We start from the raw sequence: 57,671 nt of genomic DNA on the forward strand, positions 1-57,671 counted from the left end.
TGTACACCCTTTAAATGATGAATATTATATCGGCATTTCGAAGTTGTAACTTCGTTGTCTTAGCGACGAATAATAATATATCATGCCTTCAATTCATCCGTCAACACTTTTTTCGTTTTTTTATACTTCTAAAAAAATTATGCTTACAGCCATTCATAATAGATGACGTTTTACCTGCCCTTTTCATCTTATGTGATGTTTTATTGAATGTTCCCCGCTTCATCAAGTTATATACGGAACCGAAGCTGTAAATCGTTAACTTCGACATCACTCTTGCACGATCATTTAATGAAGCTTTTATTTTACGAACGTCTTTTAAGATATTCTAAAGGCGCCTCCAATAGGCTGCTTTTCCGCATCGTATACAAAAATACAGGCAGAAATCTTGTTATAGGAAGATTTCTGCCTGCAAACTTCAAATCCTTCATCTATATTCTCCACCGATGGGACTCGACCTGTATGTCCCTCAACAAAATTGTCATCCGCTGATTTTAGCGCTCGCGTCGCTTGGTGCTTTTTCCGATTTGTAGTTGCGGAAATTATGCTCAAGCTGTTCAAGTGTGAGACCTTTTGTTTCAGGAAGGAATTTTTTCACGAATGCAATGGAAAGAAGTCCAAGTCCGACAAAAATGTAGAATGTCGATGACAGTCCAATCGCATCAAGCAATATCGGGAATGAAAATCCGACAAAGAAATTGACGATCCACAAACAAAACACGGTGACACCCATCCCTAGACCGCGAACGCGAAGCGGGAATATTTCAGAAAGCATGAGCCATGTTACAGGAGAAATAGCACCTTGCTGGAATGCAAGAAAGGTTACTGTCAGCGTAAGTACGACATACGGAAGAGCAGCTGAACCTTGAAGGGCGTTTGAGAAGATGCCGATCAGCAGCAAAGCTGAGGTCGTCCCTATTAAACCGGTCAACAGCATCGGTCTGCGCCCGACCTTCCCTAAAAGCCAAATCCCCACGAATGTCGCCAAAACTGAAATGACACCGTTTGCAATATTTCCGATAAGTGCAGCTTTTGTTTCAAATCCGGCATTTTTGAGTATTTCTGTACCGTAATACATGATAGAGTTTACGCCGGTAATCTGCTGAACGACAGCGATCCCGATTCCGAGAAATACGATTCGGCGCACCCATGGAACAGCCAGATCCTTATAATTCGCTTTTTTCATTTCAGATTCTTTCATGACCGCAGCTTCGATTTCAGCAACTTCCGAATGCGCCCTTTTTTCCTCGCGGATTCTTTTCAGAACGCCCAGCGCCGCTTCATTTTTCCCTTTAGAGACAAGCCAGCGCGGACTTTCGGGCATTCTCAGCATACCAAAGAACAAGAACACAGCCGGGACTGCGGCAATGGCCAGCATGTAACGCCAAACATGGGAACTATCCCCCATTGTGGTTCCGAGGATGGCATTGAAAGTAAATGCCAAGAGCTGTCCGGAGACAATCATTAATTCATTTTGGGTAACCATTCGTCCCCTTTTCTCTGAAGGAGACATTTCAGCCAAATAAGTCGGTACCGTAACAGATGCTCCCCCTACAGCAACTCCAAGCAGGAACCGAGAGATGACCATAATCGTCACATCAGGCGCAAGCGTACATCCGAGCGTCGAGAAAAAGAAAAGCACAGCTAGAAAAATGATGTTTTTGCGGCGCCCGATATAATCGGAGAGCCTTCCGCCGAATACCGCCCCCAATGCCGCTCCCAGGAGAAGCGAACTTGCGACCAACCCTTCTGTAAAGGCAGTCAGGTTCAGCTGATCTCCTTCAGACATATAAGGCAAAGCTCCGTTGATCACTCCGGTGTCATATCCGAATAGAAGTCCGCCGAACGTCGAGACTAAAATAACAGTACGCAAAAATGATTTCTGATTTCCCTGTTCATTCATATTGATTTCCCCCGCCTTTGTTTTTAAAAATTGATTTATTTCCAAAGGTTTTCGAAAACATCCTTAAAAGGAGCTCATTTCTTTTCCCAAAAGACTCATTCCCAACTTTCGAAAGTTTCGCCAACCACCCCCTTAACAGAAAATTGAAAATTTTATTTTGATGGAAGCCGGCCTATCACGGAATATTTTGGAATCGCTTTCATTTATATGCCGTTTTAAATACATTGTTAGATTATAGTTATGTTTTTGGTATATCTTTGTTATGTCTGATATTATCATAATTTTAAAAGCGCTTTCAGTCAACATAAATTTCAGAAAATTTATCTTTTTTTCATTTTAAAAAGCGTAATTAATGGCGTTATGATAGGAATTCCATCCAACTCACATAATTTCATTTCTTTTTTTATTATTTATCAGCATTTTTTCACTATTGTCATTTCATAGTGATCTTTTTGTCACTTTTTTGTGATGTGTAGAATTTTAGTCCCAATAAAAAAATACCAAGGGGCTTTCCCTCAGTATTTTTTCCTGCCTGCAGCGGACATTTCAATTATCTGTGAACAGCAACATGAATCAGCTTTCCTTTAACCGCAAGGCGCCCTTCGGTTCTCACGGCTTTGTCACATGTCATCAGCGTAATTTCTTTTTCTTTCGTCTCTTGAATCACATCTGTGTCCGTTTCAGAAATGAATTGTTTGGATGTCACAGTGTATATATAGTCTTTTTTAAAGTCTGTGATTTTAACGGTGTCCCCTTTTTTAATGTGGATAAGAGGGCCGAATAAGAGGTTCTCCCGCTTCATATGATGTCCGGCCAACGGGTAGTTGCCCTCGCCCATTTTCTGATCGGGACGCATTGTTGTCGCTCCGTAGAGAAGATTTTGATTGGTTGTGCCTTTCAATATCGGCAGCTTGATATTGACGCTGCTTATGGTGATCCGGCCGATGACCGCTTTCGATTCACGATCGAGGCCGGCTTTTACTGCTTCCATAAAAGAAGGCGGCTGAATCGCTTCAAAATCAAATGACGCCTTTTGCGTATTGTTTTGTTCCGCCTGTTCAGCAGTCAATTCAAAACTTTTATTCTTGCTGAGATTGATGATGATGCTTTCTTTAATAAAAGGAGACAAGACGAATAGTATACCTGATATGACAAGTACGGCAACGATCATTTTTTTATACATGTCCCACAGTCCTTTCTAACCTTTATGTCAATTGAACGAATGCCGTTTTTCAAAAAAGCACCTGACCGGTTTCATGATCAGGTGCATAAATGATTCGTTTACGCCTTTCTTTGTTTCTTTCTTGTGTAGAAAGCGAAGACTCCTCCAGACAGAATCAGCAGGATGCCGATCATGATCGGAATGATGCTGTCTCTATCACCGGTTTTCGGAAGCGTATCTTTCAAATGACCTTTAGGATCTCCGTTCGAATTTCGGTCCGGTGTGCCTTTGTTATCTGTTTTAGGGTCTCCCGAATTCGGGTTCGATGTGCCTTTGTCAACAGCCGGCGTTTTCAGCTTTTCATTGGATGCTGTGATCTCGACCGGTTTTGACTGTCCTTTTTTAATTTCAAAAGGAATCGGCGTTTCATCCAACTTATAACCGTCAGGCGCCTTCGTTTCGACAAATTGATAGCGCCCAGGTGCCAAACCTTCCGCAATAAATTGACCGTTTTGATCTGTCGTCCAGACTGCCGGCAGCTTTTTCCCGTTGCCTGCGGCTTTAACAGGCTTTCCATCGGCATCGAGCAGCTTGAATTCTGCTCCTTTCAACACAGCTTTTTTATCGTTGCGGTCCACTTTCGTCAGTTTCGCATCGCCCGGTGTCAATTGATTCTCTGCAGTCATTTCAATTGGCTTTGTATCAGTATTTTTGACTGTGAACGATATTGGCGTCTTATCCAATTGATAATGCTTAGGCGCTTTTGTTTCGACAAATTGGTAGTTACCGGGCTTAAGACCGTACACTGTGATCCGGCCGTCTGCGTCTGTTGCCAAACCGGTTTTCAGCACCTTGCCGGTTTCATCTGTCAAATCGAACTGCGCTCCCTGAAGTCCGGCGCTCTTGTCATCCTGGCCGACTTTTGTGAGCACAACGCTGTTTTTCTTGTTGAGAGCCGTCAGTTTAACCTGTTTCGGCTCACCTTCGTGTTTCCCGGTAATGGAAAATGGGATCAGATCTGTTGACAGCAGGTAACCGTCAGGCGCATGTTTTTCAACAAATTGATAGCTTCCCGGCGCCAAATCGCCAGCCTCGATTTTGCCGCCTTCTTTAGAGATCAAATCGTCTTTGACCGTTTTGCCTTCGCTGTCAATGATTTTAAACACGGCTCCTTCTAATCCATTGCCGTCTTCATCTTCTTTCTGCAAATAAACCGAACCTTTGTAATTGATGGCTTTACCCGCATCTACATGGGCAGGTTTTCCTTCAGCGGCATCCGGGATGACAAACTCTATTTTCCCGCTGTTCAATACAAATCCATCAGGCGCTTTCGTTTCTACGAAAGCATAGCGCCCAGGCGCCAGGCCTGAAGCCGTAACAGTTCCATTTCGATCTGAGACCAGTTCCTCCTGTACGGTATTCCCGTTTTGATCTGCGATCTTAAAAACGGCTCCTTCAAGCTTGTGGCCTTCCGCATCTTCTTTTGTTAAATGAACCGAGCCTTTATAATTAACAGCGGCGCCTGCATCAACCGGCTCCGGTTTCCCTTCAGCTGAGCCCGGGATGGTGAATTCTATTTGATCGTTGTTTAACATAAAGCCCTCGGGCGCCTTCGTTTCCACGAAAGCATAGCGCCCAGGCGCCAGGCCTGAAACTGCGATTTTTCCGTCTTCATCGGAAGTGAGCTTTTCATGAACGGTTTTGCCTTCATGATCAACGATCTTAAACTCAGCGCCCTTCAGCGTACGGCCTTCCGCATCCTCTTTTGTCAAATAAACCGAACCTTTATAGTTGACGGCTTTGCCTGCGTCCACGGATTCCGGTTTTTCTTTTGCCGATTCAGATATGGTAAACTCGATTGCCTTGCTGTTTATCACATAGCCCTCGGGCGCTTTGGTTTCAACAAAGGCATAGCGGCCAGGCGCAAGATCAGATACCGCGATTTTCCCGTCTTGATCTGAGGTGAGCTTTTCATGAACGATTTTGCCTTCATGATCAATGAGCTTGAATTCAGCCCCCTCTAATTGACGGCCTTCTGCATCTTCTTTCGTTAAATGTGCTCCGCCTTTATAGTTGATCAATGTTCCTAAATCAACGTCAGGTACTTGATTCTTATCATTCGTTTTGACGGAGAAGCTGATTTCTTTTGTATTTAAGAGATATCCTTCTGGAGCTTTCGTTTCCAGCAAACGATAATTGCCGGGCGGTAAACCGTTGATTTCTACTTTTCCGTTTTCACTGCTCTTAATACTCGTACGTATTGTTGTAAAGGTGCCATCGCCGGATTTTTTCTCCAGCTTGAACACGGCTCCTTCCAAAGGATTCTTTTGTTCGTCTTGTTTGATAAGCGTCACCTTATTCTTTTCATTCACGACTTTGTAAAGCGCTCCGGCACTGGAAGAGCTGCTGTTAATCTCAACGGAGACCCCGTCTGCATAAGCGTCGCTGATCGTATATCCGTCAGGCGGCTTGATTTCTTTTAAAATGTAAGTCCCGTAGCGGATATTACCGAATGTCAGCTTGCCGTCGTCGTCAGTCGTTCCTGTCCGCAGAAGCCGCTCATTATCTTTTGTCCGCAATTGAAAATCTGCTCCAGAAAGCGGTGTACCGCCTTCCCCCGTTTTAAGGATTGTCAAGCTGCCTCTTTCACCTGAGCCTGAACCGCCGCCGCTTGAAACGGCAACAAAGACCGAGCTGTTGTTTTCCTGGGTTTGTTCCTGAACATTCGTTCCCGAAATCGACACTTTGTTGTGAACATGACCGCTCGTGCCGGCAATATTGATTAATGATTGGTATTGAATCACATAGGCGCGGTCGATTTTTTTGTAATCACCTGTAAATTTCAGGACAAATGATTGTTCACCGGTTGCATTGTCGGTCTTGATGTCCAGTGTATAGTCTTCGCCTTTTTGAAGCTGAACATCATCCGGGACAAGATTTCCTCCGCTGTCTTTGACTGCACCTTTTTCATCGTATTTAGCTTGATAAACTTTAAAAGAATCTTCAGCTAAAATTTGGTTGGTATCCGGAGTATCGGTGACTTTTACATCCTCCAATACCGACTGGCTCGCATTGACATTAATACTCCAATCGACATAACCTCCGTTTTGTTTGCCTCCTTTGAAAACGAGGCTTCCTCCGTCGGCGACCGAAACGGATGCCGTCAACTCACGCTCTGAGTATCCGGCATTATAATACGTCGCCTTGTTGGTGTAAGGGTCACGCTTAATGACCTGCCCTTTAAGCGAAGTTTTAAATACAATAAGATACGGGACGGAATCGTCCGTTTTCAAATGGACAGTCAGCGTTTGTTTATTGTCAGCCGACGGCTCCTCCACATCATATTGTGAAGCGGGCAGGATGTCTCCTTCTGTGATGGAACCGTCTTTATTGACTGCATAGCTCTTGACGACCACTGAACCTTTAACAAATTGCTGGTCATCTGCTAAAGCATCTTTAATATAAGGATTCTTTGACGGCTCACCATTATAGTTGATCCCGATTTTCCACGTGATTTCTTTTGAAACCGCGTTATATGAGCCGTTTTTGAAACCGTTGTGGGATGTCTGGCGATTCGGTGTAAAACTGCTCGTTTCCTTATTTTTGCGTTCAGTGCTGCTGTGATCTGTCCAGGTTGATTCAGCCGTGTTTTTGACATTTTCGTTTGAAAAGTCGGCATTCATATTCGTCGTATAAGTGATCTTAAATTGGCTGTTTGTTGTTGCATAATCTCCGATGAGTTCCAGAAGAAAACCTTCATGATCCGGTTTTATTGTCAATGTATAGTCTTTGCCTTCTTGAAGCGTTTTGTTATTCGTCACATCCTGAAGACGGAATGATCCGTCGAGGAGCGCGAGCCCGCCGCTTTCGAAATTATCATCCAACTTCCAATTGTTCATCGTGTAGTTGTTTTTGTTGATTGCGATCGTCCAATCGACCGTTTTATTCTTGTAATCAATGTTTGAATAGCCTTTTATCAAATTCTGTTGAATGGCTGTACCGGAAGCTTTCTTTGATTCCCCTGTTCCGGTCACTGCGGTGTTCGTATACGTTGTCGATTTATCGATGATCACTCCGCTGTTGACCTCGGTTTGATATGTGATTTTGTAAGCTCCGGTAACATTTTGGTTAAATTTGATTTCAAACCCGCTTCCATTATCGGAGAGCGTATAGTCTTTGCCTTCCGTTAGAGGCGTTCCCGCCTGTTCACTTCCGTTCTGATTGAAGGTAATCGGAATCACCTTCAAGGAATCTGAAACAAGCTGCAAATCAGCGGAACCAAACGAGTCTGTTATGCTCGCCTTGGATTCGTCAATCTTCTTCTCACCATAGTTATATAAAATCGTCCAGCTGAAAGTCTGTGAATCGCTTTTATAACCTGTCGACGATTTTTCGATCATTTTCCCGTATTTGGCTGTGACAGAGGCCTCTGCAGAAGCCGGTTCCAGATTGTCTCCGCCGAATGTCGCCTTGTTCGTAAATGCAGCATTTCCGCCTTCGTCCGGCTTTGCGGAGTCATCGATGTCCGTCACATAGATCAGGCGATAAGCCGAATCTATCTCACCGTCAAATGTGACATTCCCATTTGCGTCTACAGTGTAGCCTGAAAGAACTTCATCTCCCTGGCTGACTGAACCATCTATGTTGACATCGAGTTGATAAACTTTGACAGAACGATAGATCAGCCCCTCCGGAAAGTTCTCGGTCAACTTGGCATTTTTGACTTGATCCAATTTTTTGTTGAGGTCGACTGTCCATGTGACTTGCCCCGGATTGATGCCTTTATCAAAAATTCCTGATTTATCGATGGTTTTGCTTACGTTTGGTTTAAAATAAACCGTTACCTCCGGAGTGTCTGATTTCACCGGGAAGGGAATCTTTTGAGTCGTCGATCCTTTTATTTTTTGCGCGTTGAACTGCGTATTGACAAACAACGTGCCTTTGACCTTCGAATCTGTTTTCACTTCACCATTAAACGTCATCACAACATGGCCTTTTGTATCAATTGAAAAATAGCCGTACGTGATACCGCCTGAGCTTAATGGCTGATTCGTAATATCGTTGTACATAATGAAAGCTTCAGGCAGATCAAATTCGTAGCGATCGCCGTCATTTATCATCTTTCCTAGCTCATCCGGGATGTCCCAAGTGATTGAAATTTTTGCCGGAGAATTCGTGTCGGCCCGGTTGCTTTTGTCATAAGGCTTTCCGTGTTCATCTGTCAGCGTCACGCCGGTTAAAATATTTTGGGTGATTTGATTACCTCCGGACGCAAGGCTCCCGGCTGCCGCTAGTCTTGAAGATGCTGGCGGTTTTGAATCGCTGCTCTCAGTGTCAGCAGCTTTTGTCTTCGTTTCCTCTTCGTCCTGCTCCCCTGAAGATTTTGATTGATCGTCAGCTGCTGCCTGATCGTCCTCAGATGACGGAGAATCGTTTTTCGGCGTTTCCGATTCGGAGCCTGTATTTATAGGGATGACTGCTTGCTGCGTCTTGCCTGCTCCGAGTTGAAAGAGAGCGGTGACCGTTTTTGTACCGCTTTTCACGGCAGCGGCAAACTTTGCTTCCAGAGTGATGGACCCTTTTGCCTCTGCAGTGCTGTTCAAGGTTACGGTCAAAATGTTGCTGTCCGCTTTCACCTCATAGCTGCCGATGATCTGCTGATCTGCCGATTTCACATCTCCCTTGGCATCCTGAGCGAATTCGAAGCTTTTAGGCACCTCTACAGTGAAGCTTTTTTCGGTGCCGGCTTCTTCATCGTTTTTTAACGCCCACTCGTATGTGAGTGTCACTTTGTCACCCGGTTTTAATGCCGGGTCGTCTCCCTTTGACCCGTCAACCGTTTGATCTTCGCTGTTTTTGATTGTCACTGAATCAAAAAACACGCTGCTCCCTGTTGATGTGCCGGCAGCCACTGCCGTCAGCGTAAAGCCGACAACTTGACTGAAGATCAAATACAATGCCAGGCAAGTGATCAAAAATGGTTTCAGCCCTCTTTTTTTGCTGAGGCTGAACGAATATTTTTTCGATCTCAAATTGTGATTCCTCCCCTTTTATCATGTTTTTGTGTACGGATCGATTGAGCCTGGAAAATGAATCCCTGAAAATACTTTTCTATTTGAAGAATGACAGGCTTTTAAATTCGCTGCTGTATGTTTAGCGGCGGTAATCAAGATATCGCGGCTATGAATTTTGCTTTATGTCAGCTGAGATCATCCGAACCAAACTACATTGTATGAGATGGAACTATACAATTTCTGAACATCGGCATGTAAGCTGAAAATGGCATAAAAAAAAGACCGGCTGATCCGGTCCTCGTGTTTACATTTCATTCATTTTGTCCTTGATGAGTTTGTAGCGCTCATACTCCTTGATCGCTTCTTCTACATTCCCGGTTTTATTAAACAGCTGCATCTTGTATTGGATGATTTTATGATCGTACGGTTCGAATTTCTCGACCTGCAGACATATATCAAGCGCCCGGCGGTAGTCTTTTTCACGAATAAGGCAATCGACCAGTTCATAAGCTTTTCCAAGCCATATCCGGGCAAGCCGTGTTTTTTCGGGTTCGGCCCACAAATAACCGTGTTCCATAAAGTAATGGTTTTCGTATGCAAGCAGCAATTCCATGTGCCGGTTGATCGTCGCCATATGAATTGGAGGAGCCTCTTTCAGCGACTTTTCCCATTCGTCAGCATCCACTTTCACACCGGAAATCCGGAGGACATATCCTGTGTCAGTCTTCTCGATGGATTGGCTGAAAGGAAGCCTTTCGATTAATTTTCTGATTTGATAAATCGCCGTATACAGCTGGGTGCTCGCTTTAGAGACATCATGGTCAGGCCAGAACAGGTCGATCAACACGTCTTTGCTGATCACATGGCCGTGATGATGAAGCAAATACGCGTAAATTTCGCGTGCTTTGGACGTTCTCCACTTTACGGGTATATATGTTTTGACATCCTTCTCCGTTTTGTAAAATTGCAAACTCCCAAAACATTGAATGAAATAGTCTCCTCCGCCGTTTTCCGCGGAAGCCTTCAGCAAGCTGTTTTCTCTGATCCGTTCAACCGTCTTCACGAGCCGGACGTAATCGACGGGTTTAAGCAAATAATCCATCGCATTTAATTCAAATGCTTTTATGGCAAAATCGTTATAGGCCGTGATAAAAACAACCTGAATGTTTTCATTCATCGATTGAATCGCTTCAGCGAGCTCAATCCCGTTGATCCCCGGCATTTCAATGTCAAGAAACACCGTGTCTATATCCTGAATATCCGGATACTCCATAACATCAGCCGGATCTTGAAACATTTCAATGGATCGAAAACAATTTGTTCGTTCAAGCATATTTTTAAAATGAAGCAATGCCAATTCCTCATCATCCACAATTAACGCTTTCACGACACCCACCCCAATTTCATCGAGTCATCTGGAAATTATTATAATGATTATATCATGTCAATGGCCCTACTTAGTTGGATTCATTTTCTTATTCTTGTCGTTTATTAACATTTAAGAGTACAATATTCATATGGATTCGACAACACTGCAGCAGGCTGAATGAGGAGTGCTGATATTGAAAAAGCTATTTGTTTTCCTTTCGATTATTCTCGGCTATGCCGGCTTCTTTTTTATTTTCTTATTCATTAACAATCAACTGTCCGATCAGAATTACCCTGAAGCAAAGCAAGGAATCATCAATCTGGAAACATGGGATTTTCAGAAAGATGGGAACATCGCGCTCACCGGGGAATGGACACTCTATCGAAACCAGCTTCTCTCGCCAAAGGCGATCCATTCAGGCATTGGAAAAGCCCCCATTTATTCCGCTGTGCCTAACAATGTCAAACTTACCGATTCAGGAGAAAACGTGGATTACGGTACATACAGACTGATGATCCGGTCAAAGCAGGACAATGAGATGTTCGGAATCAGCACCTCTTTTATTAACAGCGCAAACCGAATTTATTTCAACGGCAAATTGATCGGGCAGAGCGGAACTCCTTCAAGCAAAGCGAATTTCAGGGCTCAAAACAGGCCTTATACGAGTTTTTTCGACATTCACCGCGGGAACAACGAGCTGATTGTACAATTTTCGAACTTCAAAAAAACACCTTCATGGGGAATAGAAAAACCGATTACCTTCGGAACGCAGCAGCATATTTTACACCAAAGCAAAATTTCTTTCTTTAATGAAACCAGCATGATCACGGCATTCTTCATTACCGGTTTATACTTTCTCGGCTTTTTCCTGCATCGAAAAAAGGATAAGCACTTATTCTTTTTTTCCACGATGTGTCTTCTTTTTTCGGTCATTGTGCTTTTAATCGGACGAGAACGAATGATCTTTCTTTTCTTTCCGTCTGTTTCATTCTCGGCTTTAAGCGTAATGAGGGCAACCACAATGGTGCTTGTCAGTATAGCGGTTTTTCTCTATCTCTATTTCGCTTACAGAGAAATCGTTTCGAAAAAATGGATAATCGGCGCGACTGCATTTTCTGCACTGGTTTTGTTGATTGATTTTATATCATGGGGTTTTACAGACCGTCTCGCATATGTATTGCATTCCGTTCTTGCCGTCACGACTTTGATTTATATTACGTATGTGTTTGCGATTGCTGCCCTTCGGAAAATGAAAGGCAGTCTTTATCTTACGATTGCAGCGATCTCAATGAGCGCATTCGTCATTTTAACGACCGTTTCTGCTTACAGCGGCAAAAGAGGCTTTTCGTTCAATTCGCTCTATGCCGTGCCGTCAATCATCGCTTTGCTGGCGGCTGTTCTGATGATGGCGCAGCAATTCGCAGGCGCATTCCGCGAGAATGAAGTCCTATCCTTGAAATTGCTCAGAATGAATCGATTAAAAGACGAATTTATCGCCAAAACATCGCATGAATTTAAAACGCCGCTGAACAGCATGATTAATATATGTCAGACCCTTTTGGCAAGGAAAAGCAAAAGGACGGTAGAGGAAGAAAAAGAAAATCTGCAGCTGGTCATCCGCATGGGATACAGGCTCTCCAGCCTGGTGAATGACATTCTCGATTTGGAAAAAATGAAGCAGGGCATGCTGCAGATTCAAGCCGTTCCTGTCGATACCCATTCAGCGATCAGTACGGAAATGGGCTTCTATCGGCTGTTGTCAAAAAATAAACAGGTCCAGATTGTAAACCTGGTTCCATCCGGACTGCCGCTCGTCTTGGCTGACGAAAACCGCTTCCGGCAAATCATGACCAACCTGGTAGATAACGCAATCAAGTATACGCCGGAAGGACAAATTACGCTCTCTGCCGAGAGGATCAACCAAGAGAAGGTCAAAATCACTGTAGCAGATACAGGAGTCGGCATACCAAAGGCCGTCCGTCAATCGATATTCGAATCTTTTCAACAAGCAAAAAACCATAAAGATGACGGAGCCGGGCTCGGTTTAAGCATCGTCAGACAGCTCGTTCAGCTTCAAAATGGGGAGATCTGGGTAGAATCGGAAGAAGGGAAAGGATCGGCATTTCATTTCACACTGCCTGTCGCAAAGGATGACTCGCTTCTTGACGATAAAGTGAACATGCCTCAACAGCAAGCCGTCAGGAGTTTGCCCGATGTTTCAATCAGCACGCCGTATTATTCAAAGAAAATGGATGCTCCAACTGTTCTGATCGTCGATGATAACATTGAAAGCTTAAAAATTTTGGCCGATATGCTTGAAGGCGTTCCTTATCAAGTCATCGCAGCAAAAAGCGGCAAAGAGGCTCTCGAAGTCGCCTCCCGATCAAAGCTTGACTTGGTGATTTTGGATCTGATGATGCCCGATATGACAGGGTTTGAAGTCTCTATGAAAATCCGTGAAAGATTCACAATGGTGGAACTTCCGGTTCTCATTATTACGGCAGCCATCATCGATCATGATAAATACAAGGCTTTTCACGCCGGGGCAAATGACATTTTGCAAAAACCGTACAACTACACTGAATTTGCAGCCCGCGTTAAAAACCTGATCATGATGAAAGATACGGCAGCCCAAGCGACCAATATGGAGATGGCATTCCTCCAGTCGCAGATCAAGCCGCACTTTCTTTTCAACGTATTAAATACAATTATCGCGCTCAGTCATTTGGATATTGAAAAAGCGCGCGAAGTAACGGCTGATTTTACAAACTACTTAAGAATGAGTTTTGATTTTCAAAATACATCAGGGATGAGTTCTTTCAAACATGAACTGTCGATTGTGAATTCGTATCTTTCTATTGAAAAAACGCGCTTCGGCGATCGGCTGGACGTCATTTACGATATTGACGAAGACATTGACTTTGCCCTTCCGCCATTAATGATTCAGCCTCTTGTCGAAAATGCCGTCCACCACGGGATCAGCAAAAAAAGAGGCGGAGGCTGGATCAAGCTGACGGCAAAAAAAGAAAGCGAAAACCGCTATTATATCAAGATAGAGGACAATGGAATCGGCATGCCGCCGGAAAAACAACACGATACCTTTTCCTCTCATTTCACTCATAGCGTCGGTATGAAAAATATCAACCGAAGACTGAAGCACTTCTGCGGGAGCGAACTGAATATCGAGAGTGCGCCGGATGACGGAACCGCTGTCTCAATGGTCATTTCTATCAACGAATCGGCGGACGTCTCAGTATAGGTTTTAACCTGAAGACAGAACGGCCTCCTCAGCTTGCCGGCAAAGTCGGCAAGCTTTTTTACGCAGTAAATCAGGTGTGTGCTTCCTCCCCTCTGTACAATTTGACCCTGTCCTTTGTAAGAACACGGCCTCTTTTTCTATACGATTCAATATGTTATAGTAGAAAACTGTTTTTACATATACCATAGGAGGTTTGTTCATCAATGGAAAATTTCAGCTATTACAATCCAACGAAATTGATCTTCGGAAAAGGCCAGCTTGAACAGTTAAGAAAAGAATTAAAGGAATACGGAAAAAATGTATTGCTTGTTTATGGAGGCGGCAGTATTAAAAAGAACGGTCTTTATGACGAAGTTACGCGCGTGTTGAAAGAAGAAGGCGCTGACATGCACGAGCTTTCCGGAGTAGAACCAAATCCGCGTCTTGCTACGGTTAAAAAAGGGATCGAATTGTGTGCCCGGCATGAAATCGATTTTCTCCTCGCTGTCGGCGGAGGAAGCGTCATCGACTGCACAAAAGCGATTGCTGCCGGAGCAAAATACGACGGCGACCCTTGGGATATCTTCAGCAAAAAAACGACAGCAAAAGACGCCCTGCCGTTCGGTACGATTTTAACCTTAGCTGCAACCGGATCTGAAATGAACCCCGATTCCGTCATTACAAACTGGGAAACGAATGAAAAATATGTATGGGGAAGCGATGTCACGCATCCGAAGTTCTCCATTTTAGACCCTGAAAATACGTTCAGCGTCCCGGAAAACCAAACGGTTTACGGCATTGTTGATATGATGAGCCATGTGTTTGAACAATATTTTCATAATGTCAAAAACACGCCGCTTCAGGACAGACTGTGCTTTTCCGTTTTGCAAACGGTCATCGAAACGGCACCGAAGCTGTTGGAAGACCTGCAAAACTATGAGCACCGGGAAACCATTTTATACGCAGGCACAATCGCTTTGAATGGCACGCTGCAAATGGGCTATTTCGGCGATTGGGCTTCCCATACAATGGAGCACGCCGTTTCGGCCGTTTACGACATTCCGCATGCGGGCGGCCTTGCGATCTTGTTCCCGAACTGGATGAGATATACGCTTGATACGAATGTCAGCCGCTTCAAAGCCCTTATGCTGAACATGTTTGACATTGAAACAGAAGGCAAAACCGATAAAGACATCGCGCTTGAAGGAATCGATAAGCTGTCCGCGTTCTGGACAAGCCTTGGCGCTCCTTCCCGCCTTGCCGACTACGGCATCGGCGAAGAAAAGCTCGATCTGATCGCAGACATCGCCGCTAAAGAAATCGAGCACGGCGGCTTCGCCAATTTCCAAAAACTAAACAAAGATGACGTACTCGCCATTCTCCGGGCTTCTCTATAACAACAAAAGGACGGAATCAAGTGATTCCGTCCTTATCTTTACCGCTCCCCCTGTCTTTCCCGTGTTAAGGCAAAAAAGGTGAAAGATCCGATCACAGCTGTGATAAACATGATCGCACCCATTGGAACGGCCGTTGTTTCATTCATTCCAACGAGAGGCGAAACGATCGAACCGAGCAGAAGCGGAAGCATGCCGAGCATCGCGCTTGCACTGCCCGCACGGTGTCCCTGGTTTTCCATCGCCAGCGTAAATGTGCTTGTCAACGTCATTCCGATGGTTATCATGTAGATAAAAATGGAAATGACAATCGCTGCAAGCGGTCCTTTCAAAATCGTCATCGTCAGGAGAACGGATGTCGCGATGACAGCGGTAATAACCGCGATCCGCAAGAGCTTCCTCTCATGAATGATTCCCCCGAAACGCCCGATGATAAAGCTTCCCGAAATAATGGCGAGGCCGTTAATGCCGAACAGCACGCTGAACACTTGAGGAGAAACCCCATAGATGTCCTGATATACAAAAGGGGTTCCGGACACGTATGCAAAGCTGCCTCCGTGAATGAAACCGACAGTCAGCGCATAGCCGATGAAAGACCGGTCCTTCAACAAGCTCCCCATCGTTTTGAGAGACGAACCGATTGAGCTTGGAATCCGTTTGTCAGGCGGCAATGTTTCAGTCAATTTCATTGAGATAACGAGCACTAGGAACAATCCGATCAATGATAGAGTATAAAAAATCGTATGCCAAGTAGCGAACGGCAAAAGCAGGATGGCTCCCCCCGTCATCGGTGCGACCATTGGCGCAACCGCGGTGATCACCATTAAAAGCGAGAAAAATTTAGAAAGCTCTCTGCCTGTAAACACGTCCCGTACAATGGCGCGCGACAGCACAATTCCCGCCGAAGCGGTAAAACCCTGTAAAAAACGACCAATGACCAGCATAATAATGTTCGGGGAAAGCGCGCAAAACAAAGAAGACAACGCAAATAAAAAGATGGATATTAATAAGGGCTTCCGTCTTCCTTGTGCATCACTGACCGGCCCAATAACGAGCTGACCAAACGTAAGCCCGATCAAACACGCTGTTAAGCTTAGCTGTACGAGCGAGGCTCCAGCTGATAAATCATCGGCAATTTCGGGAAAGCTTGGCAAATACATATCGATATTCAGCGGGCCCAGTATCGCAAGCATGCCGAGCAGAAAAGCCAATGCAAGGCGTTCCTTTCCTGTTGGATTATGGAGCATAGTATCAAACCTTTCTTTCAAGCTAGTAAAATATATTGTTTCATCATGAAATAAACTGGAGGATCGCAAAACATTTGTATATTGTAACATATTTTTTTGGCTGTGAAAGAGGATTGCTCATGACCGGTTAAGATCGGAGATCGAATCGGTCAGATGATTTATAATTGAAGTGAAACACAGGAAGGAGTTATCTTAACTTGAATGCAGTAAACACTGTAGGTTGCTTTACAATTGTGGAAAATAGCAAAGGAAAAATACTTCTGGTTAAAAGAAAAGATTATCCTGTCTGGGACTTGCCAGGAGGCAGAATGGAAAAGCACGAGCAGCCGGAAACATGCGCCATGAGGGAAATGGAAGAAGAATCAGGCTACCGTGTTTCTATTATGTGCAAAATAGGAGAGTACGATCAACCGCAATATCATGACATACAGTACATCTATTCAGGAAAATTACTAGGTGGGGAACCCATTAAACAAGGGCCGGAAACAGCAAAAATCGGATGGTTTCGCAAAGATAGATTACCTTTGTTAATGGTTCCCCATAGAAGAAAACAAATAAAAAATTTTACAAAACATCATAACAAACTAGTAAAAGAAACTTTAAAAACACCTTATTTGATTAGATTTATCACGAAATTCAAGAAATAACAGCCTCTTTTTATGTTGAAGCATTATTTCATCGCTTTGACGATAAGCGATGCCAAAGCTTCAGTCCCTTTCGGCATCAGGTGTACGCCGTCAGCGGTGAAATATTCGGGATGTTTCAGGGCTTCAGTATGCCAATCGACCAATGTCACGTTTTGACGGCTGTCCGCTTGCTTCCGAAGCGATTCATTCACCTTGCTCTCCCACTGACGGGGGACGCGCGTGTTCACGAGATAGACATCAGCGTTTGAGAACGCATCAAGCAAAGCGTCCATCTGACTGTCCGTAAAATAGCCGTTTGTTCCCAGTTCAATCACGACGGCTTTGTCCGAATGATTAAAGGAAGCGTAGGTTGATGTCAATTGAAGCGCTTCCCTCACTTGCCTTCCAACCTGACCGTCGATTGTGATTCCCGGAATTTTCTTACGCAGGCTGGAAGCAATGTCAAGCATGACCGAATCCCCGACAGCCAATACCTCTTTCTCGATATGATCAGGCTCTTTTTCCGCAGACTGCTCATCTTTTGTATTTGACGATTCATCCCCGCCGGCTTTCTGCCGGCTTTTAGTTTCATCATCTTTCCCGCTTTCAGCTTGTACTTTCTTATCATCCTTCCGTTCTTCACTTTTGTCAGCCGGCTGATCCGCTGAGGCGCTTGTTTCCTCATAAGATTTGGAATAGGCCTTTTGCGGCTGTTTCTTTTCGTCGGCCAATCCCGACAGGCCTCCTGCAAAAATGAGGAGTGCGGCAAACATCAGTCCGATTGATATTTTGCTGGGAACGGAAGCGGTTTTCCATTCCGTGATCTTATCCAGAAAAACCCGGCTTACAAACGGTTTAAAACCGTCTTGTCGGATTGGCTTCTCGATAAAGCGATACGAAAGTTCCGCCAGAATAAACGTAACAGCGACCTTAATCGCAACATGCCAGAACACCGGATTTCCAATCTCTTGAACAGGTGTGCTCAGCACGATGACGGGATAGTGCCAAAGATAAATGCCGTACGACCTTTTCCCGATCCAGCGCAGCGGCTTCACGGAAAGGACAAAGCCCAAGAAGCTGCTCGGATGACTGACGCATGCAATCAAAATCGCTGCGATTATGCTGATCAGAAGCATTCCGCCATGATAGAGAAACGGGCTGAATTCATCGACAAAATAAATGCTCATCATAAGCAGCGCGAAAGCGGCAAGCTCAGTTCCGTGCAACGCGTGCTTCAGGCTGCTTGGGAGCCTGTTCCCAGATAGTCTTTTCATCGGCCACACAAGGGCTAATGCGCATCCGATCAACAGCTCGAAGGCGCGCGTATCAGTCCCGTAATATACGCGGCTCGGATCGCCGCCAGGGACGTACAAGATGCTCATCCATACGGCTGAACAGAGCGCACACAGCACAACCGCCGCAGCCAGCCTCTCCCGCTTTTTAAATATGTAGATGCCCAACAGCAAAATGATCGGCCAGATGAAATAAAACTGTTCTTCAATCGCCAGTGACCACAAGTTTTTTAAAGGAGACGGCGATCCGAAACTATCAAAATATGAGAGGTCGTGAAAGATAAACCACCAATTGCTGACATATAAAAGAGAGGAGATCGCATCTCCCCGCACGGTATGCATCAGCTCTCTGTTAAACAAAGCGACCCATATGACGGTTGCGAAAATCATGAGCGTCGCCGCTGGAAGCAGCCGCCGTATCCGGCGCACCCAAAAATCTCTGAATGTGAGGGAAATGTCATTTCCATACGCCGGCAGGATAATCGATGTAATCAAATATCCTGATAAAACAAAAAAGATATCAACGCCAATAAAGCCTCCGTCGGCCCAGCTCATGTTGAGGTGGTAAGCGATAACCGCCAAAACGGCAAAAGCCCGAAGCCCGTCTAACCCCGGTATGTAACGGTGTTGTTGTGTCTGATCTCGCATGGTATTCCTCCAATGATATGTACGTACGGTTCTTCTTTATGTTTCGCGCCTTTTACGGCTCCGATATTATAGACGAAGTCAGGACCGTTTTTTGTTTCAAAAAATCGTCATTTTTATCTACCCTGAATGATGCCGTCTCTCTAGTATAAAAGTTTCAAGCTGAATATGGTGTTACAAAGTTGTAAAAAGTAAAAAATCCATGATTTCAGCGAATCATGGATTTTTTGACTAGCGGATGTAGCGGTCGCCGATCAGCAGGCTCGAAATCGCCTTAGTCGGAATTTCAAACTCTACCGCGCCCATATATCCGGGTGCGACTTCATAATCGTCAAATGAAATCACCAGTTTATGATTCTCTGTAATATAAAAATTTTGGTCGGCCTTGATTCGTTTGAATGGCTCGACTTCCTCGTCATTGATCCAATATATTTTATCAGGATCATCTTTCATTTGCTGTTTCATTTGTTCTTTAATGTTTTCGCTGATGGCCGTAATATACCGGTCGTCTTTAAACAAACTCTTCAAGGTAAGCAGAATTTCATTCTTTTTGTCAATGGTGATATAGCGCCGTTCGGTATAGCTGGACGCTTCCGTTCTTTCGACGCTTCGCCGAATCGAAATCAAATCCTTCGTATCCGTGACTGTCTCATAATCGCTGTAGATGCTGAGATGCCCTTTTTTATTCCGGGACGTCTCCTTCATGAATTCCCGGTAAAGCTGACGGCTTTCCTTTACATATTTCTCGTTAATGCCATTTTCAAGCTCCCGGTTATTCAAGCCGGACAGAGCCGGTGTTTTCACGTCAATACTCGATTCTCCATCTTTCTGTTTGATCTCGGTGAATGTGATGGCCTTAACGACCTTGCCGATGACGGGTAAACGCGACATGGCCTGGGCTGCTCCGGGATTGATATTCACGACGGCAGCCAATAGTACAGCCGCCGCGACAAGCGTTGATGCAGGCCATACCACCAGCCTTCTCTTCTTCTTCGGTTTATGCTGAAGCGCAGTTTCGACAACCTGATCCAGTTCCTTCGGAATGGGGACGTTTTGATATGCTTTTCTCAGCTGTTCCAATTTCTTTTCCATTAAGAAAGATCCTCCTTCGTCAATTGGATGCGCATAAGCTTCAATCCTCTGTAAAGGCGCGTTTTGACCGTATTCAAATTTTCGCCTGTGATTTCCGCAATCTCTTCCAGTTTGAGATCCTCAAAAAATCGCAGAACAATAATGGTGTGGTAGGGATGCGGCAACTCGTCAAGCGCCTCATGAAGGTCTGTATCCCGGTAGATATCTTCCTTGCCCTTGCTTAAAAATTCGATCGTTTGATCATCCATAACCTTTAGTTTTTTCCGTTTGCGCAAAAAATCGATTGCCGTCCGCACCAAAATTTTGTAAAACCAGCTTTTAATCGTATCCGGATTGCGAACAGAATCGACGGAATCGAGCGCTTTTTTGATTGATTCCTGGACAATATCTAAGGCGTCTTCTTGATTTTTCACATAGCTGTACGCCAGCCGGTAAAAGTCTTCTTTCCGGTCTGTTATGCAAGCGACAAGAGACGCTCTGGCTGCTTGTTTCTTCATTGCAATAAAGAACTCCTTTTTTGAATATACGTATATACGGCTGTTACATTAGGATAGACGCGGGAGCGTGAAAAATAGTTTGCGGACTGGTCATTCTTTTTAAAAATATTTTATCATCAAGTGCCGCCAATCTCGATTTCATTTATAATGAATAGCAAATTCGAAGGAGGTGATCACATGGCAAGCATCAGAATGCCGGATCATGCAGCGTCTCATGCAAAGCCTGTTATCGGAAAAGGCGATACTTTGCATGGGGTGGACAAATAAAATCGCCTGAAGTAAGCTTTTCTGGTAATTGGCTATGCCCCTTATTTTACAATCAAAGGAATAAGGAGCTGGCAAACATGGCATACGTAAAGGCTGCCGCTGTTCTACCTGAAAAGCTGCTATCGGAAATTCAAAAGTATGTTCAAGGGGAAACGATCTACATTCCCAAGACTGAATCCGCCCACAAAAAATGGGGTGCACGTTCAGGAGCAAGAAAGCTGATCGATGATCGCAACACCGCGATAAAAAGGGCCTTTAAAAATGGCGAAACGATTGAGCACTTAGCAGCGGAACATCATCTTTCCATCGAAACGATTAAAAAAATCGTTTACACAAAATAAACTGGAGCACGGATCCTTGTGATCGGTGCTTTTTAATATGGCGAGTTTGTTTATTAGCTGATTTCTGCATTTTCTATGCTTTCTCCGTCATGTAATGTAAAAGTGATCATGCAACGAGAGGAGAATATTGTCATGAAACACGGTGTATTGGAAGTACCCGGAGCAAAGCTCTACTACGAAGTGCGCGGCTCTGGGCCTATCTTGCTTATGATTCACGGGGGCAACGGCGATGCAGAATCATACCCGATTACAGACCGCCTATCCGACCGTTACACGGTTATCACATACGACCGCCGCGGGCATTCCCGCAGCAGGCTGGAAGATCCGAATCAAAATTACCAGGTTTCCGCACACAGCGATGATGCGAGCCGGCTGCTGGCCGCTCTGACGGATGAACCGGCCTATGTATTCGGCTGCAGCTCCGGCGCGGTCATCGGCCTTGATCTTGCCATCCGCCATCCTGAACAAATCCGCATGTTGGTCGCACACGAGCCTCCGATTCCACAATTGTTGGCCGGCAGTGACCGCACCAAAGGGTTCGAGAGCTTGGAGAACCTTGAAAAACAATACAAACGAAGCGGATTACAGGCTTTAGAAGCATTCGCGAAAGCGATGGGCATTACGTCCACAGCTCAGCCGGACCGTCCAAAATCCCGGACGGAGCAGCTCATGGCCAACATTGACTATTTTATCCTGTCCGAGGTGCCGGGTTTAAGAGAATATTCACCCGACATCGGCAGGCTTAAAGCTTCACCGGTTACAGTCGTACCTGCCGGCGGCATTGATTCGCAAGGCTGTCTCCCGTACAGGTATGCAAAAGCATTGGCTGATCATTTGAAAACGAAAGTAGTCGATTTTCCAGGCAATCATGTGGGATGCGTTTTATACCCGGAGGAATTTGCCGAAAAGCTGGACATGTTTTTTAGAAGATGTAACAACAAAAATACCAAGGGATGAAACCCTCGGTATTTTAAATCAATCCGCCGTTCGCAGAAAGCGTATGGCCTGTAATCGACATTCGATTTTTCAATTCAAATGCATCCGTTCACTGATGCTCTAAACAGCACCCTAAATAAACATTCCCAAAAGGCTTAGCATTTTAAGAGCTGCAAAATTTGTTCATACGCATTCATATAAAGGACAGGGTCGGGATCTGCTCCTTTTTTCTTCGGCACGTTAAAATCCGATAATACAAAATGATGCTTCGGCTGAACATCATGCTTAGCTAAACAACTCTTGACGCAGCATAAAGGACAGCCGTCAATCGCAATGATATCCCGCCCGGATTTTGCTGTTTTGACAAGCGGTTTCACATCGCCGCCGACTCCGGCAATGCACGACATTTCGGCCGTTTTCTCCCGATCCATTTTAATGGCAATCATATTGGCCGTTTGCGCGGCCGAGGAACATCCGGAGCACGAATACACTAGAGGCAGATCAGTTCTTTTCATCGGTTGACACATCCCCTGTTTTTCTTTATTTTCGCCGGCAAAAAACTATCATTTACTTTACAGGAGGTGCGTGATGAAAACTGTGAGTCAGATCACTTTTTCTATTACTCTATGAGCTGAATCAAACAGCCCAAGCAAAAGCAAAACTGCTTCACACTCCTTTCCCGTATTCAAATGAGAATACTCGCCTCCTTGAGCTATATGGAATCCACAGGAAAAAGAGCAGGGGCTTAAAAGCCCCTGTGATTTGTATAAAAAATTTGCGCCGGCTTTTTAAAGGCGAACCGAATGATCCATTCGGCCAACGCGATGCAAAGCACAATCGCTCCGAAAACGCCTATCGTGTAGCTGATGTCATATATCAGGCCGAGTCCTTTATGGCACACGAAAGTGATCAAGTGAATGAACATATTGGTAAAACAGAACAGATAGCTGCGAATCATCCAATTCCGGTGCTTGATAAACTGATTTCGCCGAGCTTTGATGACGGAAATAACCGTGGCGGCAGGCCAATACATATTCACCATGTTAAAGGCTATGCTGGCGGCCTTCCCTCCGGTAGAATGCGGTGCCATATAGCCTGACGACAGCGTCACAATCAGCACGCAAACGACGTAGAGCCAGCCGTTAAAACGGTGAATCTTGCGGCTTTTGGTCAACAAGGCGCTGGAGAAGTTGACAGCGCCCGAAGCCATCGCCAAACAAGCGGCAACAACGTGAACATACATCACCTTCAGCCAGACCGGGAGATGAAAGGAGTCCCTCAGGTGAGATTTATGGCTGAGAAAAGATGTTGATTGCGGATCAAGAATTAAATTTTCAAACAAGGTATACAGAACATACACCGCGATTACGATCAGCATTGCCGAAAAAACCGATTGACTGCGTTGAGATTTCCTTTTGTTCAGCTTTCGTTCCTCCTAATACATCATGCTCTCTGAAATACCTATATTGTATCACGAAAGCGGACGTGCGCAGCAGCTTGGCATATCAAGCCCTCAATGACAAAACCTTCCCCATTAAAAACAGGCCAAGTACGATTTGTTGCTTGGCTCGGGCCTCCCGTTTTTCTGGAAAGCCGTCATCTTTTGCGGCATACTTTTGAATGATGTCTCTGCTGAAATCGCGAGTCGATGACAATGGCTTCAACAATTTCAAGGATTTGCCTCAGCACGCTGTCCAAACAGACGGATATGTATTTTGCAGCAGGTATGACAATACTTACGGACGATTCGATTCATTCCCGCTTCTTATTCCGAACCAAATATGATTAATGAACAACGACCATTCTATAAAGATCTGGTTACAAAAAGAAGGATCAGTCTACTTCCACGCAAACCACCTCTTTACAAACGCATCAGGCGAATCTTATCTGTTACTTCAAATTTTAATGTTATTATAGATTTTAAAACATGCGGGGATCGGGCCTAAAAAATAAAAATAGAGGCATACATAAAGTGACAGAAGATGTAACTGACAACGATATACACAAACAAAAATTATCGAGAGGCCTGAAAAACAGGCATATTCAGCTCATCGCCATCGGCGGAGCGATCGGAACGGGGCTGTTTCTTGGTTCGGGGAAATCAATCCATTTTGCAGGACCGTCGATTTTATTTGCTTATCTGATTACGGGAATCATTTGTTTTTTCATTATGCGTTCTCTTGGAGAACTGCTTTTATCCAATTTGGAATACCATTCGTTTGTCGACTTTGTCAGGGACTACTTAGGCGACATGGCGGCATTAATAACGGGTTGGACATACTGGTTTTGCTGGATTTCGCTCGCGATGGCCGATTTAACCGCGGTCGGGCTTTATACCCAATACTGGCTGCCTGATGTACCGCAATGGCTGCCCGGATTGATCGCCCTGCTCATTTTGCTGATCATGAACCTGGCGACCGTCAAGCTTTTTGGAGAATTGGAGTTCTGGTTCGCATTAATCAAAGTCATTGCGATATTGGCGCTGATCGTGATCGGCCTTTTCATGATCTTCAAAGGATTTCCCACCCATTCGGGCGCTGCCGCCTTTCACAACCTTTGGAACCACGGCGGCATGTTTCCAAATGGACTGCACGGTTTTCTCCTTTCATTCCAGATGGTTGTCTTTGCGTTTGTTGGCATCGAACTTGTGGGACTGACAGCGGGGGAAACGAAAGATCCGGAAAAGGTCATTCCTAAAGCGATCAACAATATCCCCGTCCGTGTTTTGCTGTTTTATATCGGTGCTCTCCTTGTGATCATGAGCATCTATCCGTGGAATGTCATCAACCCAAATGAGAGTCCGTTCGTCCAAGTCTTTGCAGCGGTCGGCATCATTGCGGCTGCAAGCATCATCAATTTTGTGGTGCTGACATCGGCGGCTTCGGCAAGCAACAGCGCAGTCTTCAGCACGAGCCGGATGATATACTCGCTTGCGAAAGAACATAATGCGCCCGGCGCTATGACCAAACTGACCTCCCGCAAAGTGCCGAGCAATGCGTTGTTTTTCTCAGCGGTCGTAATTCTGATTGGCATCATGCTGAACTATATCATGCCTGAACAAGTGTTTACGCTGATTACAAGCATCTCCGATATGCTTCATCTTTATTTGGGGAATCACCGTCATTTGCCATTTGAAATACCGCAAAACAAGACCGGATTTAGCGAAAATAAACAAATTCAAGATGCCGCTTTACCCGTTTTCAAATTATGTGGTTCTCGGTTTTCTTACGTTTATCCTCATCGTCCTTGCACTGGCGCAGGACACCCGCGTTGCCTTATTTGTCACGCCGGTTTGGTTTATCATGCTGATCGCGATTTACAAGCTGAGGAAACCTAAGTCACAGCAAGTGTAGAAAAATGCGAATCGCCTGCAAAATGTTCTGCAGGCTTTTTGTATGGCTCATCATGTAAAATAAAAAAGATAACAGCTTGATCGCCTACAATTTCAATGGTCAGCCGCTTAGGCAGAAAGGGGAAAACAGATGAAAATCAATCAAATTGTAGATTTGTCGGTATCGTTAAGAGGTGATATACCGTCTGATCCGCCGGGGTTTGTCCCTGAAATCGAATATGCGGATCATAAGCAAGGAGCTAAACAGATGGTCCAGAGCTTTCCCGGCCTTTCCTCGCAAGATCTTCCCGGGGGAGAAGGCTGGTCGCTGGAAAAAGTGAAGATGTCCACGCATGCCGGAACGCATATCGACGCTCCATATCATTACCGTTCTGTTACAGACGACGGCAAGCGGATGATGACAATTGATGAAGTGCCGCTTGACTGGTTTCATGGCCCTGGCGTTAAGCTGGATTTCAGACATTTGAAAGACGGGCATATCGTTACCCCTGAAGAAATCGAACAGGAGCTTCACCGCATCAATCATAAACTCGCGCCCGGCGACATTGTTCTTGTGAATACGTCGGCTGGCGCCAAATACGGACAAAACGATTACCTGCACAGCGGCTGCGGGATGGGGCGTGAAGCCACTCTATTTTTAACGGAACGCGGCGTGCGCCTTGTCGGAACTGACGCCTGGAGCTGGGACGCTCCATTCAGCATGACCGCCAAGCGCTTTGAGCAGGAAAAAGACCCATCCATTATTTGGGAAGGTCATTATTCAGGCAGCACCATTCCTTACTGCCAAATTGAAAAGCTCGCCAACCTTGATCAATTGCCTTCCACTGGATTTTACGTCATGGCTTTTCCGGTAAAAGTTGAAAAAGCGTCTGCCGGCTGGGCGCGCCCGGTTGCTATTCTTAGCGGTGAATGAAGCTTTGAGATCATCACGGGAGGCTCCTATGGCATAAAAAAGCATCGTATTTAAACAGCAATGCTTTTTTATGCCTCCTCTACGGGGGGAGCTACTCTATAAAGATACCCGCTTTTCTTTATCTTTGTTATAAGTTCTGTTAAATAAATAAGTTGTTGTTAAAAGAGCAGCAATTACAATGATGAATAAAACGAAGTATCCGTAAACAGTTTGACCCGCCGGCACTACTGTAATCGTTAAGATGCCTATTAAAGCAACTTGTCCCAACAGCTTTACCGCATTAAACAACGAATTGACACGTCCCATATATGCATTATCGACATGATGGAACATATAACTTTTCCTAAATACTCTGATCGCAGCATTTGAATGCCCCCAAAAGAGGCTTGCAACTATAAATGTCACAGCATTCGGAACGAGGAAGATCACAATGGTTGCTAGAGCAAATACTGTCATAAACAATATAACACCTTGCATATCGGGCCATTTCTTTGATATTTGATATGTGACAAAACCGGCGCCCATAGCTCCAATGGCGTAAACAATATTGGCAATGCCGATAACTGACGGACCTTCGTTTAAATAGTCGTAAATGAAAACCGGATCCAAGTAGTTTGCGACAATAATCACGATGCTTGGTATAAAAGAAGTCAATAAAAGAGCAAACAAAACTTTTCGATGAGATAAATATTGGAGTGAGGAGCTAAAGTTTTGCCAGTAAGATTCATTTTTCATTGTATTGGAATGCTCTTCTGCTTCAGCATTTCGTTGATAGGGAAGTTTGTAGATGAGGATGGAAGCTGCTATAAATGTAGCGATGTTTATGACCAAAATGACTGTCGCATCCATCTTGCCGATCATCATGGCAGCCAGCCCCGAACTAATCATCAGCGCCGCCTGCCCCTGAACTTCAAGACTGCTGTTCACCTTACTATAGTCCTCTTTTTTGAACATTTCCTGAGTTAAAGCGGCTAAAGCAGGATACTTTATCGAATCGTAAGCCGTATGATAAAAAATCAGTATCACAACAAGGGTGATGTCCAACACGGCGGAAATATTGAATAGAACAGAAAAAACGCCTAAGACCACTATTCCTATTATTTCTAAATAGAGAAATATCGCTTTTCGAGAATATCGATCCACCAAACTCCCTAAATAAGGTGAAGCAAAAAACACTAAAATCATCGTTGTCATCGTCAATAACCCATATAAAACGGATTGTTTCAATTGATCAATCAGCAGCCAGACAATTAAATAGGAAGTGATACCGGTACCTATGGTGGAAATCAAATTAGCGGCTAGCAATAGTTTCAACTTTCGCAATTATAAATCACCCATTTTTGATTTCCAAATACACAGAAGAAAATAGACAAAAAAATAGATTTGTGGGTTCAAAATGGAAAAGGCTGTTTTCTTTCATTTCATCACGCTCCATATTTAAAACTCGTTATTTATAAAAGTGACATCCTCCTGCTTTTATATTGGTTCTCCATTCAGTCACAACACTTGCGTAAACAAACAATGAAATGAATACAAGAAACACGCGGCTCCAGCCATCACATTGAAGGTTCCCGATTTTTCATTGTTTGATTTCAACATCATGAAGAACAAACCGGAAAAGAAAAATCCGATAAACCAGCCGATTGGAATCTGGACAAAAGCTAAAATAAAACCAATAATCCCTATCGTTTGAAAAACTTGAGGTGCAAATTCGCGCAAAAGTATTCCCGCCCTTTTTCAGAAGAAATCCGCTCCCTTTTTTTGTATCATATCACATCTCCTCAACAAAATAAGGAAAACAAGTGAATCTTTTGCTATTCATGTTGAATCCAGGCTCAATATTGATTTTTGTTATGATCTTAAAAAAGGAGGTTTGATTACCATGAATACCTTATGCCGCAGCAAACAAGCTCCATTTGAATACACCTTATCTCTTATAGGTGGTAAATGGAAAATGAGAATCCTCTATGAGCTGGCGTGTGAAAAAACGATGAGATACGGGGAGCTCAAACGGGCTATGCCGTTAATCACCCATAAAATGTTAAGTTCCCAGCTGAAGGAGTTGCAAACTGACGGTCTGATTCACCGGGTGGAGATTTCTCAAAATCCCCTCAGAGTGGAGTATTCGTTATCAGACAGAGGACTGTCTTTATACCCTCTCATAGATGAAATGTGCAGATGGGGACAAAGAGAAGGTTTGCCTTATGAGTAAAAAATACTTACTAAAAAGTGCGTACTTGTTTCCTGACGGGAGGGATTTTATACTGAATAAAAATTATTTGTAAGGAGAACAGGATGACAAAACAAATTTATATCATTCATGGCTACAGAGCCTCCTCAACCAACCACTGGTTTCCTTGGCTGAAAAAACGTCTGCTTGCAGACGGAATACACGCAGAAATTTTAGACATGCCTAATCCTCACCAGCCAAGGCTTAAAGATTGGCTTGATACGCTCTCTTTAAATAAGAACACATTAAATAAACATACTTATCTGGTTGCACACAGCCTAGGGTGCGCCGCCGTTTTGAGGTTTTTGGAACAAACGCAATTGCGTCAACCACTTGGCGGAATCTTGCTCGTTTCCGGCTTTGCCAAGTCACTGCCCGATTTAAAGATGTTAGATGAATTTACCGAGGAATCGTTTGATTTTCAGAACATCATTGAGTCAGCTAAGCATCGTGCTGTCATTGCCTCTAGAGACGATCAAATTGTGCCATTTGCATGGAGCAAAGATCTGGCGCAACAAATTGACGCTAAGCTTTACGAAGTTCAACACGGGGGGCACTTTTTAGAAACTGACGGATTTACTTCTTTGCCGATTGTTTATGATGTTTTAAACTCCTATTTCTCAAAAGAAACTTGCTAAAAACAATAAAGGATATTCGGATTTTAGGGCGGCAAAGGGCTTAGAAGCCGCCCTTCTCCAATTTCTTAATAAGTGTGGAAAAAATCGATGCCAAAGTTCCCTGTTTTGAAGTGGTCTGTTACGTCATGCCAATTGAAAATGTGTATAATATAGCTTTGTTGAAGGCACTTGAATGAAAGCGCGTTATGTTTCTTGTAAAGGCTTAGCACTTAAAGCTTCAAAATGAGTCATCTCTAATTTAGATCAGGGATATTACCTAACCAAGTTCCCAAAAGAAATGAATCCCGTTCATTGATATATCTTTCACGCACAAGGGTACACCTTTTTGTATTGGTTTTAAGAGAGCATAACTTTTTTATCAACCTTACATTCCTTCAATGATGTCGCTCAGGGAGTTATTTAATTCAATAAACTGTTTCTCTATAGGTGTAAATTTATGATTTAGTCTTGTAATGAAATATAAATCGACGTATCTATAAGGTGATGGAACTTCTAAATAATGATGGATATTGTAGCGATCTGCTATGCGCTTTGATACTAAGGAAATTCCCATACCCATCAATGCAAATTGCACTAAGGATTCTGGATCGCCCACTTCAATGATTTCCCCCTGTTGGATGTTCGAATCTTCAAAAATATGACATAATAATGTTAGATACAAGCACTTATCTGATAATACAAGTACGTTTTTTCCGTTTATATAATCATCAAATCTCGTATATTGATCTATACCTTGGCCTATGATCACCAATTCTTCATATCCCACTTTTTGATAACTTATCTTTTTATTGTTTAGCGATCCAATCGTATAAGCAACATCGATTTTTCCAAGGAGAACTTGATTTTCAATATATTCTGTTGAACCTGTTTTTAATGTTACCGATAAATCAGGATATGTATGATAAAGCTTATTTAAAGCACTTGAGAATTGAGTTCCACCAACAGATATCATCGTGCCAATACGGAGTTTTTCATCGTGTTTTTTCATGATGTTTTCGGTTTCTTCCCAAACGAACAAGATTTTCTTGTATTGATGATATAATTTTTCTCCCTCTTTCGTTAGTTTGACTCCTTTTGAATTTCTGATAAACAGTTGTTGATGATAATGAGTTTCGATTTTTTTTATTTTCGCAGTCATATTGGATTGAAGGTGATTCAATTTAATTGCAGCAGCAGATATGCTTTTTAATTCCGCCACTGAAACAAAAGCTTTCATGTTTTCAATATCCATTCATATTTCAACCCCCATCAAAAAAAGTGATATAACCATCATAACTTAACATTTAAAATGATCTCTAATTTTAATTATACTCGGTTTAAAGAGTTTTGGAGGGATAGCTAATGAAGAACAACGTGATAAAAGCAGGGATTATAGGCGGATCTTTGAATAATCAATGGGCTAGTCAAACACATATTCCGGTATTGAAGGAAAATCCTTTTTATGAAATAACGGCGATTGGAACATCAAAAATGGAAACCGCAAAAAAAAGCGCTATGATGCTTAAGGCTGCCTCTGCTTTTACAGATTATAAGGAATTAGCACAATCAAAAGATGTTGATTTGGTAGTCGTCAGTATAAAGGTTCCTTTCCATTATGAAGCTTCGCTTGCAGCCATAGAAGAAAATAAACATATATATTGTGAATGGCCTTTAGGCAAAGATACTGTGCAGGCTGAAAAACTGGCAAAATTGGCAGATGACGCAAACATTCATCATGCGATTGGATTACAGGGAAGGCAATCTCCAGAAGTCAATTATTTAAAGCGGGCAATCAAACAGGGGGAGATCGGCAAGGTCATCTCCTGCACGATGCAGGTAGCAACACAAGGAAAGGGAGGAATAACAGATGAAAAAAGCAGTTACCTTTTAAAAAGAGAAAATGGGGCGAACCTTCTTACAATCAACGGTGGTCACTCGCTTGATGTTCTTTGTCATATCCTGGGTGATTTTAAAGAATTATCAGCTGCAATGAACAGTCATTATACAGAAGCCGTCATACAAGAAACAGGGATGAAAATACCAAAAAACACAGCTGACCAAATTTTAATCCAGGGGACGCTCGTTAATGGCGCTTCAGCCTCTGTCCATATTCAGGGCGGAGTTTATCCAGCTTTTCAATTAGAGATTAGAGGGGAAAAAGGTGTTTTGCGTTTAACACAGCATAATTCCTCAGGACACGTACAATTTGGCAATCTCAAAGTCAAAAAGATTACACATCCTCATAATTTGTTAAATGCTGAAGATGTTTATTCTGAAGAAGTAAAAATTTCCCCAGTAAAGGATCATGGTGCAAGAGGCTATGTTGAAACTGCTTATACTATTTTAGCGGAAGATATATTTGAACATAAAAATCAAATCCCAAACTTTCATGACGCTGTCAAACTGCACCGGTTGTTAGACGCCATTCGGAAGTCGGCAAAGACCGGTAAAAAAGTACTCTTAAAAAATGAGTAGGAACCGTATATCTTTTATTTACATGGTCCTTGCACATGCTGATCAAGCTTGAGAAAATTGTTATCCTAAAAACATGTACAAAAGCGAGCTCGACAAAAGTTAGCCCCAAAGGTTTATATACATAGACCTCCTTAAAAGTTTAGCGGCCCAGGGAGGTTACATCGTATTATAAGATCAATTAAGTTTACTTAAACAGTATTCTTAATTGATCTTTTTTATCATTAGTCTTAGGCAGAGAAAGCTATCAGTCAAATGAGGATGAGTAGGGGGATTCCTTGGAATAAGACACAGTAATCCTAGATTTCTCTAAAAAAGTCCTTGCTGATTAATCTATTTGAAAAAAGAATTAAATATGAAATTTAGATCAATTAATTTCTTTGTGAGATGGTTTTTTTATGTAGAAACAAAGGAGAGAAAAAGAACTTTATTATACATTTAAAGTTTAAATGGTTTATTTTTCTTTAATATCAGTTTATATACCTGTATAATTTCTTGGTGATTTTATATAAAGGAGGATAGTATTGGATTATTTGAAAAAAAGATAGCTAAAATGAATTTGAATGAAAAAATTCCATTGGTTAAAGCCACTGCTGCTGATTTTGCTAAGCAAAGAAATTGGAAAAAGGATTCAAAATTAACTAAAATTAATCAAAGAGATGTGTATTTGGATTCGAAAACAGGCAAATACTATGCAGTGGACACCCAACATGGTAGATTTGAAGTTGTTAATAAAAGAGGGAAACATCAAGGAGAAGTGGACTTTAACTTTAACTTAAACGAAACTAAACCAGCTGACAAATCGGGACGTCATGATTTAAAAATGAACTAAGGAAGTGAAAATTAAAATGAACGATCTAGTCTACGAAACTATAGATAAATACTACAGAAACAATAACGAATCAGATTATCTTACTAAATGCCGCGAGCAGTTTGTAATACCAGAAGCAATAAAAAAATTTTCCGAGAATAATAATATGATAATCACAGACGTAAATTTTGGTGAAATATGGCCGTCGTCAAAATTAATATTTGAGTATGAAGACTACACAAAAGGGGAATTTGAAGTTACTTATAGTACCATTTTAATGCTATCTAAGCTTGCACCTTTATTTTATCTTCAGCACGAATTTCAAGTTGAAAACAGAGATGTGAATAGAACTGTCCCAACTCTTGAGGGTTTTGATACTCAACCTTATAACACTAAACAACAAGAATTTGAAGATTGTGTAAAAGAATATTTTTCAAAGAAAGAGTTCATTGAATTATCCTATTCGGAGATGAACGAGGTTGTATGCGGGCTGGATTTTAAAAAAGATGTCACGTTTTTTGGATCACAAGTAACAGTAGAGAATGCATTGTTTTTTGATCTACTAGAAATTTGTCCAGACTAAAATACAGCAATCTTGTGTTATTCAAATAAAAAAGAAAAAGTTAAAGGTGAATAAAATAAAGTAATGAAAGAGGAGGTATCCAGTATCCTCCTCTTTCATATAGATTGGTTCCATCAAAGTAAGGATTATTTTTGCGGTTTCTCATATTCCATTGCATGATCGCTGCCAGAGATGCCTTAGTTGTTGGATCGACAACAACTCCTACAGTAACCAAAAGTGTTAGCACATTTTAAGTCTTACTTACCAGTTGATTCTAGTTATTATAAATTTGACCCAACGCAACGACTTTACTGGATGTATAACCGCAGAAGTCATTTCCTTCAACTAACACGTTTTGTCCAATTTGTGGTCGATTCATCTGTACATCATCTGCATTTTTAGAGCTTCGAAAAAACCGCTCTTTTATTTCGGCGATAGTGGTGTTTTTTAAATGTAGCGAGGTTTTAAACGAACATATAAACCGTTTTCTTGTAAAAAAGGTTAAACTCCAAATGTTGTGGATGTTAGCTTGATGGTCATGTTCGGAAACCGACATGATATAAAAAAACATACCAACAAGCTTTGGTATGTTTTTTCTTAGGAAATCCCTAATCAATGAATATTAGGTTTTCTAAAATTACTGCCTTTGACTTCAGCTACGTCATATACAGTGACAAAAGCATTTTTATCAACTTCATTAATGATTTCCTTTAATTTGGTGTCTTCTAAGCGATTGATGACACATGTAATTTCTTTAAACTTTTCGTGGGAAAAACCACCGTAAGCTTCTTTATATGTAGCACTTCGGCCCAATTGATCGCGAATTGTCTCCACCATCAACTCAGGTTCTGTTGTAATAATTTGAAAGGTTTTAGAACCGCTTAATCCTTCCTCGACAACATGAATGACTTTGGACGCAATATAGTAGGCGATGACTGATAGCAATGCCCCTTGCAAGCCAAATACAGCGGAAACAAAAATAAACACAAAAAGGTTAAAGAATAGAATGAGATCGCTCGTTCCAAATGGCAATTTGCGCGATAACAGCACAGCAAGCATATCAATTCCGTCCAATGCTCCGCCATTACGCAGCGCCAGCCCCATTCCAAAACCAAGGATGATCCCTCCGACAACAGTGACTAACAAAGTGTCCCCTTCGATTATAGCCGGAGTGTGGTGCATAAAACTTGTACCTGCTGCAAGTGATGCGATTCCGATAATCGATAATAACGCAAAGCTTTTCCCGATTTGCTTATATCCCAGCCAGACAAACGGGATGTTTAGAGCTGCGATAAGTATACCAAGCGGCAAGTCAAATAGTTGTGAACCAACAATGCTGAGTCCTGTCACTCCGCCATCAGATACATTGTTAGGAATCAGCACTGTTTCCAATCCATAGGCCGCTATGATTCCTCCGATCATGACCATTATAACTTTGAAAATCATTTTCGCTTTAAATTTCTTATGTTTTTCGATTTTATTCATGTCATTCCTCATTTCAAATTTTACGTTATATTTAAATATACCATAACAGTTTTTCTAGGTTCAAAAGTTCAATCACGTTTTTTGAGCGGCTGCTGCAAATACCGATCATTACATTGGATTAAGGTAACCCTTTTAGACTTGGAACATTCATGTGCCAGTGGTTGGAACTATTTTGCAAGCACCCCGTTTCCGCAACTGGTGAATAACCAATAAAGGCCCTAATGTTTATGGACATTTCCGGCCAGACAAAAGGATTGTCGGCAATAGAACGAAGCATTTGATTCTTCTCTCTCCAAGATGAATGAATCCTTAACTTTATTGGTTTTTCACCCCCCATTCACATAACCCTTCTAAAACCGGCAATAGTGATTCCGCTTTACCAGTGAGACTGTACTCGACCTTTGGGGGAACTTGAGGGTACTCTTCCCGCTTCACCAGACCATCCGCTTCCAATTCTTTAAGTTGTGAACTCAATGTTTTATAAGTAATAGCCCCTATTTGTCTTTTCAGCTCATTAAAGCGAACCGGTTGATTTTCCGCGAGGAGATAAATAATAACCATTTTCCATTTGCCGCCGATCACGGACAATGTGTAGCCAAAAGGTGTATCTTGAATATTTTTAACTTTGCCTTTATATTCAGCCATACTCATATTAACACTTCCCTTTCGGATAGTACCTATCAATAAAGTGCGTACTGTTTTTTTGTTTGCGTTCATTTTATACTAACCGTAATTTGAAGTAAAGGAGACGATAACATGGCTAAAAAAACGATACGTCTGTTGATGCCGCAATGGCAAGGGGGAAACAATCCCAACTACTCTTTTGGAGCGGAACTGCTTGCTTGGCTGGCTCCTGAAAATGATCAGCCCCTTATTCATGTTCCGGTTCAAACTTATGATGGAACTCCACTTGAAAACGAAAACGGAATAAACGGGAGAAAACAACTGCTGGAACAATTGGAGGCTGCTCAGCATATCATTCATGCCCATAAGCCGGATCGCATTGTCATGTTTGGCGGTGACTGCTTAGTCGAACAAGCACCATTTGCTTATTTAAACGAACGATACGGCGGGGACTTAGGTTTAATTTGGATTGACGCTCACAGCGATTTAGTTAGATATGCAGGATATGATAACGGTCATACTTTACCGCTCGGGAACCTTTTGGGAGAAGGAGATGAAGAGTTCGCAAAACATGTGAACATTCCCCTTAAACCTGAAAATGTCTTTATCGCGGGATTAGCAGCTCCTACAGAAGAAGAAACAAACGCGATAACAAAAGCACTTCAAAGACAAGGTATAGTTCCCACAGAACCAGACACTGAAGTGATTCAAAGACTTGGGATTAGAACTGCCGGAACTAAAGAGTTAATGAACAGTACCAATTCTATAAAAGAATGGATAAAAGAAAGCAACATCAAGTATCTGGCCATACACCTTGATTTAGACGTGCTTGATCCGAAGGCGTTTCGTTCTTTATTATTCGCCAATCCTGAAGCACCTGTAACTTTTTCTCCTGAGGGAACAATGCAAATGCCGCACCTGCTTCATCTTCTGAAAGAACTCTCTTCCGAAACAGATGTAGTTGGATTAGGTATAACCGAACATTTGCCGTGGGACTCTATTCATTTGAAGAAATTGCTTAGTGAAATCCCTATTTTAAATCAATAATTTCATAAACGCGACAACAACAAAATAATGGAGTCGAAACCCTCCATAAATAAATACCAAGGGGTCATAACCCTTGGTATTCCTATGATGCGGCCGACAGACTTGAACTTTCGCGGGCTGCGACCCCATTAAGTCTTCGACAAAGATGATTCGACCTAACCATTCGGCCTGCCTTTTCATTTCCCGCTCGATCTTTAAGATGCTGCATAAATGACGGCTCTGATTCCGACCTTTAACTCCTGCATGGGGTTGAAGGTGGATTTATATTTAATTTTCCAGCCTCTTTTTCATCACTGCCGCCAATTGCTCCGCATTGGGATCTCCTTCATTTTGCAATTGATCAATGATGTTCATGTAGTCTGTATCATTTCGGTTTTGACTTAATTTATATGCAGCCTGAATGTCTTCCACCTTAATCTTAAACCCGACAATCGCTTTCAGTTGTCTTTCTAAAAGTTGAGGAGAAAGGTTATCCCATAAAATTGGATTTTCTCGGTGTTTTTCGTATTTTCCCATCATAATTGTTAATTCTTCTATTAATTCATCTCTCTCTAGAATGCTTGCTTGACCGTATATATGGACGGCTTGATAATTCCATGTTGGAACATCCTCATGCCCATACCAGGAAGAAGAAATGTATGCGTGCGGCCCCTGAAACATAACAAGCACATCTTGACAGGTTTCAAAAGTTCTCCACTGCGGATTTCCAAAAGAGACATGGCCGGTGATATAGTAATCATCACCTTTTTTATTGAATCCCAAAGGCAAATGAGTAGCGATTGGCTTCCCTTGTTCTGGCGTAACAATCGTGCCAAAAGAGTTTTTTTGGACAAAATCCAAAATTTCATCAACATTTTCGACTTTAAAAAATTTTGGAATATACATCGTCATCCTCCTTTCAAAAAAGTTATAGGAGTGTTTTGGTCATGATCAAGTCCGTTTGTTCTTCATATCCCATATAAAAAGAGTGAGCACCGGTTTGAACAAACCCCATTTTCTTATAAAAAACAATTGCGTTTTCGTTTTTTTCCCATACGCCCAGCCAGATTTTCTTTTTATTCAGTTCCTTCGCAATTTCCATAGCTTTATTGAACAGATATTTGCCAAGCCCATGTTTTTGAAACTCGTTCTTGATATAAATTCTCTCAATTTCAAGTGATTCATCACCCATTTTTTCAGTTTGGGCCTCATCAGTATTGACCTTTAAATATCCAGCGATTTCATTGTTACAATAGACAAAAAAGAATTGCGAAGCTTTGTTGGATAGTTCTTTTTCTAATTGTGTTAAGTGAAACGCCTTTTCCAAATAGGCCTTCATATTTTCCGGCGAGTTCTGATGCTTAAATGTCTCATTAAAAGTTTCACAACCAATTTCTTGAAGCTTTTGTAAGTCTTCAAGGGTGCACCTTTTTATATTTACTGTCATTTCAATCTGCCGCTCCTTTATGCCGTCAATAATTTCTCTTGTTCCCCTTTTTCACGAACTCCCAGTCTTTTTCTACATTTTTTCTTACTCTTTGAAGAAGATTGAAGATGGTCTCCGCTTCCCCCTCGGAAAACCCCTCTAATGCCACACAATTCGAATGATCATTTTCTCTTTTTATAAAAGGAAATACCTCATTCCCCTTTTCCGTCGGAAAGAGTTTTTTTATTTTTTTGTTATATTCATCATCTCTCCGTTCAATAAAGCCTTTCATTTCAAGTTTTTTTATAGCGCGGGCTGCGGTGGTCCGGTCCACTTTAATCATTTCAGCTAACTTCTCCTGAATGATTCCCGGGTTTTCGCATATTCGGACAAGGTACAAATATTGCCCTTTTGTCAGGTCATGTTCTTTAAATTCGATATTGCTTATAGAATCCAAAGCCCGGGCAATCATTCCAATTTCACGAAGAATATCCTTCATCATAAACTCCTTTCGAACATGTTTTTGTTGCAAATACAACATAAATGGCGTACATTAAATATACCGAAATTTTGTTGTATTTGCAATAAAAATAAAGAGGGCGAGTTAAGTGAAATATGTTTTTTATGTATTAGGAATTTTAATCTTAACCCTTGGGATTGCTTTTACGATTCAATCAGATCTTGGCGCTTCGCCTTTTGACGCACTTTTGGTGGGACTGTCCATACATGTGGGGCTTACTGTGGGAAGTTGGGAAGTCATCATTGCTTTGCTATTCATAGGCTGCAATTCTTTTTTAAAAAGCCAAAGACCGGAAGTTTCAGGGATGCTAACGGCGTTTATAACGGGGATCGGCATTGATATGTGGCTTTTTTTCCTGCACTTTTTTATCACACCAGAACAATGGTGGAGCAAAGTGATTTGTTTTGGAATCGGCTTGGTTGTTACAGGTTTAGGAACCGCGACATACTTATACACAAATTTTGCTCCGATGCCAATTGACCGATTCACATTCATCATAAAAGAATTAACGAGAACCAACATATTTGTTTCGAGAACCATCATTTACCTCGTCTTCTTGACAGCGGCCGTCATCTTAAAAGGACCGATTGGCATCGGAACTTTATTAACCGTTTGTTTAGGAGGGCTTGTTCTTCATTTTTTTATGCCGTTTGCTGGAAAAGTATTAGGCCGCTTTACAGACGCTCGTATATTACGATAAGAAATGTTTTTAATGCCACTCCCTACTTTTTCACAGAACTTTTATTGAAAATTATCAATATGATTCCGGATGCTATTAAGCTTATAACTAAGGTAGAGGTATCTAATTTAAATATTTTTTTTATTCCATTAATGAAAAATGACCATAAAATATATATCGTGATAGCACTTAGCGTAAACACTCTGAACCATCTGGGGATTGCGAGCCAAGCCTTTAAAAGTTTAGTTGAGAAATTCCCCATTTTGTTCCTCCTTTTTCATAAATAAATATTTTCGTATAAAATGACAATTTTATTGAATCTTTCCACGGGATGAATTGATTATCCCTAATGAGACTTTAGGTTCTTTTTGAAAAATGCTATATCTCGTAAAATAATCACAAGACAGTTGGACGATATGTTTTGGTAGCCCATAGTCAAATTCCCCCCTCTTTTATAACCAAAATTTTCTTAGGAAATATATTGATTATTTTATAAATATTTAGTATAGTTTAAAATATATTAAATAAATGGTTATAAAAGGAGGAGGAAGGAAATGATGAGAAAATTTATTTCATTTTTCATGGTGTTTTCATTAGCTGTGCTGGTTGTATCTGTTGTTTCTCCCGGTTATGCAAGTGCAGCAGAAAGTAAGAAAATTCCTGTAGTTCAGCAGAATAACATACAGGCTCCTTTAGCTTCAAATATGAATAGCGGTGTTACTAAAATCCAATCTAAGTTTGAGACTCCTGTAACTGCAAATTCTAAAGTACATACGCAAGGTATTCCTTTTGCTAAACAAATAATAGTAAAAGCACTTAGGGTTGGTGGTCCTGCTTTAGGAACCCTTATTAAAAAAATTCCATATAAATGGGCTCAAAAAGCTGGTGATGCTTGTTCTAAGTGGGGACATAAAGCGGCTGACGTTATAGATGAACTTACAAATTTCGGAGAAACAGCCGTTACTGTGGCATTAGTGAAAGCTGGAATTCCATTAGCTGATGCACAGCTAATTGCGAAGGTTGTTGTATTCTTTTTGCTATAACAACTATACATTAAAACAAAAGAGTGAAGGTCATAAGCCTCACTCTTTTGTTTTAATTATTGTAAGGGGAGATGCACCATGAATCTACTTATTATGACGTTATCAATTTATCTTTTCTTTCTTATCGTCTTTTTTATTTTTATGTACAGAGGAGAAAAGAAAGAAGCTGAAGAAAAAAACACAGATGAAAAATTTTTATTATCTACAGCAATAGGGGCTTTGGTTTTATCACTAATCCCTACTGCAGTTATAATGGGGATAATCTTATTTGCAACAGGATCGGCAAATGTGCTTGTAAGCTTTTTTAATTTAGAAATAGGATTTAAACAGATTGTTATTATGAGTGTGTGTATGGTTGTTTATTCTTTTACTTTTGATAATATATTTGTGGCTGTTGGAAGGCACCTTTTAGGAGATAACTTTTTCAAGTTTATATTTGCTGCTATATTTAGATTTTTATTTATTTATATAGTGGGTATCTTGTGTTCTATTGGGAGTAGCAACAACTTTAAATTATCTTTAGGATTAACTTTATTTTTTCTTTTGTTAGAATGCATTTCCCTTAAAAAATCTGATCGTGACAATAATTTAAAATCTTAAGGGCGGACATAGCATGACCGATAAAGAAAAAGAAGAATTTACTGCGAATTTAATGCACATGAAAAATGCGATAGTGTCTCTTTACGAACATCTTGCCCCAGATTTTACTACAAAAGACTTTGTCATCTTGAAGTACGGACTATCTGCGGAAGAGTCCAATAAACTTGAAAAATACTTAATTGATCATCATATTCAAAACAAAGCTCCAACAAAAGAGGAAGTAAGATCAAAATTAGCAGAGATTCAAGATCTCCCAACAGACAGCGTTCCGATGGACAAAGTTGAAGATATCCTAAAAGGTTATCAAGCCGATGGCATAATGGATAAGATGATTAAAAAGGTATTAAAGTAACTAATATAGCAGGCTGAACGCCTGCTATTTTCTGTACATTCAATCTTCTGAAATTAACCTCGTAAACAATAATTCTAGTTTCCCACTAGAATAATTAAAAGAATATCTTAAACTATTATAAACTTCTGATTCAACTTTATATGATTTAACTTCATGGTTGTTTATTACATTACTCAAATCCAATTTATTGTATATCATACTTATTATTTCGTTGGTTGTCATATAGGGATTAAATACTTTCATTATAATCCCAACAATCTGAAGATAACTTTTAAGGCTATCGCCTGTGTCCTTATTAAATCCATCTACCAAAATCAATTTATTATTAAGATAAATTATTTAAATTTTCTCCATCACTATATTCAAGGTTTATTGATTTAGTGTTTTCGCCTAATTCTTTGCCTCTTTGTTAAATCGCTGTTCAAATTCATCAGGCGTCATCCCACTTTCATCTAATTCACTTGAACAAATACTATGCACATCATTAGAATTATCTTCAGATGTGTCCTCAGATCCAGCCTTTTATAAAATTATTACAGTTAAAATATCAATGCTACACACCATAAAACACGAAAAGCGCAAACCATTTGGTATGCGTTTTTCATCTCTTTTTCAGCCTTTTGGACTTTTATTAGATTTTTTAATAGTAAAGCATTCTGATATCCATTCAAATTTATTTCATGAATTTAAACCTCAATTTATAACCACCATCAATATGTTAAAACAAAGACAATATTGACATAATCTCAAAAGAGTGCAAGTTTATTTATAGAAGTATTAAACTAAGGAGCCAATAACAAATCATGAATAATGTTTCATTAATATATAAGGAATTTGGTGATCCGCTTCAAAAATTACAGCTATATACCGGAGAAAAGCTTCCTCTTCAGCCAAATGAAATTCTTGTCAAAATGATTGCCAGTCCAATTAATCCATCAGATTTGCTTCCAATTAGAGGGGCCTATTCTCATAGAATTAAGCTGCCGGCTGTTGCAGGATATGATGGTGTGGGAATTGTCATAGATCAGGGCAAATATGTATCATCATCACTGATTGGAAAAAGGGTCCTCCCTGTAAGAGGAGAGGGAACTTGGCAACAATATGTAACCACCAAAGCCGATTATGCAATAGAGCTGCCTCCATCAATAAGTGATAACGACGCCAGTCAACTGTATATTAATCCATTAACAGCCTGGCTAATTTGTACGGAATCATTGCGTGTTCAGCCGAATGAAATTGTGTTAATGAATGGCGGAGGTACATCTATTGCAGGTTTGTTTGCGCAAATTTCTACTATACTGGGATTCCGTTTAATTGTCATTACAAGAAACAGCCGCAAGATAGAAAAACTTCAAAAACTTGGGGCATGGAGAGTCATCGACGCTTCCAACGGTTCTATATATGAACAGATTTCTGATGCTTGCGACATCGGTGTTGACCATGCAATTGACTCTATTGGAGGAGAAAGCGGCGAACTGCTGGCGAGGACGTTAAAACCTGAAGGAACGTTTGTCAGTTATGGTCTGTTGTCAGGTATACCAAACGATTGGCGAAAGTTACACAATGTATACCATGTGTCACCACAATTATTCGCCTTAAGACTTTGGAACGAGAGACATTCCGTTTCTGAATACCGCAATCGCTTCTCGCAGGTGATTAAGCTCGTTGAGAGCGGAAGAATGGTCATCAATGCTCCAGAAAAAGTATATGATTTTGAAGATTTCTATGATGCGTTGAAGCATTATGAACAGCCGGATTTGAATGGAAAAATACTGTTGAACTTTGCAGTGAAGAAGAAGATGTAACACTTGATTGATTTTCATTAACAAATTCGAGATGTGGGAGGAGAAAATGCAATTGCCCCATTCCTTTTGTCGATCGAGCTCAACAAAATACAGTTCCATAAATACAAATCTGAGGTCAATTCCGAACGGGATACTGTGTACTTCTTCCTCGGTGAAGGGAATGACTGCGCATATGTTAGCTCCTGACGTTGATCTGACTACATATGATCAATGATGACTCAAGAAAACAGAAACATTGCATATCCTTAATATGGAAGTACCGAAAGTGAAAGGTGGCAACTATTTTTTCATAAAGGAACAAAAAGCTAATTAAAGTTGGTTATTTTAACAGACTTGCCACCAGTCACGTTATGTAAAAAAGCTGACAAAAATTTCACCAATTTTATCGTAGGTAGAGGTTTCTGCTGATAAATTTAAACTTCGTAATGAGGTTAAAAGAGAAACTGTAGAAGATATACAGGCGAAAAATATAAAAATAGAAAAAGAACGAGGTGACCTTTCCTTTTTGCGATACGACACGTTCACTATTGCTTTGTTGTTTTTGCTTAATCTAATTTTTTAAAGAAATTTATTGACATCAAAAATACGATCATGTTATTATTAAATATTTGATGAAAAAACGAATATATGGTAATCTTAAGAAGGATACCATATATGGAGGTGGATGATATGTTTCAAATTGGCGATAACATTATTTATCCAATGCAAGGAGCAGGTATAATTGAAGCCATAGAAGAAAAAGAATTCTTAGGGGAAAAACAACAGTATTATGTCATAAAAATGTCAATCAGTAATATGCAAGTTATGATTCCAACGGGTAAAATATTGAGTTCAGGTATAAGACCTGTTACTGATATACTTGCATTAAAACACATTATACACATTTTCCAGCATGGAGAATCAGATCGGTTACTGCCGTGGAAACAAAGGTTTAAAGTAAACACGAACAAAATAAAAACGGGTAAAATACAAGAAGGCGCTGAAGTTGTACGTGATTTAATGCGTATGAATAAAGAAAAAGCACTTAATGCAAGCGAAAAAAAAATGTTGGATAATGCATATGAATTTTTGATTAGTGAACTGGAAGTAATTAAAGGAATCACTGAAAATCAAATAAAAAGTTTCAGTTAAAGTTCATTATAGATAATATATTGCATCCAAAAAAACATCCTGTAATTTCCGGTAACATTATGATAATTAAAAGTAAATCATTTCAAAGACGTTTAACTTCTTCAACTTATTTTTAGAACATTAACCTCTTTTGTTATTCCTACAATTAATCCATTTTTATTACTTAAATTTCTTTTACGAACATTTACAGTTTATCAAAAAACCCGATTAAATCGTCACTTGATTTTTGTAATCCTGATTCACACTGGCACGGACAAGGAGCCGTAAGGATGGAAGAGAGGCAGGGCTTCCATTGTTTTAGGTATATCTAAGTGATGATTTCTAGAAGAAAGAACAATCAATCTCACCTTTATCTTTAAGAATTTTTTTTATTCACTTCGGCAGTGAATCGTTTATCTTCCTTCCATAAAAGAGATACGCGAGTTGGTAACATCTAAATATATGGACAACAATAAAAAATGATGGAATTTCTATAACTAGATTACTTCTATTAAGATTGAGTCTTATGTAAAAATTGAAGTTGGCAGAATTCTTGTAGATGGACCAGCTGTTATTTTCATTGATCCAAAATATCTAAAAATTGTTGAATGAACGAAGAAAAGGATGATTCTTTACGAAAAGGGATGCTTTTTGTTTGATGTTTGATGCCAGTGATTTGTAGGACTTAGATTGCGAAGTCTTGTACTTAAATTAACGAGCAAGTTAGTGAAAAAAAATAAAAAGTAATTGCATTCGAAAAAAAATAAATAATTTATATACATTCCGCATATTGTCAATCCAGTATGTTATACTGTAAACAACCTTTGAAGCGTTAAATCTTTTTCTATTACCTTTTACCACCTCCCTACTCGAACGTTGAGTAGGGTTTTTTATTAAGCATTATACAGAGAACATAAAAAAACAGGCCCTATATATAGAGCCTGTTTGTATAAACGATTGAAGATTAAGCAGTTTTTTGAACGTTAGCAGCTTGAGCTCCGCGAGGACCTTGCTCAACGTCAAATGTTACTTTTTGACCTTCGTCTAATGATTTGAATCCGTCACTTTGGATTGCAGAAAAGTGTACGAATACATCGTCTCCATTTTCACGTTCGATAAATCCAAAACCTTTTTCTGCATTAAACCATTTAACTGTACCTTGTTCCATTTTTGTTGCCTCCTAGTGCGTTACCGCACATTGTATTACTATCCTTGCCCAAAGTATCATCAAGACGAAAAGTCAATATTCATACTATCCTTTACACCGAACAAAAATAATTCTTCTTTATCATAACAGGAAACGGAAATAATTGCAATTCATATTTTTGTTTTATTCATGGCATTATTTCCTAAATGTGGATGTCAGTGCAGAAGCGGAGTCTCAATAATTCTGCATTGAATTTATAACATGTCTAACAGGTCTAATAACCATGGTTTAAAAACACCGTGAAAATGAATCAGAGTGTCTTCAAACCTTACTAGTAATGTCCTCAAACAATCAATGCTCACGGACTAAATAAACCGATTCCCTAGGGGAGCAGGGAGAGCGTTTGGCCCGATAAAGAGCCGGGTATAATTTTCATACGCATTTGTATCCCGGCTGGCTCTGCTAATAAACATTTAATCGAGCTGGAAATCAGCTTCTCATTTCCAATGATTTTATAGAAGAATAGGAAAGATACTTGTCATTTATAGTGGATGACGCAGGGACTTCAAAGGCAATAAAACGTTTTCTAGATCATCATAGGAGGGAAACATTAAAAAATGAATGAGCAAAACCTAAGGACTTTGAGAAAACTGGTTACACCTTATGAAAAGTCCGATTTACAAAAAAGTATTTCTCAAATCATTAACACATTGGTGCCATTTTTCCTGTTATGGTGTTTGGCATATAAGAGCTTGTCGATTTCTTATTTCCTTACATTAGCGATTTCTGTTGTTGCGGCAGGTTTTTTAGTGAGAACCTTCATAATCTTTCATGATTGCTGCCACTACTCCTTTTTTAAAAACAAAATGGCGAATCGAATCCTTGGAACAATTACAGGAATTCTGACTTTGCATCCTTTTGATCACTGGGGACGCGACCATTCTGTCCACCATGCGACAAGCAGCAACTTGGACAAACGCGGTACAGGCGATATTTGGGTACTGACCGTTGAAGAATATAAGGAAGCCTCAACTAAGACAAAAATAATGTACCGTTTGTACAGAAATCCGTTTGTTATGTTTATGATTGGGCCGATTTACGTCTTCGGGATTACCAATCGTTTTAATCGTAAAGGGGCAAAACGCAAAGAACGGATGAATACGTATGTAACGAACGTGGGAATCGTCGCTTTGACAGCACTTTTATGCTGGGCTATTGGCTGGCAAAACTTCCTGCTGGTTCAGGCGCCAATTTTTATGATATCGGGATCTCTCGGAATTTGGATGTTTTATATTCAGCATACGTTTGAGGATTCTTATTTTGAAGAAGATGAGCATTGGGAATATGTAAAAGCAGCAGTTGAAGGAAGCTCTTTTTATAAGCTTCCAAAAGTCATGCAATGGCTAACAGGCAATATCGGTTTCCATCATGTTCATCATTTAAGCCCGAGAGTCCCAAACTATAAGCTTGAAGAAGTGCATAACAACATTAAACCATTGCAAAACGTTCCGACCATTACACTGGCAACAAGTCTTAAGTCATTAAAGTTCCGCCTGTGGGATGAAGAAAGCAAAAAATTTGTTGGTTTTAGCCACTTAAAAAAAGCTTCTAAAAACCAAATATCAGCACACCTAAGAACGGATTAAACAACTCCCCATAATCGATGATAGCAGGCAGTGTATCTTGCAAAATAAAAGTGCAGACTCGCACAACGGTTTTGTGCAGAGGTCAGCACTTTTTTAGTGCCAAATATACTTGCATACTTCACCACACGGTACATTTATTGCCGTATTTTCTGCAAAAAAATAATACTAAAGGTAGTTAAACCCTCGGTATGATTGGTATGCGGCCGAGAGGACTTGACCCTCACGGGGTTGCCTCCACTAGGCCCTCGATAAAGTGGAAGCTTATCACGATTTATGAAAGCTTGTTTTCATGGTATCTCTTTACACCAATTACATAAAACTTCATTGTTTTTAAGAATGATGAAGTAAAAATGGAGTAAGCTTTTCAAACGAATTTCGTAAAGCTTACCAAAGTGGTTCTTAAGATTTTTTTGTTTTTTAAAATGGTCTATCCATGAGATTGATAACAAAAAAAAGGTTTCACTATTGTCTTTTTTTTTCGTTAATTCGGACCCTCGACCAATATCCTGGAGTTATTTTTATTTGACGGAATCCTCGATTGAACCCTTTTATATTTGTTGTAAAAGCTCGTGCCTTCACAACAGAAAAGTCTAAATATAATTCAATCCTTCCAATGATCATATTCTGTTCTTCTTGCTCGTTCTTTGTATTTTTCAATTTGCTCTTCGGTTGAAATTTCAGAGAAAAATTAGCCGAAATAAAAGGAATTCCTCACTTTACGAATGAAGCAACTGAGGAAATACTTTTAGGGTACAAATTAGATGGAATACATGCAAAAATCATTAATAGCGCATTAAAATAAAGCAGGCATATGCCTGCTTTAAAATTTATACTGGTTCAAATTCTATAACCTTGCTTTCCCTTTAATCCAGTGTTTTCCTATCAAGGCCTAAACAATCGTTTTCCCCACTCCGAGGAATACATTGGAATCCCAACTAAAAGACCATCGCCTCTTAGTCACTCACATTAACAATGATTATAAAATGTCTCAAGGAACGATCAACAGCCGCTACCCCTGATTAAAGATGATCTGTTACCACACTGTTACGTTAGAACTTCCACTACTTTGATATCCCTCTGTCGCTAAGACTTGATAAGACCAAATACTCCCCAGATTCATTCCATGACTCTTCCATGCTCTAACATGATTGCTGAAAGTGATTTTAGCGTTGCTTCCAGTTGGTCTCTTCGTTTGGCGAACACTCCAGTACTGCGTGAAAGTAGTTTTTTCGCCATCAATGGAAGGTGCATTATAACGTGTAGTTGTATATATGTCATATGTGCCGCCATCACTTTTTACAGTACCTTTATACGTTCCAGTAGGTCTATAAGTACCCCATGAATCCACTACATAATATTCTATGAGCGGTGCTCTCGTCCAACCATATAAAGCCAAATATCCATTGCCATTCGGCGCCCAAACTCCGGCATTATAGTTTATTGTCCTAGATGGCGAACCTGTAGTCCAACCTTTACCAACAACGAAATTTCCGGTATTAGACCAATTAACGCTGTAATTCCCGCCAGGCCCATTAACAGCGTTTACTGTTCCGCCGCCATCAGTCCAATTTTGCCAGTAGTCTGGACTAGCTGCAGAGGCGGTTGCCGAAAACAAGCTAATACTCATTAAAGCTGCCGTTAATCCAACTAAGAAATTCCTTTTAAACTTAAACATATGTTACCTCCTATAATAATTATTCTGACTTTGACATGAGGTAGCACCCGTATAGATTTAAAACATTATTAATTACTAATGCCAAAGTTTTTGATCGTTCTCTTCAATATAATACCATGAATTCATGAGTGAATATCATAAATAAATGTAATTTAATTACAAAGACCTAAAAAATCACATTATAAGTGTTCTTGTAAAACTATAGCCTTATCCTCTTTTCGCAGAATCATAAATCTGACGGATTAATATTTGTAATTAATAACTATTTATACCATTTCGTATAAAGGAGATATACATGAGAGATTGTGAAGTCATTGTAGCTGCCCCAGGTGGTGCTCCTGACTTTGAAGCTGTAATGGAACGTTTCATGTCCAAAAAGTCAGCTCATCAGATTGTTTACTGTGTTTTCGATGTTTCTACAAAGACAGTCGGTCAATCGCCAACAAGCCGCTCACTGTGGCGTAGGACAGTTCTGAATTCACTTGAACTGAATCATCCTATCGAAGGAATTCAAGGAAACGGACTAGCTTACTTTGCCTTGGTCAAAGAAAAAATTTCAGAGGGAATCGTGCTCAAGAAAGCTGACTCGCCTGATGAAATTAATACACGTTCTCATTATTGGCTGAAAGTGATCAATTATCATTACACCGAAGTCGTTATTACCGGCACACCAAAACGGATATAAAATTTTCCCCATCCCGATAGAACTGCAGCTGGGTTTATGGAATTCATGCCACATGCAGAACGAAGTAAGTTCCACTCTATGAAACAAGTAAAGTCTGAATCTGATGAATATGTATTTATTGAGCCTATTTTTCATTAAAGTAAAAATACAACAACAAAACAAAAAATACCAAGGGTGTCAAAACTCTTGGTATTCCTATGATGCGGCCGAGAGGACTTGAACCTCACGGGTTATTCACCCACTAGGCCCTCAATAAAGTGGAAGCTTATCACTGCTTATGAAAGCTTATTTTCATTACATCGTTGATTACACAAAATTTGATTGTTTTTTATTAATTATGGAGTAAAAATGGAGTACGAACTTACCAAAGTGGTTCTCTATTCCCTCTTTATTTAACAAGGTCTATCCATGTTTAAAGCAGCTAAAGATTTTTTAATTTTAAAGGCGAAGGTATGTTGCAAATCTTCAGAAGTTAAAGCTTTATCATGTATCCTCTAAAGCCTGTTCTGCTTCATCAAGCAAATAGAGCGCATCCTGCATAGAATAAATCCCCCCTTTTTTTTCATGAACAAGAATTAATACACCAAAGAATAGGTGAAAAGTCCTCGAAAAACTATTGTGAAATATTTGAAGAGGTTCTTGAAGAGTGGTTTTCTGCTGAATTGATTCTTTTAAGCCAAGGTGGTGATGGTACTGATGACCTTGAAATGAGAAAAGAATTGTACGGGTGGCGTTTTGTTGAGGCATTGAATAAAGAATAAGCGCTACCTCTTCCCTTCTGCTCAAGATACATATTGCTATGCTGTGCTTATTCTTTCTTAGCGTACAATAAAGCTCCCTCGTAGCAAAGGAGCTTAAATTAGAGAGCTTTATTTAACTCATGTTTAATCCAAAGTTCGAAGTATTGAGTAGCTTCATCTTCACTTAAATCTTTACTTGTTATCGAGAATATCTTACAACCGAATGGATCGATTTTTGAAAACTTCAAAGACGGCTCATCCATTGCATGATCCTGAAAGTTAAAATACACGTCCCAAACATCAACATCTAGTCTCTTTAATCCTACTGCTTCAAGATCTAATCCATTTTTATCGTAACTAATATGTAGATGTTGCGTTTCATCATAATTCATTAGGAAACCCTCCCTTTAGAAAATGATATGATGTTTTTTCATGTTAGGCGGCACATGGTAATGAAGTTTATAGGGGCCTCCCGTCTTAACTGGATAATAATCTAATCTGAAAATTGGTTTTCCGGTAGATTTTAAACGAACTTGAATAATTCTGCCACCACCACCGGGGCCATCAATCTTATATTTACTCGGCGCCTTTAAAGCTTTTTCAACATATGGTCTCGCGATTGCCCAACCTTTTTTCATTCCAGACCTGCCAACTTTGCTAATTAAGACCCTTAAAGCTGTAGCAACAATTGGCACCCACATCGGCTTTATTTCAGCGTCCTTAATCTCTTGTTTGGCAAGCACCTGTTCTAACTGCTGAAATACTGGGTCTTCTATTAAAAAATCAAACTCTTTTTCAAACTTTTCATTATCCAAACTTTGAATGTCCTTTTTATTGATTGTTGAAATTGATGATATTCCATCAATGTTTTTTGGAAAAATCTCATTCAATGTATTGAGAGTTGAGTTGAAATCAATGCTTTCATCCTCTTTCCCCTCTTCAATTGCTTGAGATAATGGACTTAGAACACCCATAACCAACACAAAGACCAAAAGTGAGACAATAGTTTTAATAAACTTTTTCGCCATATTTGACCTCCTAGTTAATTATTTTTATTCCAAATATATCAATATATGGTATGAAAATCAACAGCTAATTTTACTTTAAGTAATCAAGTATTGCGTGGATGGTGTTTCCATTCTGCTCAAGATAAATAGGTTTTATTGAATCAAAAAAATCCTGTCTTTAAAGTGACATGTTCCTTCCTCAGCATCAATAAATGCAACATAATCTTTGTTTTGGATTTTCAAAATTTCATTATAATGCTACAGCTATAGGAACAGAGAGTTTATCAGCATTTAAAAAACTGCAAGGTCGACAGCAAGCCAAATTATTACTAAATTCAGCAATACACAATAAATAAACACATTCGAGAATATTTCAAAAATGCTGATCTACAAAAGATCTCGCACACCCATATCATCGATTTTAGAAATCACTTACTCGATAAGAAACTGAGCAATAAATCCGTAAATAATATCATATCCACTTTAAATAAAATATTCGAGACAGCCCAAAATGAAAAATTTATTCAAAACAATCCATGCAGCAAAATCAAACAACTCCCTCTTGATCGAAAAAAGATGAAATTTTGGAGACCGGAGGAATTTAAAAAATTTATCAACTTAATTCCTGATGATCAAGTCATTTTTAAAACATTTTATGCACTAGCCTTTTTCACCGGAATGAGGTGCGGTGAAATGTTAGCCCTCCAATGGAAAGACATAGACCGAATATTAATGGAAATAGATGTTCGCAAATCTGCAACATATTTAAACAAAGAGTTTATAGTGACGTTACCCAAAACAAAAAATTCTATTCGACGCATAAGCATTAATAGAAAACTTTTCTCTCTCCTAGACTATTGGAGAGAGAAACAAGAGGATTTATTTAAAAAACTCAATATTCTTCATTCAGATGAGTCCTATATTTTTCAATATAAAGACACTCCATCATCAAAGGACATTTTCAGTCGTAAAATTAAATACTTCTGTAAAAACAACAATAGATGTATACGGACACCTATATCCCAATAAACAGAAAGAAATGACGGACAAGTTAGACGACTTATTTTAAGTAAGTGGGCACGGTGTGGGCACAGGAGACAAAAAACTAGATGAATATAAAAAATACCAAGGGCGCTTAAACCCTTGGTATTCCTATAATGCGGCCGAGAGGACTTGAACCTCCACGGGTTATTCACCCACTAGGCCCTCAACCTAGCGCGTCTGCCATTCCGCCACGACCGCATGATATGTTGTTTTTAAAGTGCGGGTGAAGGGACTCGAACCCCCACGCCGTAAAGACACTAGATCCTAAGTCTAGCGCGTCTGCCAATTCCGCCACACCCGCGTGAAAAAACAATGGTGAGCCATGAAGGACTCGAACCTTCGACCCTCTGATTAAAAGTCAGATGCTCTACCAACTGAGCTAATGGCTCAAATATAATGGCTGGGCTAGCTGGATTCGAACCAACGCATGACGGAGTCAAAGTCCGTTGCCTTACCGCTTGGCTATAGCCCAACATATGAGAAATGACCCGTACGGGATTCGAACCCGTGTTACCGCCGTGAAAGGGCGGTGTCTTAACCACTTGACCAACGGGCCATATGAAGTCAGCATCATATTTTCCTAATGGCGGAGAAGGAGGGATTTGAACCCTCGCGCCGCTTACGCGACCTACACCCTTAGCAGGGGCGCCTCTTCAGCCACTTGAGTACTTCTCCATTGGCTCCACAGGCAGGATTCGAACCTGCGACCGATCGGTTAACAGCCGATAGCTCTACCACTGAGCTACTGTGGAATGATCAGACTCATTTTATTATAAATATGTCGACAAAATGTGTCAAGAAGAACAATTTGTCTTTGTGGCTCGTCTTGCGACGGCTTTTATAATTTATCATAGACAAGCCTGATCAGTCAACCCTTTTTTATGATTTCTTTTATTTTCCCTCCGCACTTGCCGCAAACGTAACGGCTTGTATCCATTTTCCGCTTTCGAAGAAACGTTTGTCCGCATGCTTCGCACTTGTATGTGCGCACTTTTCTTTGCGGCTTTTTCTCTCCTGCGAGCGGCGTGCAGAATCGCGGCGCACCGACTTCCTTTAATAGCGTTCTAAAATCTTTGTCGCGGTGCTTGTAGCCTTTTCCTTCAAGATGGAGGTGGTAATGGCACAATTCATGCTTGATGATGCCTTCAAGCTCATTTTGCCCGTGCTCTGTCAGGTATTTTTTATTCAGTTCGATATTGTGGGAATTCAGCAAATACCTGCCTCCGGTCGTTTTCAGGCGGCTGTTGAAGTAAGCGCGGTGCCGGAACGGTTTTTTAAAATATGTGAGCGATAGCTGTTCTGTCAGCTGCTGCAGTTGTTGTTCGTCCATTGCTTCGGTCCACCTCATTTTTAAAAACATTGAACAGGACAAATTCCGGGCGGCATAAACTAATACACAACACCCATACTCTTATGATAAGAGCCTGAGGAGGGATGAGCAATGCCGAATTGGCTCAAAAGCCAGATGCAGAGAGCTTTTTATGAAAAAGATCATTACCAGATTAAATTGCTGAATCAGTGCTGGTATTTTTACAGAAAAAAACACTGCTGATAGACAGTGTTCATCGGAGCCCAAACGGAATTTCTTCTGTTTCCTCATCATCTTCACCGGTCCTTTTATCATCTCACACAATGGCGCCCGTTACTCCCCAAATGGAGCTGACCGCCCGATTTCGGGGAGCATGGGCGAATGATTCTTCTGTGGATGGACGAGCCGTTTATTCTTTTCTTTTGAACGGAAACCAGTTGGCTGAGCCGAAGATCCGAACCATCACAGGGACGAACAGCGGCAGCATGACGAATGCATACAGCAAGAGACCCGTCAGTATTAGGGTGGCGATTTGCAGAAGCGATAAAACGCCGGACGGCAGCATTGCCGCGAAGGTTCCCGCCAAAATGACAGCAGCTGAAATAATAACGGACCCCATATTTTTCATCGATTCCGTCATAGCCGTTTTAATATCCGTTCCCCGGTATTCGTTAAAGCGTTCCATCAGGAAGATCGAATAGTCCACACCAAGCGCCATTAAAATCACGAATCCAAAGAAAGGCACCGCCCAGTTGAGGCCGGGATAGCCGAAAAACGCCGTGAAAATAAACTCGGTTATACCGATGGATGCAAAGTACGTCAAGATCAACGATCCGACCAAATACACCGGCATGACAATAGAACGGAACAGCAGGACGAGGATCAGGAAAATTCCGATCATCATATAGATCACCGTGTTGCTGAAATCCTGGTCTGACAGCTGCTTCAGATCGGCATTGATGCTGGAAACGCCGCCGACGCCAAATGATGCATCGTTCAAATGCGTATCGGGAAGAGCCCGTTTTACGGACGCTTCAATATCTTTAACATTAGCAATTGCTCCGTTTCCGTACGGATTGCCTTCCAATATCACATCGATCGTCGTGATATGGCGGTCGTCTGACATATAGGAATTAAATACCTGCTGAAACTGCTTGTTTTTCAGGACTTCTTTAGGGACAAACCAGCCGGACATTTCTTGATCCGATGCGTTTTTCAGCTGATCCAGGTAGTCGCCTGCCCCCATCAGACCGCTTGAAATTTTTTCGAGGCCGTCCACGCTTGAATTCAAACCTTTTGTTAATTGATCGAGCTGGCCGGCGAATTCTCCGACTTTTTCCTTCATCTGCTTTTGGCCTTCAGCGACATCGCCCGCTCCTGATTCGAGCTTAGGCAGCGAATCGGCGAGCTGTCCCTGCCCCTTCGATGTCTCTTCAAGTCCTTTTTCGATTTGGCCGAGGCCGTTGATCAGAGCATCGATTTTGCTTGTGTACACTTTTTGCTCTTCCTGCGCTTTTGCGATAAATGCATCTGCTGCTTCAAGCTGCTTTTTCGCGTTTGCCGCCTGCTTCGTGTAAACGGCCGCTTTCTGTGATCCCTGCTTGATTGCCGATGCAAGCTCTGTGTAAGAGCCTTTGATCGCTAAATAAGAAGGATTCTCCTTCACTTCGGGAATTTCGCTTTCAAGATTTTTGAAATTTTGATTTGTCTGCTCGATCATCTTTTGCACGTCAGCCGTTATGCCTTGGGCACTTTCTGCTTGTGACAATGCTGCTTTCAAGACTTTCGATATTTCTTTGTAGTTTTCGATTTGTCCATTTAATTGATCGACCTGCGCCGTCAGCTGTTTTTTCGCAGCTTGAATTTCTTTTTTCGCCCGGGCGACGCCTTCTTTGCTTTGGTCTGTACCGTCCTTCAGCTTTCTCATATTGGCTTCAACGTCGCTGATGCCGGCTTTAATCGATTCGGTTCCTTTGATCAGCTGATTGATTCCTTTTCCGGACGCTTCGATTTGCGGCTTCTGATCCGCGATCGACTTGCTCGCCTCGGCAAGCCCGTCTTTGATCTTTTTCAGACCTTTATTGCCGCTCTCAAGCCCTTTATTCAGTTCGTTTGCCTGTGTTTTGACATACAGGTCGCTCAGTCCTTTTCCGACCGGACGGGTCGCACTGCGAACTTTGCTGACGCCATTTGTCTGTTCAATGGCGCGGCTGATTTTTTCAATCGCGATCAGCCCGTCATTGGTATCAAGCGCATCCGATGTTTTAAGCACGACCGTGACCGGCAAAGATTCCCCAGGCCCGAACTTGTAGGAGATGGTGTTGAATGCACTGACGGATTCGTATTGATCTCCGATTTCATCAAGGTTGTTGTAGGAAAGCGTTCCTTTATACATTAAGATCGGCGGAACGGCCACGGCCGCTACGATCAACAGACTGATCAGCGGCTTACTGAATGCGAAACGGCCGGCGGTTTCCCATAGTTTTGACTGCGGATGCCCGATATTCCCTCTGACGGGCCAAAACAGCACTTTTCCCAAAACAGCCATAAAAAACGGCACGATCGTCAAAAGCGCCAAAATCAAGACTGCGACACCAACCGCTACTGCGACCGCAGATTTGTAAAGCTGGAATTCGGCGAAGCCGATGCAAGTAAAACCGATCAAAACGGCGAATCCGCTGAACAGAACGGTTTTTCCCGCCGTTTTATACGTTGTCAGGATAGCTTCAATCTTGTCTTTCCCGTGGGCAAGCTCTTCCTTAAAACGGCTTAAAAGAAGAATGCAGTAATCCGTCCCGATTCCGAACATGATCGCCACCATGAAAATTTGCGTAAACGTGGACAGCGGAAAATCAGCGTATTCGACAAGATAGGCGACGACGGACTGGCTCACAAGGTAGGAAAACGCGACCGCCAAAAGCGGGACAAAAGGCGCAACCGCAGAACGGAAGACGAGAATCAATACGATTAAAATAAAACCGACCGTGATATATTCGGTCTTCTTCAGGCCTTCCTGTGAACTTGTTATAACATCATCATCAATGAGCGGCTGTCCGGTCATCTCGTAGTCAAGCTTTAAAGGTTTGAGCTTTTCATTTACCTTTGCTTTAAAATCGGCCGCACTGATTTTGTTCGCATCAAATGTGACAGGTACAAGCAGCGTCGTTCGATCCTTTGACAACAGCTGCTTTTGAATATCCTCCTCCGCGTCAAAGTATGATGTAATATCTGAGACGTGAAGGGAGGAATCCTTTTCTAAAATGGTGATCGCTTTTTTTAAAGCCGCCTCCCGGTTCGGCAGGAGCTGTTTGTCCTGAAATACGACGACAACCGATTTGTCCGTATCCCCGTCTTTTGACATTTGTTCGAGAAGCTTGTTCGCGTAAGAAGACGGATAGCCTTCAGGGACCGCGATCTGGCCCTTCTCCTTTGTTAATTGCCCCATATCGGGCGCCGTGATGAATAAGACGGCGGCCATTGCAATCCAGAGCGCCGCAATAATCCATCTCGCCTTTATAATCGTTCTCATTGACGTTTTATTCCTCCTCTATGAGCTGTGCGGGTTTTTCATTAAAAAAAGACGGCTGGTTGCTGCCGTCAGACAAAACATTCGTGTTTTGCTGATCAACATGAAAGCCGTCGTACTTTTTATATCGGCTTTCTAATACATTAGTAAATTGTTCTTTTGAAACTCCAATTTCCTATTTCACGGCCGAATCGCTTAAGGGGAAATGCACTAAATTCATCGAATCCGTTCTTTTTGTAAAACGATCGATTTAAATTCGTGTTGGTGATTAAAGCGAGGATCCCGCCTCCGTTTCTTCGGATGAAAGGGACCAGGCAGTCATTGATCATCTTGCTGCCGAAACTTTTGCCCTGATGGAAGCAGGAGACCCCCAACGCCTCCAAATACCATTTCTGCTGTTTGATGCCCTTGTACGATCTTTTCGCCTCTTCCGCCACATTCACCATATTCCATACCGCGGAAAGGCCCCCTTTTATAAACAACTTTATTCCTCCAGCTGATATATAATCCATCACTCCAACGTCTGGATCATCCCGATGTTTTAAGAGGGCCGCGGTGACGATCTCACCATTCACAACACCGATAAAGCACCCCCGCCTATTTATATATGCCTGAGTGATGACTTTATGCAGTTCATAAAAGAATTCGGGGTTTTTCTTTTCGGGTCTTACAAGCAAATCCATAAACGGATAGTTGTCAAAAGACTCATGAAACAGTTGTGCCACCTCGTCCAAGTGATCAGCTGAAGCCAGACGATATTGAATCATTGAAAACCTCCTCGAAAATATGAACAGCTATTGATTAATAAACACATGTTCATTATAATTTGAAGCAAAAGCAATGTTCAATCGGCAATCGTGATTAAGCTGTTCAATAATGAACAACACATGAAAATTTGTCTATAAACGGAGGGCAAAACGATGGAGGACAGAAGATCAATCAAGACGAAAAGAGCGATAAAAGAGGCTTTTTTAAAACTGCTCCATGAGAAAGAAATCAATAAAATCACCGTTTCTGATTTATCGAGGCGCGCGGATTTAGGACGCGGAACCTTTTATCTTCATTATAAAGATATTTTTGACTTGTATGAACAAATAGAAAATGAATTGTTTGATCAGCTGGGGAGATTTTACGATGATTATTTTCCGAGCGAAGATCCGCACAATTTGCTCACCTTCATCGAAAAAACGACCGAATATATTTATCAAAACGCTGCGATTTTCACTTTATTGACGAAACCGAAAG

Annotated in this window: 47 protein-coding genes, 7 tRNA genes and 5 pseudogenes (1 of these 59 running past the window's edge); 26 read left to right on the top strand and 33 right to left on the bottom strand. The window is 41.2% G+C overall.

All coding sequences use genetic code 11. The features are described from left to right. Positions 1-478 precede the first annotated feature (478 nt). From M1E03_RS18450 to M1E03_RS18465, 4 genes are all read right to left on the bottom strand, one after another. Complete coding sequence (locus tag M1E03_RS18450) at positions 479-1,900, bottom strand: sugar porter family MFS transporter (RefSeq protein WP_023857810.1); 1,422 nt, start codon at positions 1,898-1,900, stop codon at positions 479-481. Between the two features lie 550 nt (positions 1,901-2,450). Further along, a complete protein-coding gene (locus tag M1E03_RS18455) occupies positions 2,451-3,083 on the bottom strand; it encodes a class A sortase (protein WP_020450319.1) in 633 nt (210 codons plus the stop codon). Between the two features lie 98 nt (positions 3,084-3,181). Beyond that, positions 3,182-9,094: a SpaA isopeptide-forming pilin-related protein gene (locus tag M1E03_RS18460; protein WP_458110555.1), complete on the bottom strand. Its 5,913-nt coding sequence runs from the start codon at positions 9,092-9,094 to the stop codon at positions 3,182-3,184. Between the two features lie 286 nt (positions 9,095-9,380). Then, positions 9,381-10,463: a response regulator gene (locus M1E03_RS18465; protein ID WP_023857813.1), complete on the bottom strand. Its 1,083-nt coding sequence runs from the start codon at positions 10,461-10,463 to the stop codon at positions 9,381-9,383. Positions 10,464-11,265: 802 nt separating this feature from the next. Between M1E03_RS18465 and M1E03_RS18470 the strand changes: the two are divergent. From M1E03_RS18470 to M1E03_RS18480, 3 genes and pseudogenes are all read left to right on the top strand, one after another. Then, positions 11,266-12,531, top strand: a pseudogene (locus M1E03_RS18470) (ATP-binding protein); the annotation flags it as partial. Positions 12,532-12,756: 225 nt separating this feature from the next. Then, the gene (locus M1E03_RS18475) at positions 12,757-13,704 is read left to right on the top strand and encodes a histidine kinase (protein WP_229105619.1); all 948 of its coding nucleotides are present in this window, start codon (positions 12,757-12,759) and stop codon (positions 13,702-13,704) included. A gap of 203 nt (positions 13,705-13,907) precedes the next feature. Then, positions 13,908-15,080: an iron-containing alcohol dehydrogenase gene (locus tag M1E03_RS18480; RefSeq protein WP_075213095.1), complete on the top strand. Its 1,173-nt coding sequence runs from the start codon at positions 13,908-13,910 to the stop codon at positions 15,078-15,080. A 38-nt stretch (positions 15,081-15,118) separates the two neighbouring features. Here M1E03_RS18480 and M1E03_RS18485 read toward each other — a convergent pair whose 3' ends face one another. Next, positions 15,119-16,324, bottom strand: coding sequence for a Bcr/CflA family efflux MFS transporter (locus tag M1E03_RS18485; RefSeq protein ID WP_023857816.1), 1,206 nt, complete (start codon positions 16,322-16,324; stop codon positions 15,119-15,121). 197 nt (positions 16,325-16,521) lie between these two features. Here M1E03_RS18485 and M1E03_RS18490 point away from each other — a divergent pair, with 197 nt between their 5' ends. After that, positions 16,522-16,971 carry an NUDIX hydrolase gene (locus M1E03_RS18490; RefSeq protein WP_105980743.1) on the top strand — a complete coding sequence of 150 codons (450 nt, stop codon included), beginning with the start codon at positions 16,522-16,524 and terminating at the stop codon, positions 16,969-16,971. A 23-nt stretch (positions 16,972-16,994) separates the two neighbouring features. Here M1E03_RS18490 and M1E03_RS18495 read toward each other — a convergent pair whose 3' ends face one another. From M1E03_RS18495 to M1E03_RS18505, 3 genes are all read right to left on the bottom strand, one after another. Further along, the gene (locus tag M1E03_RS18495; RefSeq protein ID WP_411221360.1) at positions 16,995-18,890 is read right to left on the bottom strand and encodes an acyltransferase family protein; all 1,896 of its coding nucleotides are present in this window, start codon (positions 18,888-18,890) and stop codon (positions 16,995-16,997) included. A 228-nt stretch (positions 18,891-19,118) separates the two neighbouring features. Next, positions 19,119-19,979, bottom strand: a complete 861-nt coding sequence (locus M1E03_RS18500; RefSeq protein ID WP_020450311.1) for a DUF3298 and DUF4163 domain-containing protein — start codon at positions 19,977-19,979, stop codon at positions 19,119-19,121. Beyond that, positions 19,979-20,476: an RNA polymerase sigma factor gene (locus M1E03_RS18505; protein WP_020450310.1), complete on the bottom strand. Its 498-nt coding sequence runs from the start codon at positions 20,474-20,476 to the stop codon at positions 19,979-19,981. Before M1E03_RS18505 ends, M1E03_RS18500 begins: the two co-directional genes overlap by 1 nt. Positions 20,477-20,820: 344 nt before the next feature. On the opposite strand from M1E03_RS18505, the gene M1E03_RS18510 reads away from it, so the two are divergent. After that, on the top strand, positions 20,821-21,084 hold the full coding sequence (locus M1E03_RS18510; RefSeq protein WP_020450308.1) for a CD3324 family protein: 264 nt from the start codon (positions 20,821-20,823) through the stop codon (positions 21,082-21,084). Positions 21,085-21,216: 132 nt separating this feature from the next. Then, positions 21,217-22,041 (top strand): alpha/beta fold hydrolase, encoded by an 825-nt coding sequence (locus M1E03_RS18515; protein WP_458110556.1) that lies wholly within the window; start codon positions 21,217-21,219, stop codon positions 22,039-22,041. A 134-nt stretch (positions 22,042-22,175) separates the two neighbouring features. Here the strand turns inward: M1E03_RS18515 and M1E03_RS18520 are convergent, their stop codons facing one another. Further along, on the bottom strand, positions 22,176-22,535 hold the full coding sequence (locus M1E03_RS18520; RefSeq protein ID WP_020450306.1) for a putative zinc-binding protein: 360 nt from the start codon (positions 22,533-22,535) through the stop codon (positions 22,176-22,178). 230 nt (positions 22,536-22,765) lie between these two features. Continuing rightward, positions 22,766-23,398, bottom strand: coding sequence for a DUF2306 domain-containing protein (locus tag M1E03_RS18525; RefSeq protein WP_458110557.1), 633 nt, complete (start codon positions 23,396-23,398; stop codon positions 22,766-22,768). A gap of 594 nt (positions 23,399-23,992) precedes the next feature. Between M1E03_RS18525 and M1E03_RS18530 the strand changes: the two are divergent. Together M1E03_RS18530 and M1E03_RS18535 are read left to right on the top strand one after the other, a co-directional pair. Then, positions 23,993-25,373 (top strand): annotated as a pseudogene (locus M1E03_RS18530) (amino acid permease). 129 nt (positions 25,374-25,502) lie between these two features. Further along, positions 25,503-26,285 (top strand): cyclase family protein, encoded by a 783-nt coding sequence (locus tag M1E03_RS18535; RefSeq protein ID WP_096747895.1) that lies wholly within the window; start codon positions 25,503-25,505, stop codon positions 26,283-26,285. A gap of 96 nt (positions 26,286-26,381) precedes the next feature. On the opposite strand, the gene M1E03_RS18540 is transcribed toward M1E03_RS18535, so the two are convergent. Beyond that, positions 26,382-27,608 carry an MFS transporter gene (locus M1E03_RS18540; protein WP_020450300.1) on the bottom strand — a complete coding sequence of 409 codons (1,227 nt, stop codon included), beginning with the start codon at positions 27,606-27,608 and terminating at the stop codon, positions 26,382-26,384. 559 nt (positions 27,609-28,167) lie between these two features. On the opposite strand from M1E03_RS18540, the gene M1E03_RS18545 reads away from it, so the two are divergent. Both M1E03_RS18545 and M1E03_RS18550 read left to right on the top strand, forming a co-directional pair. Further along, entirely contained in the window at positions 28,168-28,497 is a 330-nt protein-coding gene (locus M1E03_RS18545) for a winged helix-turn-helix transcriptional regulator (RefSeq protein WP_023857826.1), read from the top strand. A gap of 83 nt (positions 28,498-28,580) precedes the next feature. Further along, entirely contained in the window at positions 28,581-29,153 is a 573-nt protein-coding gene (locus M1E03_RS18550) for an RBBP9/YdeN family alpha/beta hydrolase (protein WP_026580603.1), read from the top strand. Positions 29,154-29,193: 40 nt separating this feature from the next. On the opposite strand, the pseudogene M1E03_RS18555 reads toward M1E03_RS18550, so the two are convergent. Next, positions 29,194-29,334, bottom strand: a pseudogene (locus tag M1E03_RS18555) (ISL3 family transposase); the annotation flags it as partial. A gap of 183 nt (positions 29,335-29,517) precedes the next feature. Further along, positions 29,518-30,384 (bottom strand): LysR family transcriptional regulator, encoded by an 867-nt coding sequence (locus M1E03_RS18560; RefSeq protein ID WP_025810043.1) that lies wholly within the window; start codon positions 30,382-30,384, stop codon positions 29,518-29,520. A 110-nt stretch (positions 30,385-30,494) separates the two neighbouring features. Here M1E03_RS18560 and M1E03_RS18565 point away from each other — a divergent pair, with 110 nt between their 5' ends. From M1E03_RS18565 to M1E03_RS18575, 3 genes are all read left to right on the top strand, one after another. Continuing rightward, positions 30,495-31,607: a Gfo/Idh/MocA family protein gene (locus M1E03_RS18565; RefSeq protein ID WP_023857829.1), complete on the top strand. Its 1,113-nt coding sequence runs from the start codon at positions 30,495-30,497 to the stop codon at positions 31,605-31,607. Between the two features lie 550 nt (positions 31,608-32,157). Beyond that, on the top strand, positions 32,158-32,436 hold the full coding sequence (locus M1E03_RS18570) for a colicin E3/pyocin S6 family cytotoxin (RefSeq protein ID WP_229129429.1): 279 nt from the start codon (positions 32,158-32,160) through the stop codon (positions 32,434-32,436). A 16-nt stretch (positions 32,437-32,452) separates the two neighbouring features. Then, positions 32,453-32,998: a hypothetical protein gene (locus M1E03_RS18575; RefSeq protein WP_039073246.1), complete on the top strand. Its 546-nt coding sequence runs from the start codon at positions 32,453-32,455 to the stop codon at positions 32,996-32,998. 591 nt (positions 32,999-33,589) lie between these two features. Here the strand turns inward: M1E03_RS18575 and M1E03_RS18580 are convergent. Next, positions 33,590-34,462 carry a YitT family protein gene (locus tag M1E03_RS18580; RefSeq protein ID WP_025810048.1) on the bottom strand — a complete coding sequence of 291 codons (873 nt, stop codon included), beginning with the start codon at positions 34,460-34,462 and terminating at the stop codon, positions 33,590-33,592. 315 nt (positions 34,463-34,777) lie between these two features. After that, on the bottom strand, positions 34,778-35,113 hold the full coding sequence (locus M1E03_RS18585) for a winged helix-turn-helix transcriptional regulator (RefSeq protein ID WP_105980737.1): 336 nt from the start codon (positions 35,111-35,113) through the stop codon (positions 34,778-34,780). A gap of 105 nt (positions 35,114-35,218) precedes the next feature. Between M1E03_RS18585 and M1E03_RS18590 the strand changes: the two genes are divergently transcribed. After that, on the top strand, positions 35,219-36,133 hold the full coding sequence (locus M1E03_RS18590; protein WP_103750319.1) for an arginase family protein: 915 nt from the start codon (positions 35,219-35,221) through the stop codon (positions 36,131-36,133). Positions 36,134-36,400: 267 nt separating this feature from the next. Here the strand turns inward: M1E03_RS18590 and M1E03_RS18595 are convergent, their stop codons facing one another. The 3 genes from M1E03_RS18595 to M1E03_RS18605 are packed head-to-tail and all read right to left on the bottom strand — an operon-like array spanning position 36,401 to position 38,037. Next, positions 36,401-37,018 (bottom strand): FMN-binding negative transcriptional regulator, encoded by a 618-nt coding sequence (locus M1E03_RS18595; protein ID WP_128823333.1) that lies wholly within the window; start codon positions 37,016-37,018, stop codon positions 36,401-36,403. Positions 37,019-37,040: 22 nt separating this feature from the next. Continuing rightward, complete coding sequence (locus tag M1E03_RS18600) at positions 37,041-37,559, bottom strand: GNAT family N-acetyltransferase (protein WP_020450286.1); 519 nt, start codon at positions 37,557-37,559, stop codon at positions 37,041-37,043. 25 nt (positions 37,560-37,584) lie between these two features. Then, positions 37,585-38,037 carry a MarR family winged helix-turn-helix transcriptional regulator gene (locus tag M1E03_RS18605; protein WP_023857834.1) on the bottom strand — a complete coding sequence of 151 codons (453 nt, stop codon included), beginning with the start codon at positions 38,035-38,037 and terminating at the stop codon, positions 37,585-37,587. A 109-nt stretch (positions 38,038-38,146) separates the two neighbouring features. Here M1E03_RS18605 and M1E03_RS18610 point away from each other — a divergent pair, with 109 nt between their 5' ends. The 7 genes from M1E03_RS18610 (at position 38,147) to M1E03_RS18640 (ending at position 44,259) form a co-directional block, all read left to right on the top strand. Then, positions 38,147-38,758, top strand: coding sequence for a YczE/YyaS/YitT family protein (locus M1E03_RS18610; RefSeq protein ID WP_050820807.1), 612 nt, complete (start codon positions 38,147-38,149; stop codon positions 38,756-38,758). Between the two features lie 533 nt (positions 38,759-39,291). Beyond that, positions 39,292-39,780, top strand: a complete 489-nt coding sequence (locus tag M1E03_RS18615; RefSeq protein WP_458110558.1) for a hypothetical protein — start codon at positions 39,292-39,294, stop codon at positions 39,778-39,780. Between the two features lie 78 nt (positions 39,781-39,858). Further along, positions 39,859-40,380 (top strand): hypothetical protein, encoded by a 522-nt coding sequence (locus M1E03_RS18620; RefSeq protein WP_020450281.1) that lies wholly within the window; start codon positions 39,859-39,861, stop codon positions 40,378-40,380. Between the two features lie 13 nt (positions 40,381-40,393). Continuing rightward, positions 40,394-40,732 carry a hypothetical protein gene (locus tag M1E03_RS18625; RefSeq protein WP_020450280.1) on the top strand — a complete coding sequence of 113 codons (339 nt, stop codon included), beginning with the start codon at positions 40,394-40,396 and terminating at the stop codon, positions 40,730-40,732. A gap of 803 nt (positions 40,733-41,535) precedes the next feature. Continuing rightward, on the top strand, positions 41,536-42,537 hold the full coding sequence (locus M1E03_RS18630; RefSeq protein ID WP_229129432.1) for a zinc-dependent alcohol dehydrogenase family protein: 1,002 nt from the start codon (positions 41,536-41,538) through the stop codon (positions 42,535-42,537). Between the two features lie 669 nt (positions 42,538-43,206). Then, entirely contained in the window at positions 43,207-43,668 is a 462-nt protein-coding gene (locus M1E03_RS18635; protein WP_023857841.1) for a CarD family transcriptional regulator, read from the top strand. Between the two features lie 513 nt (positions 43,669-44,181). Beyond that, positions 44,182-44,259, top strand: coding sequence for a hypothetical protein (locus M1E03_RS18640; RefSeq protein WP_229129452.1), 78 nt, complete (start codon positions 44,182-44,184; stop codon positions 44,257-44,259). Between the two features lie 352 nt (positions 44,260-44,611). Here the strand turns inward: M1E03_RS18640 and cspC are convergent, their stop codons facing one another. After that, positions 44,612-44,815, bottom strand: a complete 204-nt coding sequence (gene cspC / locus M1E03_RS18645; RefSeq protein ID WP_003179166.1) for a cold shock protein CspC — start codon at positions 44,813-44,815, stop codon at positions 44,612-44,614. A 596-nt stretch (positions 44,816-45,411) separates the two neighbouring features. Here cspC and desA point away from each other — a divergent pair. Then, positions 45,412-46,440 (top strand): Delta(5) desaturase DesA, encoded by a 1,029-nt coding sequence (gene desA / locus M1E03_RS18650; protein WP_106071074.1) that lies wholly within the window; start codon positions 45,412-45,414, stop codon positions 46,438-46,440. A gap of 1,033 nt (positions 46,441-47,473) precedes the next feature. Here the strand turns inward: desA and M1E03_RS18655 are convergent. Next, positions 47,474-48,115 (bottom strand): glycoside hydrolase family 11 protein, encoded by a 642-nt coding sequence (locus M1E03_RS18655; RefSeq protein ID WP_035337139.1) that lies wholly within the window; start codon positions 48,113-48,115, stop codon positions 47,474-47,476. Between the two features lie 301 nt (positions 48,116-48,416). Here M1E03_RS18655 and M1E03_RS18660 point away from each other — a divergent pair. Continuing rightward, positions 48,417-48,929, top strand: a pseudogene (locus M1E03_RS18660) (ATP-dependent DNA ligase); the annotation flags it as partial. 354 nt (positions 48,930-49,283) lie between these two features. On the opposite strand, the gene M1E03_RS18665 reads toward M1E03_RS18660, so the two are convergent. The 3 genes from M1E03_RS18665 to M1E03_RS18675 form a co-directional block, all read right to left on the bottom strand. Further along, positions 49,284-49,586 carry a hypothetical protein gene (locus tag M1E03_RS18665; RefSeq protein WP_212110050.1) on the bottom strand — a complete coding sequence of 101 codons (303 nt, stop codon included), beginning with the start codon at positions 49,584-49,586 and terminating at the stop codon, positions 49,284-49,286. A 73-nt stretch (positions 49,587-49,659) separates the two neighbouring features. Then, a complete protein-coding gene (locus M1E03_RS18670; protein ID WP_023857848.1) occupies positions 49,660-49,932 on the bottom strand; it encodes a DUF3986 family protein in 273 nt (90 codons plus the stop codon). Positions 49,933-49,947: 15 nt separating this feature from the next. Beyond that, positions 49,948-50,568, bottom strand: coding sequence for a hypothetical protein (locus M1E03_RS18675; RefSeq protein WP_105980731.1), 621 nt, complete (start codon positions 50,566-50,568; stop codon positions 49,948-49,950). A 267-nt stretch (positions 50,569-50,835) separates the two neighbouring features. Between M1E03_RS18675 and M1E03_RS18680 the strand changes: the two are divergent. Beyond that, positions 50,836-51,616, top strand: a pseudogene (locus M1E03_RS18680) (tyrosine-type recombinase/integrase); the annotation flags it as partial. Positions 51,617-51,705: 89 nt separating this feature from the next. Here M1E03_RS18680 and M1E03_RS18685 read toward each other — a convergent pair. The 8 genes from M1E03_RS18685 to M1E03_RS18720 form a co-directional block, all read right to left on the bottom strand. Further along, positions 51,706-51,789, bottom strand: a tRNA-Leu gene (locus tag M1E03_RS18685). A gap of 20 nt (positions 51,790-51,809) precedes the next feature. Then, a tRNA-Leu gene (locus M1E03_RS18690) sits at positions 51,810-51,892 on the bottom strand. 12 nt (positions 51,893-51,904) lie between these two features. Further along, positions 51,905-51,980 (bottom strand) — tRNA-Lys (locus M1E03_RS18695). 8 nt (positions 51,981-51,988) lie between these two features. Further along, positions 51,989-52,063: transfer RNA gene (locus tag M1E03_RS18700), tRNA-Gln, on the bottom strand. 12 nt (positions 52,064-52,075) lie between these two features. Next, positions 52,076-52,147 (bottom strand) — tRNA-Glu (locus M1E03_RS18705). Between the two features lie 28 nt (positions 52,148-52,175). Further along, positions 52,176-52,266 (bottom strand) — tRNA-Ser (locus tag M1E03_RS18710). 2 nt (positions 52,267-52,268) lie between these two features. Beyond that, positions 52,269-52,343 (bottom strand) — tRNA-Asn (locus M1E03_RS18715). 116 nt (positions 52,344-52,459) lie between these two features. Then, positions 52,460-52,921 (bottom strand): SprT family protein, encoded by a 462-nt coding sequence (locus M1E03_RS18720; protein ID WP_023857851.1) that lies wholly within the window; start codon positions 52,919-52,921, stop codon positions 52,460-52,462. A 111-nt stretch (positions 52,922-53,032) separates the two neighbouring features. Here M1E03_RS18720 and cmpA point away from each other — a divergent pair, with 111 nt between their 5' ends. Next, complete coding sequence (cmpA, locus tag M1E03_RS18725) at positions 53,033-53,143, top strand: cortex morphogenetic protein CmpA (protein WP_023857852.1); 111 nt, start codon at positions 53,033-53,035, stop codon at positions 53,141-53,143. 166 nt (positions 53,144-53,309) lie between these two features. Here the strand turns inward: cmpA and M1E03_RS18730 are convergent, their stop codons facing one another. Together M1E03_RS18730 and M1E03_RS18735 are read right to left on the bottom strand one after the other, a co-directional pair. After that, positions 53,310-56,429, bottom strand: a complete 3,120-nt coding sequence (locus tag M1E03_RS18730) for an MMPL family transporter (RefSeq protein ID WP_458110559.1) — start codon at positions 56,427-56,429, stop codon at positions 53,310-53,312. A gap of 140 nt (positions 56,430-56,569) precedes the next feature. Beyond that, the gene (locus M1E03_RS18735; RefSeq protein WP_023857855.1) at positions 56,570-57,193 is read right to left on the bottom strand and encodes a GNAT family N-acetyltransferase; all 624 of its coding nucleotides are present in this window, start codon (positions 57,191-57,193) and stop codon (positions 56,570-56,572) included. A 153-nt stretch (positions 57,194-57,346) separates the two neighbouring features. Between M1E03_RS18735 and M1E03_RS18740 the strand changes: the two genes are divergently transcribed. Next, a protein-coding gene (locus M1E03_RS18740; protein ID WP_020450267.1) for a TetR/AcrR family transcriptional regulator crosses the window boundary here: on the top strand, positions 57,347-57,671 show its 5' portion. The gene runs 233 nt beyond the window's last position; the window shows 325 of its 558 coding nt (coding positions 1-325); its start codon is at positions 57,347-57,349; its stop codon lies off the right edge, out of view.

The organism is Bacillus sp. PK6-013, from assembly GCF_054161445.1.

Excerpts from the sequence above, each read along its gene's own strand:
- M1E03_RS18635 (WP_023857841.1), top strand. The coding sequence starts at position 43,207 with ATGTTTCAAATTGGCGATAACATTATTTATCCAATGCAAGGAGCAGGT.
- M1E03_RS18585 (WP_105980737.1), bottom strand. The coding sequence starts at position 35,113 with ATGAGTATGGCTGAATATAAAGGCAAAGTTAAAAATATTCAAGATACA.
- M1E03_RS18620 (WP_020450281.1), top strand. The coding sequence starts at position 39,859 with ATGAATCTACTTATTATGACGTTATCAATTTATCTTTTCTTTCTTATC.
- M1E03_RS18495 (WP_411221360.1), bottom strand. The coding sequence starts at position 18,890 with ATGCGAGATCAGACACAACAACACCGTTACATACCGGGGTTAGACGGG.
- cmpA (WP_023857852.1), top strand. The coding sequence starts at position 53,033 with ATGCCGAATTGGCTCAAAAGCCAGATGCAGAGAGCTTTTTATGAAAAA.
- M1E03_RS18605 (WP_023857834.1), bottom strand. The coding sequence starts at position 38,037 with ATGAAGGATATTCTTCGTGAAATTGGAATGATTGCCCGGGCTTTGGAT.
- M1E03_RS18655 (WP_035337139.1), bottom strand. The coding sequence starts at position 48,115 with ATGTTTAAGTTTAAAAGGAATTTCTTAGTTGGATTAACGGCAGCTTTA.
- M1E03_RS18615 (WP_458110558.1), top strand. The coding sequence starts at position 39,292 with ATGATGAGAAAATTTATTTCATTTTTCATGGTGTTTTCATTAGCTGTG.
- M1E03_RS18630 (WP_229129432.1), top strand. The coding sequence starts at position 41,536 with ATGAATAATGTTTCATTAATATATAAGGAATTTGGTGATCCGCTTCAA.
- M1E03_RS18515 (WP_458110556.1), top strand. The coding sequence starts at position 21,217 with ATGAAACACGGTGTATTGGAAGTACCCGGAGCAAAGCTCTACTACGAA.
- M1E03_RS18505 (WP_020450310.1), bottom strand. The coding sequence starts at position 20,476 with ATGAAGAAACAAGCAGCCAGAGCGTCTCTTGTCGCTTGCATAACAGAC.
- M1E03_RS18485 (WP_023857816.1), bottom strand. The coding sequence starts at position 16,324 with ATGCTCCATAATCCAACAGGAAAGGAACGCCTTGCATTGGCTTTTCTG.
- M1E03_RS18500 (WP_020450311.1), bottom strand. The coding sequence starts at position 19,979 with ATGGAAAAGAAATTGGAACAGCTGAGAAAAGCATATCAAAACGTCCCC.
- M1E03_RS18520 (WP_020450306.1), bottom strand. The coding sequence starts at position 22,535 with ATGAAAAGAACTGATCTGCCTCTAGTGTATTCGTGCTCCGGATGTTCC.
- M1E03_RS18580 (WP_025810048.1), bottom strand. The coding sequence starts at position 34,462 with ATGAATAAAATCGAAAAACATAAGAAATTTAAAGCGAAAATGATTTTC.
- M1E03_RS18575 (WP_039073246.1), top strand. The coding sequence starts at position 32,453 with ATGAACGATCTAGTCTACGAAACTATAGATAAATACTACAGAAACAAT.
- M1E03_RS18590 (WP_103750319.1), top strand. The coding sequence starts at position 35,219 with ATGGCTAAAAAAACGATACGTCTGTTGATGCCGCAATGGCAAGGGGGA.
- M1E03_RS18450 (WP_023857810.1), bottom strand. The coding sequence starts at position 1,900 with ATGAATGAACAGGGAAATCAGAAATCATTTTTGCGTACTGTTATTTTA.
- M1E03_RS18455 (WP_020450319.1), bottom strand. The coding sequence starts at position 3,083 with ATGTATAAAAAAATGATCGTTGCCGTACTTGTCATATCAGGTATACTA.
- desA (WP_106071074.1), top strand. The coding sequence starts at position 45,412 with ATGAATGAGCAAAACCTAAGGACTTTGAGAAAACTGGTTACACCTTAT.
- M1E03_RS18550 (WP_026580603.1), top strand. The coding sequence starts at position 28,581 with ATGACAAAACAAATTTATATCATTCATGGCTACAGAGCCTCCTCAACC.
- M1E03_RS18730 (WP_458110559.1), bottom strand. The coding sequence starts at position 56,429 with ATGAGAACGATTATAAAGGCGAGATGGATTATTGCGGCGCTCTGGATT.
- cspC (WP_003179166.1), bottom strand. The coding sequence starts at position 44,815 with ATGGAACAAGGTACAGTTAAATGGTTTAATGCAGAAAAAGGTTTTGGA.
- M1E03_RS18570 (WP_229129429.1), top strand. The coding sequence starts at position 32,158 with ATGAATTTGAATGAAAAAATTCCATTGGTTAAAGCCACTGCTGCTGAT.
- M1E03_RS18510 (WP_020450308.1), top strand. The coding sequence starts at position 20,821 with ATGGCATACGTAAAGGCTGCCGCTGTTCTACCTGAAAAGCTGCTATCG.
- M1E03_RS18595 (WP_128823333.1), bottom strand. The coding sequence starts at position 37,018 with ATGTATATTCCAAAATTTTTTAAAGTCGAAAATGTTGATGAAATTTTG.
- M1E03_RS18720 (WP_023857851.1), bottom strand. The coding sequence starts at position 52,921 with ATGGACGAACAACAACTGCAGCAGCTGACAGAACAGCTATCGCTCACA.
- M1E03_RS18735 (WP_023857855.1), bottom strand. The coding sequence starts at position 57,193 with ATGATTCAATATCGTCTGGCTTCAGCTGATCACTTGGACGAGGTGGCA.
- M1E03_RS18600 (WP_020450286.1), bottom strand. The coding sequence starts at position 37,559 with ATGACAGTAAATATAAAAAGGTGCACCCTTGAAGACTTACAAAAGCTT.
- M1E03_RS18525 (WP_458110557.1), bottom strand. The coding sequence starts at position 23,398 with ATGCTGATCGTAATCGCGGTGTATGTTCTGTATACCTTGTTTGAAAAT.
- M1E03_RS18560 (WP_025810043.1), bottom strand. The coding sequence starts at position 30,384 with ATGGATATTGAAAACATGAAAGCTTTTGTTTCAGTGGCGGAATTAAAA.
- M1E03_RS18480 (WP_075213095.1), top strand. The coding sequence starts at position 13,908 with ATGGAAAATTTCAGCTATTACAATCCAACGAAATTGATCTTCGGAAAA.
- M1E03_RS18625 (WP_020450280.1), top strand. The coding sequence starts at position 40,394 with ATGACCGATAAAGAAAAAGAAGAATTTACTGCGAATTTAATGCACATG.
- M1E03_RS18675 (WP_105980731.1), bottom strand. The coding sequence starts at position 50,568 with ATGGCGAAAAAGTTTATTAAAACTATTGTCTCACTTTTGGTCTTTGTG.
- M1E03_RS18475 (WP_229105619.1), top strand. The coding sequence starts at position 12,757 with ATGCTTGAAGGCGTTCCTTATCAAGTCATCGCAGCAAAAAGCGGCAAA.
- M1E03_RS18565 (WP_023857829.1), top strand. The coding sequence starts at position 30,495 with ATGAAGAACAACGTGATAAAAGCAGGGATTATAGGCGGATCTTTGAAT.
- M1E03_RS18670 (WP_023857848.1), bottom strand. The coding sequence starts at position 49,932 with ATGAATTATGATGAAACGCAACATCTACATATTAGTTACGATAAAAAT.
- M1E03_RS18535 (WP_096747895.1), top strand. The coding sequence starts at position 25,503 with ATGAAAATCAATCAAATTGTAGATTTGTCGGTATCGTTAAGAGGTGAT.
- M1E03_RS18545 (WP_023857826.1), top strand. The coding sequence starts at position 28,168 with ATGAATACCTTATGCCGCAGCAAACAAGCTCCATTTGAATACACCTTA.